The 55,343-nt window shown below is 62.1% G+C and carries 54 protein-coding genes and 1 pseudogene (1 of these 55 running past the window's edge); 26 read left to right on the forward strand and 29 right to left on the reverse strand.

Features of this window, described 5'->3' with window-relative positions; genetic code table 11:
- Positions 1 to 494 precede the first annotated feature (494 nt).
- Positions 495 to 1,598, forward strand: coding sequence for an NADH:flavin oxidoreductase (locus BBG20_RS25765; RefSeq protein ID WP_065908476.1), 1,104 nt, complete (start codon positions 495 to 497; stop codon positions 1,596 to 1,598).
- Between the two features lie 47 nt (positions 1,599 to 1,645).
- Here the strand turns inward: BBG20_RS25765 and BBG20_RS25770 are convergent, their stop codons facing one another.
- The 3 genes from BBG20_RS25770 to cysZ form a co-directional block, all read right to left on the reverse strand.
- Positions 1,646 to 1,879 (reverse strand): hypothetical protein, encoded by a 234-nt coding sequence (locus BBG20_RS25770; RefSeq protein WP_065908477.1) that lies wholly within the window; start codon positions 1,877 to 1,879, stop codon positions 1,646 to 1,648.
- A gap of 181 nt (positions 1,880 to 2,060) precedes the next feature.
- Positions 2,061 to 3,239, reverse strand: a complete 1,179-nt coding sequence (locus BBG20_RS25775) for a glycosyltransferase family 4 protein (protein ID WP_065908478.1) — start codon at positions 3,237 to 3,239, stop codon at positions 2,061 to 2,063.
- Between the two features lie 54 nt (positions 3,240 to 3,293).
- On the reverse strand, positions 3,294 to 4,058 hold the full coding sequence (gene cysZ / locus BBG20_RS25780) for a sulfate transporter CysZ (RefSeq protein ID WP_065908480.1): 765 nt from the start codon (positions 4,056 to 4,058) through the stop codon (positions 3,294 to 3,296).
- A gap of 294 nt (positions 4,059 to 4,352) precedes the next feature.
- On the opposite strand from cysZ, the gene trxB reads away from it, so the two are divergent.
- The gene (gene trxB / locus BBG20_RS25785) at positions 4,353 to 5,315 is read left to right on the forward strand and encodes a thioredoxin-disulfide reductase (protein ID WP_016976180.1); all 963 of its coding nucleotides are present in this window, start codon (positions 4,353 to 4,355) and stop codon (positions 5,313 to 5,315) included.
- Positions 5,316 to 5,503: 188 nt separating this feature from the next.
- Here trxB and BBG20_RS25790 read toward each other — a convergent pair whose 3' ends face one another.
- The 6 genes from BBG20_RS25790 to BBG20_RS25815 form a co-directional block, all read right to left on the reverse strand.
- Positions 5,504 to 5,842 carry a HopJ type III effector protein gene (locus BBG20_RS25790; protein ID WP_065908482.1) on the reverse strand — a complete coding sequence of 113 codons (339 nt, stop codon included), beginning with the start codon at positions 5,840 to 5,842 and terminating at the stop codon, positions 5,504 to 5,506.
- Positions 5,835 to 6,131, reverse strand: coding sequence for a DUF1244 domain-containing protein (locus BBG20_RS25795; protein WP_065908484.1), 297 nt, complete (start codon positions 6,129 to 6,131; stop codon positions 5,835 to 5,837). The genes BBG20_RS25790 and BBG20_RS25795 overlap by 8 nt, the downstream gene beginning before the upstream one ends.
- A gap of 65 nt (positions 6,132 to 6,196) precedes the next feature.
- The gene (gene folX, locus BBG20_RS25800; protein ID WP_065908486.1) at positions 6,197 to 6,601 is read right to left on the reverse strand and encodes a dihydroneopterin triphosphate 2'-epimerase; all 405 of its coding nucleotides are present in this window, start codon (positions 6,599 to 6,601) and stop codon (positions 6,197 to 6,199) included.
- Positions 6,602 to 6,603: 2 nt separating this feature from the next.
- The gene (gene folE, locus BBG20_RS25805; RefSeq protein WP_065908489.1) at positions 6,604 to 7,164 is read right to left on the reverse strand and encodes a GTP cyclohydrolase I FolE; all 561 of its coding nucleotides are present in this window, start codon (positions 7,162 to 7,164) and stop codon (positions 6,604 to 6,606) included.
- A gap of 20 nt (positions 7,165 to 7,184) precedes the next feature.
- Positions 7,185 to 7,895: a dihydromonapterin reductase gene (gene folM, locus BBG20_RS25810; protein ID WP_065908491.1), complete on the reverse strand. Its 711-nt coding sequence runs from the start codon at positions 7,893 to 7,895 to the stop codon at positions 7,185 to 7,187.
- A gap of 57 nt (positions 7,896 to 7,952) precedes the next feature.
- Positions 7,953 to 8,513 carry an antibiotic biosynthesis monooxygenase gene (locus BBG20_RS25815; protein WP_065908493.1) on the reverse strand — a complete coding sequence of 187 codons (561 nt, stop codon included), beginning with the start codon at positions 8,511 to 8,513 and terminating at the stop codon, positions 7,953 to 7,955.
- A gap of 212 nt (positions 8,514 to 8,725) precedes the next feature.
- On the opposite strand from BBG20_RS25815, the gene BBG20_RS25820 reads away from it, so the two are divergent.
- Complete coding sequence (locus BBG20_RS25820) at positions 8,726 to 9,682, forward strand: MerR family transcriptional regulator (RefSeq protein WP_065908494.1); 957 nt, start codon at positions 8,726 to 8,728, stop codon at positions 9,680 to 9,682.
- A gap of 2 nt (positions 9,683 to 9,684) precedes the next feature.
- Here BBG20_RS25820 and BBG20_RS25825 read toward each other — a convergent pair whose 3' ends face one another.
- Together BBG20_RS25825 and BBG20_RS25830 are read right to left on the reverse strand one after the other, a co-directional pair.
- On the reverse strand, positions 9,685 to 10,290 hold the full coding sequence (locus BBG20_RS25825) for a hypothetical protein (RefSeq protein ID WP_065908496.1): 606 nt from the start codon (positions 10,288 to 10,290) through the stop codon (positions 9,685 to 9,687).
- 57 nt (positions 10,291 to 10,347) lie between these two features.
- The gene (locus BBG20_RS25830) at positions 10,348 to 10,815 is read right to left on the reverse strand and encodes a PAS domain-containing protein (protein ID WP_065908498.1); all 468 of its coding nucleotides are present in this window, start codon (positions 10,813 to 10,815) and stop codon (positions 10,348 to 10,350) included.
- A gap of 128 nt (positions 10,816 to 10,943) precedes the next feature.
- On the opposite strand from BBG20_RS25830, the gene BBG20_RS25835 reads away from it, so the two are divergent.
- Entirely contained in the window at positions 10,944 to 11,399 is a 456-nt protein-coding gene (locus tag BBG20_RS25835) for a flavodoxin (RefSeq protein WP_065908500.1), read from the forward strand.
- On the opposite strand, the gene BBG20_RS25840 is transcribed toward BBG20_RS25835, so the two are convergent.
- On the reverse strand, positions 11,380 to 12,276 hold the full coding sequence (locus BBG20_RS25840) for a LysR substrate-binding domain-containing protein (protein WP_065908502.1): 897 nt from the start codon (positions 12,274 to 12,276) through the stop codon (positions 11,380 to 11,382). The two genes, BBG20_RS25835 and BBG20_RS25840, sit on opposite strands and share 20 nt — an antisense overlap.
- A 112-nt stretch (positions 12,277 to 12,388) precedes the next feature.
- Here BBG20_RS25840 and BBG20_RS25845 point away from each other — a divergent pair, with 112 nt between their 5' ends.
- From BBG20_RS25845 to BBG20_RS25880, 8 genes are all read left to right on the forward strand, one after another.
- Positions 12,389 to 12,775 carry a CidA/LrgA family protein gene (locus BBG20_RS25845; RefSeq protein ID WP_065908504.1) on the forward strand — a complete coding sequence of 129 codons (387 nt, stop codon included), beginning with the start codon at positions 12,389 to 12,391 and terminating at the stop codon, positions 12,773 to 12,775.
- A complete protein-coding gene (locus tag BBG20_RS25850) occupies positions 12,765 to 13,451 on the forward strand; it encodes an LrgB family protein (RefSeq protein WP_065908506.1) in 687 nt (228 codons plus the stop codon). The genes BBG20_RS25845 and BBG20_RS25850 overlap by 11 nt, the downstream gene beginning before the upstream one ends.
- Before the next feature lie 150 nt (positions 13,452 to 13,601).
- Positions 13,602 to 14,384, forward strand: coding sequence for a class II aldolase/adducin family protein (locus BBG20_RS25855; RefSeq protein ID WP_065908508.1), 783 nt, complete (start codon positions 13,602 to 13,604; stop codon positions 14,382 to 14,384).
- Positions 14,384 to 15,289 carry an alpha/beta fold hydrolase gene (locus BBG20_RS25860; RefSeq protein ID WP_065908510.1) on the forward strand — a complete coding sequence of 302 codons (906 nt, stop codon included), beginning with the start codon at positions 14,384 to 14,386 and terminating at the stop codon, positions 15,287 to 15,289. Before BBG20_RS25855 ends, BBG20_RS25860 begins: the two co-directional genes overlap by 1 nt.
- A 148-nt stretch (positions 15,290 to 15,437) precedes the next feature.
- Positions 15,438 to 16,349 carry an SDR family oxidoreductase gene (locus BBG20_RS25865; protein WP_065908512.1) on the forward strand — a complete coding sequence of 304 codons (912 nt, stop codon included), beginning with the start codon at positions 15,438 to 15,440 and terminating at the stop codon, positions 16,347 to 16,349.
- Positions 16,350 to 16,846: 497 nt separating this feature from the next.
- Positions 16,847 to 18,613 (forward strand): DUF1302 domain-containing protein, encoded by a 1,767-nt coding sequence (locus BBG20_RS25870; RefSeq protein WP_065908514.1) that lies wholly within the window; start codon positions 16,847 to 16,849, stop codon positions 18,611 to 18,613.
- 24 nt (positions 18,614 to 18,637) lie between these two features.
- Entirely contained in the window at positions 18,638 to 20,005 is a 1,368-nt protein-coding gene (locus BBG20_RS25875) for a DUF1329 domain-containing protein (RefSeq protein ID WP_065908516.1), read from the forward strand.
- 221 nt (positions 20,006 to 20,226) lie between these two features.
- Complete coding sequence (locus tag BBG20_RS25880; RefSeq protein ID WP_065908520.1) at positions 20,227 to 22,728, forward strand: LuxR C-terminal-related transcriptional regulator; 2,502 nt, start codon at positions 20,227 to 20,229, stop codon at positions 22,726 to 22,728.
- Here the strand turns inward: BBG20_RS25880 and BBG20_RS25885 are convergent.
- The gene (locus BBG20_RS25885) at positions 22,725 to 23,600 is read right to left on the reverse strand and encodes an AraC family transcriptional regulator (protein ID WP_065908523.1); all 876 of its coding nucleotides are present in this window, start codon (positions 23,598 to 23,600) and stop codon (positions 22,725 to 22,727) included. The two genes, BBG20_RS25880 and BBG20_RS25885, sit on opposite strands and share 4 nt — an antisense overlap.
- Positions 23,601 to 23,738: 138 nt before the next feature.
- Here BBG20_RS25885 and BBG20_RS25890 point away from each other — a divergent pair, with 138 nt between their 5' ends.
- Positions 23,739 to 24,641, forward strand: a complete 903-nt coding sequence (locus tag BBG20_RS25890; RefSeq protein WP_065908525.1) for a DMT family transporter — start codon at positions 23,739 to 23,741, stop codon at positions 24,639 to 24,641.
- A gap of 37 nt (positions 24,642 to 24,678) precedes the next feature.
- Here the strand turns inward: BBG20_RS25890 and norR are convergent, their stop codons facing one another.
- Positions 24,679 to 26,223: a nitric oxide reductase transcriptional regulator NorR gene (gene norR, locus BBG20_RS25895; protein ID WP_065908527.1), complete on the reverse strand. Its 1,545-nt coding sequence runs from the start codon at positions 26,221 to 26,223 to the stop codon at positions 24,679 to 24,681.
- Positions 26,224 to 26,370: 147 nt separating this feature from the next.
- Here norR and hmpA point away from each other — a divergent pair, with 147 nt between their 5' ends.
- Together hmpA and BBG20_RS25905 are read left to right on the forward strand one after the other, a co-directional pair.
- Entirely contained in the window at positions 26,371 to 27,552 is a 1,182-nt protein-coding gene (hmpA, locus tag BBG20_RS25900) for an NO-inducible flavohemoprotein (RefSeq protein WP_065908529.1), read from the forward strand.
- A gap of 211 nt (positions 27,553 to 27,763) precedes the next feature.
- Positions 27,764 to 28,270: a disulfide bond formation protein B gene (locus BBG20_RS25905; RefSeq protein WP_065908531.1), complete on the forward strand. Its 507-nt coding sequence runs from the start codon at positions 27,764 to 27,766 to the stop codon at positions 28,268 to 28,270.
- 472 nt (positions 28,271 to 28,742) lie between these two features.
- Here the strand turns inward: BBG20_RS25905 and BBG20_RS33405 are convergent.
- Positions 28,743 to 29,033, reverse strand: a pseudogene (locus tag BBG20_RS33405) (hypothetical protein).
- 27 nt (positions 29,034 to 29,060) lie between these two features.
- Between BBG20_RS33405 and cyoA the strand changes: the two are divergent.
- The 6 genes from cyoA (at position 29,061) to ptaA (ending at position 35,129) form a co-directional block, all read left to right on the forward strand.
- Positions 29,061 to 30,002, forward strand: coding sequence for a ubiquinol oxidase subunit II (cyoA, locus tag BBG20_RS25910; RefSeq protein ID WP_053132079.1), 942 nt, complete (start codon positions 29,061 to 29,063; stop codon positions 30,000 to 30,002).
- Positions 30,003 to 30,005: 3 nt separating this feature from the next.
- Positions 30,006 to 32,024: a cytochrome o ubiquinol oxidase subunit I gene (gene cyoB / locus BBG20_RS25915; protein ID WP_065908533.1), complete on the forward strand. Its 2,019-nt coding sequence runs from the start codon at positions 30,006 to 30,008 to the stop codon at positions 32,022 to 32,024.
- Positions 32,025 to 32,027: 3 nt separating this feature from the next.
- Entirely contained in the window at positions 32,028 to 32,654 is a 627-nt protein-coding gene (locus BBG20_RS25920; protein WP_010206435.1) for a cytochrome o ubiquinol oxidase subunit III, read from the forward strand.
- Positions 32,654 to 32,995: a cytochrome o ubiquinol oxidase subunit IV gene (gene cyoD / locus BBG20_RS25925; RefSeq protein WP_010206434.1), complete on the forward strand. Its 342-nt coding sequence runs from the start codon at positions 32,654 to 32,656 to the stop codon at positions 32,993 to 32,995. The genes BBG20_RS25920 and cyoD overlap by 1 nt, the downstream gene beginning before the upstream one ends.
- Positions 32,996 to 33,006: 11 nt before the next feature.
- Positions 33,007 to 33,894, forward strand: a complete 888-nt coding sequence (gene cyoE / locus BBG20_RS25930) for a heme o synthase (protein WP_003194050.1) — start codon at positions 33,007 to 33,009, stop codon at positions 33,892 to 33,894.
- Positions 33,895 to 34,040: 146 nt separating this feature from the next.
- Complete coding sequence (gene ptaA / locus BBG20_RS25935; protein ID WP_065908535.1) at positions 34,041 to 35,129, forward strand: pyoverdine biosynthesis transaminase PtaA; 1,089 nt, start codon at positions 34,041 to 34,043, stop codon at positions 35,127 to 35,129.
- A gap of 171 nt (positions 35,130 to 35,300) precedes the next feature.
- Here the strand turns inward: ptaA and BBG20_RS25940 are convergent, their stop codons facing one another.
- Positions 35,301 to 36,008 (reverse strand): hypothetical protein, encoded by a 708-nt coding sequence (locus BBG20_RS25940; RefSeq protein ID WP_065908539.1) that lies wholly within the window; start codon positions 36,006 to 36,008, stop codon positions 35,301 to 35,303.
- A gap of 252 nt (positions 36,009 to 36,260) precedes the next feature.
- On the opposite strand from BBG20_RS25940, the gene BBG20_RS25945 reads away from it, so the two are divergent.
- Positions 36,261 to 38,285: a c-type cytochrome gene (locus BBG20_RS25945; protein WP_065908541.1), complete on the forward strand. Its 2,025-nt coding sequence runs from the start codon at positions 36,261 to 36,263 to the stop codon at positions 38,283 to 38,285.
- Here the strand turns inward: BBG20_RS25945 and BBG20_RS25950 are convergent.
- Together BBG20_RS25950 and BBG20_RS25955 are read right to left on the reverse strand one after the other, a co-directional pair.
- Positions 38,282 to 39,532, reverse strand: a complete 1,251-nt coding sequence (locus BBG20_RS25950) for a 2-aminoadipate transaminase (protein WP_065908543.1) — start codon at positions 39,530 to 39,532, stop codon at positions 38,282 to 38,284. The genes BBG20_RS25945 and BBG20_RS25950 overlap by 4 nt on opposite strands.
- Positions 39,533 to 39,621: 89 nt before the next feature.
- Positions 39,622 to 40,515 carry a LysR substrate-binding domain-containing protein gene (locus BBG20_RS25955; protein ID WP_065908545.1) on the reverse strand — a complete coding sequence of 298 codons (894 nt, stop codon included), beginning with the start codon at positions 40,513 to 40,515 and terminating at the stop codon, positions 39,622 to 39,624.
- A gap of 144 nt (positions 40,516 to 40,659) precedes the next feature.
- Between BBG20_RS25955 and BBG20_RS25960 the strand changes: the two genes are divergently transcribed.
- Positions 40,660 to 41,688 (forward strand): amino acid ABC transporter substrate-binding protein, encoded by a 1,029-nt coding sequence (locus BBG20_RS25960; protein WP_065908547.1) that lies wholly within the window; start codon positions 40,660 to 40,662, stop codon positions 41,686 to 41,688.
- A 9-nt stretch (positions 41,689 to 41,697) separates the two neighbouring features.
- On the opposite strand, the gene BBG20_RS25965 is transcribed toward BBG20_RS25960, so the two are convergent.
- The 6 genes from BBG20_RS25965 to BBG20_RS25990 form a co-directional block, all read right to left on the reverse strand.
- Positions 41,698 to 42,711 carry a sensor domain-containing diguanylate cyclase gene (locus tag BBG20_RS25965; protein ID WP_065908549.1) on the reverse strand — a complete coding sequence of 338 codons (1,014 nt, stop codon included), beginning with the start codon at positions 42,709 to 42,711 and terminating at the stop codon, positions 41,698 to 41,700.
- A 265-nt stretch (positions 42,712 to 42,976) separates the two neighbouring features.
- A complete protein-coding gene (locus BBG20_RS25970) occupies positions 42,977 to 44,872 on the reverse strand; it encodes an alkaline phosphatase D family protein (protein ID WP_065908551.1) in 1,896 nt (631 codons plus the stop codon).
- Positions 44,873 to 44,981: 109 nt separating this feature from the next.
- Entirely contained in the window at positions 44,982 to 45,191 is a 210-nt protein-coding gene (locus tag BBG20_RS25975) for a hypothetical protein (protein ID WP_065908553.1), read from the reverse strand.
- A 287-nt stretch (positions 45,192 to 45,478) separates the two neighbouring features.
- Complete coding sequence (locus BBG20_RS25980; RefSeq protein WP_065908555.1) at positions 45,479 to 47,722, reverse strand: ATP-binding protein; 2,244 nt, start codon at positions 47,720 to 47,722, stop codon at positions 45,479 to 45,481.
- Entirely contained in the window at positions 47,719 to 48,333 is a 615-nt protein-coding gene (locus BBG20_RS25985; RefSeq protein ID WP_065908556.1) for a biliverdin-producing heme oxygenase, read from the reverse strand. The genes BBG20_RS25980 and BBG20_RS25985 overlap by 4 nt, the downstream gene beginning before the upstream one ends.
- 194 nt (positions 48,334 to 48,527) lie before the next feature.
- A complete protein-coding gene (locus tag BBG20_RS25990) occupies positions 48,528 to 48,908 on the reverse strand; it encodes a response regulator (protein ID WP_065908558.1) in 381 nt (126 codons plus the stop codon).
- Positions 48,909 to 49,105: 197 nt separating this feature from the next.
- Here BBG20_RS25990 and BBG20_RS25995 point away from each other — a divergent pair, with 197 nt between their 5' ends.
- Together BBG20_RS25995 and BBG20_RS26000 are read left to right on the forward strand one after the other, a co-directional pair.
- Positions 49,106 to 49,648, forward strand: coding sequence for a demethoxyubiquinone hydroxylase family protein (locus tag BBG20_RS25995; protein WP_226939935.1), 543 nt, complete (start codon positions 49,106 to 49,108; stop codon positions 49,646 to 49,648).
- A 43-nt stretch (positions 49,649 to 49,691) separates the two neighbouring features.
- A complete protein-coding gene (locus BBG20_RS26000) occupies positions 49,692 to 50,066 on the forward strand; it encodes a c-type cytochrome (RefSeq protein WP_065908559.1) in 375 nt (124 codons plus the stop codon).
- On the opposite strand, the gene BBG20_RS26005 is transcribed toward BBG20_RS26000, so the two are convergent.
- The 5 genes from BBG20_RS26005 to BBG20_RS26025 all read right to left on the reverse strand — a co-directional run bounded on the left by BBG20_RS26005 (position 50,067) and on the right by BBG20_RS26025 (position 54,870).
- Positions 50,067 to 52,088 carry an LTA synthase family protein gene (locus BBG20_RS26005; RefSeq protein ID WP_065908560.1) on the reverse strand — a complete coding sequence of 674 codons (2,022 nt, stop codon included), beginning with the start codon at positions 52,086 to 52,088 and terminating at the stop codon, positions 50,067 to 50,069.
- Between the two features lie 68 nt (positions 52,089 to 52,156).
- Positions 52,157 to 52,768: a hypothetical protein gene (locus tag BBG20_RS26010; protein ID WP_065908561.1), complete on the reverse strand. Its 612-nt coding sequence runs from the start codon at positions 52,766 to 52,768 to the stop codon at positions 52,157 to 52,159.
- Positions 52,768 to 54,036: a sialidase family protein gene (locus tag BBG20_RS26015; RefSeq protein ID WP_065909846.1), complete on the reverse strand. Its 1,269-nt coding sequence runs from the start codon at positions 54,034 to 54,036 to the stop codon at positions 52,768 to 52,770. The genes BBG20_RS26010 and BBG20_RS26015 overlap by 1 nt, the downstream gene beginning before the upstream one ends.
- Positions 54,037 to 54,058: 22 nt before the next feature.
- Complete coding sequence (locus tag BBG20_RS26020; RefSeq protein ID WP_065908562.1) at positions 54,059 to 54,604, reverse strand: cytochrome b/b6 domain-containing protein; 546 nt, start codon at positions 54,602 to 54,604, stop codon at positions 54,059 to 54,061.
- Positions 54,604 to 54,870, reverse strand: coding sequence for a PepSY domain-containing protein (locus BBG20_RS26025; protein WP_065908564.1), 267 nt, complete (start codon positions 54,868 to 54,870; stop codon positions 54,604 to 54,606). The genes BBG20_RS26020 and BBG20_RS26025 overlap by 1 nt, the downstream gene beginning before the upstream one ends.
- 147 nt (positions 54,871 to 55,017) lie before the next feature.
- Between BBG20_RS26025 and BBG20_RS26030 the strand changes: the two genes are divergently transcribed.
- Positions 55,018 to 55,343 carry the beginning of a response regulator gene (locus BBG20_RS26030; protein ID WP_065908566.1) on the forward strand. Its footprint extends 337 nt past the window's final position, so 326 of the gene's 663 nt are visible here — the first part of the coding sequence; it begins with the start codon at positions 55,018 to 55,020; its stop codon lies off the right edge, out of view.

The following is a 55,343-nucleotide window of genomic DNA, read 5'->3' on the forward strand; positions in this document are numbered from 1 at the left end:
TGATTGGGGCTGCTGCGCAGCCCAACGCGGGGCAAGCCCGCTCGCCACAAGGTGCCTGCGCAATAAGCGGGTTCATCCCAGCCCAACAGCTACTACGCTCCCCTGCTTTACCCCTTAATCACCCCCATCAATTTTGTGGTGAGCCGGCTTGTTGTGGCTAGCGGGCTTGATGGGCTGAGCAGGCTTGTTGTGGCTAGCATGCTTCATGTGGCGAGCGGGCTTGTCCCGCGTTGGGCTGCGAAGCAGCCCCAAAACCCTTCGCCTCGGAATCTCTGAAAAACTACGGTGACCTGATTGGGGCTGCTGCGCAGCCCAACGCGGGGCAAGCCCGCTCGCCACAAGGTGCCTGCGCAATAATCGGGCTCACCCCAGCCCAACAGCTACCACGCTCCCCTGCTTTTACCCCTTAATCACCCCCATCAATAGTGCTACCCAACGCGGTGCACTGCTCATATTATCCACATCATAAACCCCGTCTTTCGTGGAGTGCCCCCATGCCTGTCCAAGCCTTGTTCAAACCGTTCCAGCTCGGCGCACTGCAGTTGTCGACCCGCGTGGTCATGGCGCCGATGACCCGCTCGTTTTCCCCGGGTGGCGTGCCCAATTCCAAAGTGATCGAGTACTACCGTCGCCGTGCCGCGGCCGGCGTCGGCCTGATCATCACCGAGGGCACTGTGGTCGGCCACAAGGCTTCCAATGGCTATCCCAATGTCCCGCATTTCTATGGAGAAGCGGCACTCGCCGGCTGGAAGAAAGTGGTCGACGCCGTGCACGCCGAGGGCGGCAAGATCGTCCCGCAGCTGTGGCACGTGGGCAGCGTACGTCGCATCGGCACCGAGCCTGACGCCAGCGTGCCGGCGTACGGCCCGATGGAAAAACTCAAGGACGGCAACGCGGTCGTGCACGGCATGACCACCCAGGACATCCAGGATGTCATTGCCGCCTTCGCCCAGGCCGCCAAGGATGCCCAGGGCATCGGCATGGACGGCGTGGAAATCCACGGCGCCCACGGTTACCTGGTCGACCAGTTCTTCTGGGAAGGCAGCAACCAGCGCACCGACGAATACGGTGGCAGCCTGGCCAACCGTTCGCGCTTTGCCATCGAGCTGATCCAGGCCACTCGCGCCGCCGTGGGCCCGGACTTCCCGATCATCTTCCGTTTCTCGCAGTGGAAGCAGCAGGACTACACCGCGCGCCTGGTGCAAACCCCCGAAGCATTGGGGGCGTTCCTCAAGCCTTTGTCTGACGCCGGCGTGGATATTTTCCACTGCTCTACCCGCCGTTTCTGGGAGCCGGAGTTCGAAGGTTCCGACCTCAACCTGGCCGGCTGGACGCGCAAGCTGACCGGCAAGCCAACCATCACCGTCGGCAGCGTCGGCCTGGATGGCGAGTTCCTGCAGTTCATGGTCAATACCGACAAGGTCGCGCAACCGGCGAGCCTGGAAAAGCTGCTGGAACGCCTGAACAACGACGAGTTCGACCTGGTGGCCGTTGGCCGTGCGTTACTGGTCGATCCGGATTGGGCGCTGAAAGTGCGCGAAGGTCGTGAAGGCGACATCCTGCCGTTCAGTCGTGAGGCGCTAACGACGCTGGTGTAAGCCATCAGGGGCAAGGGTGACCGGCGGATAGACCCGCCGGTCGTGTTTCAACTCACGGCGTCTAAATCGTCCGGCCAATCTTTTGTAGCGTGCTGGAAGTTCTGATTTTGCTGCTGGCTGATGTCCTCATAATTGATGCCCTGAGAGCCTTGTCCTTGCGATCCGTACTCAATGCTGGACGATGCTGACTGTTGGGCTGGCTCGCCAGAGGGTGCAGCTTGATCGTTTTGAGGATAGTTCCAGGCTGCAGCCTGTGTATTGCCAATTGCGCCTACGCCCATTGGTATCTCCATGTGTTATTGATTTGATAGGGGGGCTCGAAACCATCTCTCGGTTCCAAGACCTCTTTATGTGGGATGCAGGTGGGATAGGGTTCCAGGCCCGCGTGGTCTTTTTGGACGGGAGGAGGCAGGCAAGGCGTTGTGGCGGGCTAGGACGATGTCACGGCGACCAGGTTCTGCGTCAGATCAGGCGTGAAGTCGCCGCTATCGACACGTCCTCGCCACAGGCGCTGCGCAGTTGTCCTTCAAACTGCTCGATAATCGCCGGCCAGCCCTGGCGGCTCGCATGTTGGCGCGCATTCAGTCGGGCCCTGCGCAAGGTCTCGCGTTCTTCCAGCAGCCAGATCGCGGCATCGCAAAATGCATCCTCATCCCCAGGCATCGCCAGCACGCCGTTGTAGCCATGGCGGATATGCTGGGTGGCGGCCGCCTGGTCGTAGGCGACCACGCCGAGCCCGGAGGCCATGGCTTCCAGCACCACGTTGCCGAAGGTTTCGGTCAGGCTGGGGAACAGGAACAGATCCCCTGAGGCGTAATGCCGGGCCAGCTCTTCGCCACGCTGCGTGCCGCAGAACACGGCGTCAGGGAGCTCCCGTTCGAGCAGCGCGCGTTGCGGACCGTCACCGACGATGACCAGCTTCAGGCGGCGCCACGGGTAGGTCGCCTGCACTGCATCAAAGCAGCGCTTGAGCAGGCCGAGGTTTTTCTCCTGGGCCAGGCGCCCGACGTGCAGCACTGCGATATCGTCGTTTTCCAGGCCCCAGCTTTCGCGCAGGGCACTGTCGCGCCTGGCCGGATGGAACAGCTGGCTGTCGACGCCGCGCGACAACATCCCCAGCCGCTCGAAATGCCGGCGCTCCAGTTCCAGGCGCTGGCTGGCGCTGGGGACCAGGGTCAGGGTCGAACGGTTGTGAAACCAGCGCAGGTAGTGAGTGACCATGCGGCTCAGCAGGCTCAAGCCGTACTGGTTCGAGTACTGCTGGAAATTGGTGTGAAAGCCGCTGACCACGCTGATCCCCAGGCGCCGCGCGGCACGCAATGCCGAGAGTCCCAGTGGGCCTTCGGTGGCGATGTACAGCACGTCCGGGCGCTGGCGCGTCCAGCGGCGCAGCAATTTGTGCATCGACGACTGGCCCCATTGCAGCCCTGGATACCCCGGCAACGGCCAGCCGCGGCACAGCAGCAGGCCATCGTCGCTGGGACGGCTCTGGTCCGCGCCCTGGCGCGGGCGCACCAGTTCGACCTGATGGCCGCGCGCGCGCAAACCGTCGCACAGGCGGCCAAGGGTATTGGCCACCCCGTTGATCTCTGGCGGGAAGGTTTCGGTGATCAGGGTGATGTGGAGCGAGGCTGTCGTCATGACCCACAGTGTCGCCGTGGGCCATGTCGTCATTGTGTCATCCAGATGATGGATTTATGACTTGGCGATCTGCTGCGCCGCCATTGCCTCGGCGCCTTGCTCACGCACCCAGAACAACGTGGCGCCGGCCACTGCTGCCGGCATCATCAGCAGGTTGACCACCGGCACCAGCAGCACCAGGTAGACGATGCCGCCGAAGCTCATGCTCTGCCAGCGTTTCTGGCGCAGCCAGGCGAGCATTTCGTTCCAGCCCAGCTTGTGGTTGTCGGCCGGGTAGTCGATGTACTGGATAGCCATCATCCACACGCCGAACAGCAGCCACAGCGGCGCCGCGATCAGGTTGACCACCGGAATGAACGACAGGATAAACAGGCCGATGGCCCGTGGCAGGAAATAGCCCAACTTGCGCATTTCCCGGGCCAGGGTACGTGGGACCATCGCCACCAGCTCGCCCCAACTGAACGGGGGGAAGTCATCGGTACCGCGCACCACCACCTCGACCTTCTCGGCCAGAAAGCCGTTGAACGGCGCGGCGATGATATTGGCGAGCATGGTGAAGGTGAAGAACACCATCAGCACCACCAGCACCACGAACAGCGGCCACAGGATGTAGCTGAGGAAGCTCAGCCAGCCGGGCAGCGTCGGCATCAGCGTGTCGACCCACAGGCTGAACTGATGGCCGGCAAAATAGATCAGGCCGACGAACAGCACCAGGTTGATCGCCAGGGGCAGCAGCACAAACAGGCGCAGGCCGGGGCTCAGGACCAGTTTGAGGCCTTCACGCAGGTATTGCGGGCCGGAAAGAGCGGGGGCGGGCATGGAGAACTCCGAGCAGGATGACGAACGCGCCGACCTTACCGGCTTTGCATCGACGGCGAAAGCGTGGCCGGTGTGACGACATCAACGGTAACAAAGGCGTCGATTAATCGATCTGACTGCATAGAGACCCGCTATGAGCTGGATTGTTATTGCGTATTTCCTTAATCTTGCCCCCCTCGATACGCTGCACCCATTATTTTTCAGGGCCTGCGAGTTCAAGCCTTCCCCAAGTGCTTCGTGGTCCCTTTTTTATTCCAGCCGCCTTGTTGTCCGGGCGGTCGACAGGAGTGAGTCATGTCTGATACCCGTCATTCGCGAGTGATTATTCTCGGTTCCGGCCCTGCCGGTTACAGCGCTGCCGTCTACGCTGCCCGCGCCAACCTCAAGCCGCTGCTGATCACCGGCATGCAGGCGGGCGGTCAGTTGACCACCACCACCGAAGTCGACAACTGGCCGGGCGATGTCCACGGCCTGACCGGCCCGGTGCTGATGGAGCGGATGAAAGAGCACGCCGAGCGTTTTGAGACCGAGATCGTCTTCGATCACATCAACCAGGTCGATTTCTCGAAAAAGCCTTACAGCCTGACCGGCGACAGCGGCGTGTACACCTGTGACGCGCTGATCATCGCCACTGGCGCGAGCGCCCGCTACCTGGGCCTGCCGTCGGAAGAAGCGTTCATGGGCAAGGGCGTTTCCGCCTGCGCGACCTGCGACGGTTTCTTCTACCGCAACAAGCCGGTCGCCGTGGTCGGTGGTGGCAACACCGCCGTCGAAGAGGCGCTGTACCTGGCCAACATCGCCAGCACCGTGACCCTGGTTCACCGTCGCGAGACCTTCCGCGCCGAGAAGATCCTGATCGACAAGCTGCACGCCCGTGTCGCTGAAGGCAAGATCATCCTCAAGCTCAACGCCACCCTGGACGAAGTCCTCGGCGACAACATGGGCGTGACCGGTGCCCGCCTGAAAAACAACGACGGCAGCTTCGACGAGCTGAAAGTCGACGGCGTGTTCATCGCCATCGGCCACACCCCGAACACCTCGCTGTTCGAAGGCGTGCTGGAGGCCAAGGACGGTTACCTGGTCGTGCAGGGCGGCCGTGAAGGCAACGCCACGGCGACCAACATCGAAGGCATCTTCGCCGCCGGTGACGTGGCTGACCACGTGTACCGCCAGGCCATCACCTCGGCTGGCGCCGGTTGCATGGCCGCCCTGGACGCCGAGCGTTACCTCGACGGCCTGCAGAACGCTTCGTTCTGAACCCGTTGAAATGAAAAAACCGGCTGCGAGGCCGGTTTTTTTATGCGCGGGATTTGACGATCCAGCGCTATCTCAACGTGGTAATCCAATCACTGTGGGAGCTGGCTTGCCTGCGATAGCGGTGTGTCAGTCACCGACGTCATCGCAGGCAAGCCCGCTCCCAGATTAAATCGGGTTGGCAAATTGAATCAGCGGCGCGTCAATGGCTGCTGAGTGAACTTCACACCGGCCAATCCATGCTCAATCAGTGCACGAATGTTGCCGTGGTCACTGCCCTCTGGCGTGGCCAGTACCGAGCGGTAATGCTCGCCAAACGCCAACAGCGCTTCCTGATCGCTCAAGCCTTCCAGCAGTGCCAGGCCCAGGGTCTTGCACGAGCCTTCGTTCTGGCCGGCGGCGTTTTCCACCGGGCCGTTGGTGAAGGTCTGCGGTTGGTAGTCGTAGCCAGCGGCCACAAATGCCAGGGTATCGGCGAAGACGTGTTCGCCACTGTTGAGGCTGGCGCGCAGGGTGTTCAGGTCAGTCATGGGTTTTTCCTTTGGCGAACGCCGCCTGTTGGTCGGCGCTGGCTTCTTTCTGGTATTGGGCTTTCCACTCGGCGTACGGCATGCCGTACACCACTTCACGCGCGTCATCGAGGCTCAGCTCGATGTGGCGCTCATCGGCCTCGGCCTTGTACCACTTGGACAAGCAGTTGCGGCAGAAACCGGAGAGGTTCATCAGGTCGATGTTCTGCACATCCTTGCGGCTGTCCAGGTGCGCCACCAGCCGGCGGAAGGCGGCGGCTTCGAGTTCGAGGCGTTGTTGGTCGTTCATGACGGTCTCTTCGAGACAGCTTCAAGCGGGTAAGCTTCAAGCTGCAAGTGGGAATGAGGTTGGCTTTAACGTGTGGCTTGAAGCTTATCGCTCGAGGCTGGGCGGCTCGCCGCGAGCGTTATCGAAACCGACTCGGCAAAACGCAGCGCATGCGGCTTGTCGACTTCGACTTCGGCGTACAACACCGATTCGTTGCTCATCACCAGGTCCAGCAGCTCCTGGGTCAGGCGCTCCAGCAGGGCAAAACGATTGCCTTCGACGTGGGCGATGATCGCCTTGGTGATGGTGCGGTAATTCAGGGCATGGTCGATGTCGTTGTCGCGCACGGCTTCCTGGGCGGCATACAGGATGGTGAGGTTGATCAGCACGTCCTGCTTGTTGAGGATTTCGTCCTCGTTGATACCGATGAAAGTGCGCAGGCACAGGTCCTTGACCCGGATGCGCGCCATGCCTGGTTGAAGTTGTGGCATTGCTACTTGCTCCGTCCAATCAGTTGCAGGAACTCCATGCGCGTGGTGTTCGACTCGCGGAACGCGCCGAGCATCACCGAGGTGTTCATGGTTGAATTCTGTTTTTCCACACCGCGCATCATCATGCACATGTGCTTGGCCTCGATGACCACGGCCACGCCGGCGGCCTGGGTCACGTCCTGGATGGCGTCGGCGATCTGCCGCGTGAGGTTTTCCTGGATCTGCAGGCGCCGGGCGAACATGTCGACGATGCGCGCCAGCTTCGACAGGCCGAGCACCTTGCCGGTCGGAATGTAGGCCACGTGGGCCTTGCCGATAAAGGGCAGCAAGTGATGCTCGCACAGCGAGTACAACTCGATGTCCTTGAGGATCACCATCTCGTCGTTGTCGGAGGCGAACAGGGCGCCGTTGACGATTTCTTGCAGGTTCTGCTCGTAGCCATGACACAGGTACTGCATGGCTTTGGCGGCACGCTTGGGAGTGTCGAGCAAGCCTTCGCGTTCCGGGTCTTCGCCCAGGCCCTTGAGGATCTCGCGGTAGTGGTGGGGCAGGGATAAGGTCATACAACATCCTCACAAACGGCTTACTTGATATGCCGCCCGCCGTTGACGGTCAGGGTGGTACCGGTGACATAAGGGTTGTCCAGCAGGTAACGCAGGCTCTGGTAAATCACTTCGGGCCCGGGCTCGATGCCCAGTGCCGACTTGGCCAGGACCTTGGCGCGGTAGGCCGCGTCGTCGTGCTCGTTGAACATCACCATCGCCGGGGCGATGCCGTTGACCTTGATCAGCGGCGCGAACTGCGCGGCAAACGACAGCGTAAGGCTGTCGAGCCCGGCCTTGGTGGCGCAATAGGCGATGTGCTGGCGGCTGCCCTTGCGCACCACATCGTCGCTGATGTGCACGATGTCGGCGGGCGAAGAGCGTTGCAGCAAAGGTGAACAATGCAGGTTGATCAGGTACGGCGCAAGCATGTGCACGCTGAACATGTCGGTAAAGGCGCGGCTTTCGTCGCCGGGTGTTTCCGCGACCCAGGCCGAGGCGTTATGCACGATCGCACGCAGGCGCTGGGTATGCGTGTTCAATTCATCGATGAACGCCAGGATCCCCGCTTCGCTGGAGAAGTCGGCAAACACGCCGATCGCACCGCGTTCGCGCAGGGCCTGCACGCCGGGACGTTCGCTGCGGTAGCTGAAAATCACCGCATGGCCTTCGTCCAGCAGGCGCTGGGCACAATGCAGGCCGACACGCTGGCCGGCGCCGGTGATCAGGATCGGGGCGGGGGTGGATGTCATGGGAGGCTCGAGTCGCTGGCAGAGTGAAACTATACCAGCGACCGGCCGCCCCTGTACTCACGCGGCGGCTTCAGTCGCCTTGCGCGGAGTGGGCGCAGGATGCAGCCAGTTGGCCAGCAGATGCGTGGACAACGGGATGAACCAGTAAACCATCAGTGGCGTCAGCGCCATAGTGCTCACCAGTACGCGCGGCGCCAGCTCCAGTTCGCTGAGCAACGGCCCGAGCACGAAGTTGAACAGCAGCGACACCGGGAAAAACGCCAGCCAGATCGCCACCGCCTGTTTCCAGCGCGGCGGTCGTGCGCCGACCGCACCGAACCAGCCATCGATACCGCTGACGCGATGTTCGGACGGGTCGGCAAACAGTTCGCTGCCACGGCTCAGCCAGGCACTGCGCGAGGCCGAAAACTCCCAGGCATGCAGGGTTTTCTCGTCGGCGAAGCGGAAAATAATCTGGAATTCGTCGTCATTGGGCGGCGGTGCGAGCACGCCGGAACCCAGGTAACCGGGGAAGTCGGTCGCCAATTGCTCGCCTTCGCGCAGCCAGGCCATCAATTCTTCATAGCGACCTTTGGCCACGCGGCGCGCAACCATCAGGGTGACGGGTGAGGTAGACATTGTGTATCTCCAAGTAATCAGGTGCGCTGGGCCGGGTAGGCGGCGCACAAACGTAGCGCCCGGGTAGGGCGGCTACGTAAAAACAGGCAAGGATTATTCCTGTTTCCGCGAAATACGCCAGATACTTTGGTCGGCTCGCGGCACAGCTTGAATCAGAGGCTTGAATCAGCGTTAAATGAGGTCCACATCGACACGGATGTTTTTCAACGCTGATGCCCGAAATTACTGCTCCTCACGCCGAAATGGCGCACGCCAGCGTCATCGATCCCGCTGATCTTTTTCCGATTCGCGAAGTCGCCCGGCTGACCGGCGTCAACCCGGTCACCCTGCGTGCCTGGGAACGTCGCTACGGTCTTATCCAGCCAACCCGCACTGAAAGCGGGCATCGGCTGTACTCAAGCACCGATATCGACACCGTGCACCGCATTCTCGACTGGATCGAGCGCGGCGTCGCCGTGAGCAAAGTAGGCAAGATCCTCGCCCGTGACACCCTGTGCAGCGAACACGCCACGCCTTCGCGCGTCGATACCGAACGCGAATGGAGCCAATGGCAGGTGCAGCTGCGCCTGGCCATCAGCGCCTTTGACGACCGCCAGCTCGACCGCCTGTACGGCCAGATTTTCGCAGCCTACCCGGTCGCGGTGGTGTTCCAGAGCATCATCATGCCGCTGTGGCAGCAATTGCTGCGGCATCAGGGGCACTTCGGCCAAGCCAGTGAGTGGCTGTTCTTCGACGCCTTCCTGCGCGCCCGTGTCGCGCAACGCCTGCATCTGGCCAGCGCCTCGGCAACGCCGCGGATCCTGCTGTCGGCGATTGTCGGTGAATGTCGGGAGCTGGAGCTGTTGGTGGCCGGGGCATTGATCGGCTCCGATGACCTGGCGGTAAAGGTGTTTGCCGTTGGCCAGCCGTTCGACGAGTTGACCCTGGTTTGCGAGAAGACCCGGCCGCAGGCGTTGGTGCTGTTTTCCAATCGCGCGCCCGGCGCCGATTTGCCGCTGCGGCTGCAGCGCCTGGCGCTGACCCTCGATTGCCCGCTGCTGCTTGCCGGTGACGCCTCGGACCTGGCCGAAGCCAGCCTGGCGGGCTCTTCCATCGGCTGCCTGGGCAATGAAGGGCGCTCGATGCAGCACCGCCTGCAGCAATTTCTGCGTGGCAGCCTGGACACCTGATCTCAGGCGTGGACTTCGGGGTGGATCAAGCGATGCTGGTGCAGGATGAACTGGCGCAGGCGCTCGGTTTCACTCACGTCGCTCTGATCCAGGCGGTAGGCAAACAGGCCACGCGCGGTTTCGCGCTCCAGCGTGCCGCGCAGTGCGATTCGCTCATAACCCGAAGGGCTGAACCACAGGGAAAAGGTTTTCGGCGGCTTGATCCGCCCGCGGATCTCCACCAGCACGCCTTTGAATGACACTTCATGCACCCACAAGGCGCTCAGGTTGCCCCTGATGTTCTCCAGCGCCACCGGAGTTTCCAGGGCCAGGCGCCAAGGCCGGATCATCGGCCCGTCCTCGAAAATCGTCGGCACGCCCAGGCGCAGATGCAGCGCATGAAACTCGTCTTCCACCAGGTGCAGGGGGAAGGTGAGTTGCTGGTTGTCGAACTGCGCTTGAATGGTCAGTTGATCATGGGCGGCCAGGCGCGTGAGCAAGTCGCGAATCTGCGCGCCGCCGTTGACGGTCAGGCTCGACGACGCGTCCCGCAGGTTGAGCTGCGGGTTGTGTTGCATCATCTGAATAAAGTCCAGCTCGTCCTGCGTCAGAAGTGTGTCGCGGTGCATGAGGCGTGCTCACGGGGAGGTATTAAAACGCCATTATCCTCTTAATGGCCGGTTTTTCTAAGTTTTGTTCGATCCGCTCGTCGCTTTGAGCGCCGCCAGCTCGGCCTTGACCTGGGCCAGCTCGGCTTCCAACTGGGAAACCCGCTGCTGCGCCTTGACCTGCACGGTGACGTCCTTTTGAACGCCGACAAAATAGGTCTGCTTGTCCGCCTGGTTGCGCACTGTGGACAACGACAGCTCGTTCCAGAAGTGGCTGCCATCCTTGCGGTAATTGCGCAGGGTTTCACGGCACGAACCGCCGCTCTCCAAGGCCTCGCGGATGGCCATCAGTGCCGGCTGGTCACGGTCGCCCGATTGCAGGAAGCGGCAATCCTGGTAGAGGATTTCATCGAGGGTGTAGCCGGTCATCCGTTCAAATGCCGGATTGACGTAGATCAGCGGCTTGTCCTTGCCTTCGCGTTCGGCGACGACGATGCCGTCGTTGGAAGCGTTGATCACCATTTGCATCAGGTGGGCGTTGATCATTGAGCGGTCCATGGCGTGTGGGGGTGCTGGCAGTTTATGACAGGCGCCGAATGTTGCACGGTGTGCACCGAAATATTTGCCACAGCTGCTAATATCCCACGCTTTCGCTCAACTACAGGATCAGATTGATGAAAGTCGCCATCCTTTCCGGCTCGGTGTACGGCACGGCTGAAGAAGTCGCCCGCCACGCCGCAGGCATCCTCAACGCGGCCGGTTTTGACGCCTGGCACAATCCACGCGCGAGCCTGGCGGACGTGCAGGCGTTTGCCCCCGAGGCGTTCCTGGCGGTGACCTCGACCACCGGCATGGGTGAGTTGCCGGACAACCTGCAACCGTTGTATTCGACCATTCGCGACCAATTGCCTGCTGCTTGGCGCGGGCTGCCCGGTGCGGTGATCGGCCTGGGCGACGCCAGCTACGGCGACACCTTCTGTGGCGGCGGTGAGCAAATGCGCGAGCTGTTCGCTGAGCTGGGCGTGCGCGAAGTGCTGCCGATGCTGCGCCTGGATGCCAGTGAAAGCGTGACCCCCGAAGCCGACGCCGAGCCGTGGCTGGCCGAGCTGGTCACAGCACTGCGCGCTTGACCGGAAACTCACGCAGCAGCGCCAGCCAGGCTTGTGCGGCTCTCGACAGATAGGCGCCGTCACGCCAGATAAAGGCAATATCCCAGCGCAGGAAGTCGGGCGCCTTCAGTGTCAGGCGCACGACGCCCGGTCGCACCAGCCCACGGGCGACCACGCTGGGCAACAGCACCACACCCTGGCCTGCCGCGACCAGCGCCGCAAGAAAGTCGGCCTGGCCGCTGCGCCCGATTTCCTTCGGGGTAAAGCCCAACTGGTGACATGCCTGCATCAGCCGGTCGTTGAGGACGAAGCTGCGTTGGTACATCAGGAACGGCGTGTCGGCCAATTCCTCCAGGCGTACCTGGGCGTTGTCCGCCAGCGGGTGATCAATCGGCAGCAGTGCATCCAGCGGCTCATCGCAGAAGGCTTGCCAGGCGAAAGCCGGGTCGCTGGGCTTCAAGCTGCCGCCGACTTCCAGTTCACCGCTGAGAATCGCCTGCTCGATATTGCGGCTGCCGCCTTCCAGCAACTGGATGGTGACGTTCGGGTAGCGCCGCCGATACTCGGCAAACAGCCCGGCAAACAACGTATCTCCCGCCAGCAGCGGCAGGCCCAGGCGCAACTCGCCGCGGGTGAGCTGGTGCATATCGTCCAGCTCGCTCAGCAGTTCGGTGTGCAGGCGCAGCATGGCCTCGGCGCGTTGCAGCACCACCTGGCCGGCGGCGGTCAGGCGCACCTGCGAGCCGATGCGGTCGAGCAGCGGCGTACCGAGGCTTTGCTCCAGCTGCGCCACTTGCTTGCTGACGGCGGACTGACTGATGTGCAGGGTTTTCCCGGCCTGGGTAAACCCGCCACGGTGGATCACTTCGACAAAGCTGCGCAGCTGTTTGAATTCCATGGGTGTGCATCCCGCTCGCTATTCCAGGGTGGAATAGCTGGCAGTCTAACAATTCGCTGTGGGGATGGAAGGCGGCTCTCTAAAATGGGCGTACTGCGAGGATCCAAAGCCCATGAAACGTTTCACCTTCAAACACCTTGGCCGTTTGTTGACCGAACTGGTTGTGTTGTTGGCTATCTACCTGCTCGGCACTCAACTGGCGGTGTGGCTGGCCTGGCCGATCCCCGGTGGCGTGGTGGGGCTCGGGCTGTTGCTGGCGACCTTCGCCAGTGGCCTGGTCAAGCCGGCAGCCCTGCAACTGGGCGCCGGGGTGTTGATGGCGGAAATGCTGCTGTTCTTCATTCCGGCGCTGATGAGCCTGCTCGATTACGGCGGCCTGCTGCGCAACGACGGCTGGCGCATCCTGCTGGTGATCGGCTTCAGCACGCTGGCGGTGATGCTGGTGACGGCCTTTACGGTGGAAGCCGTGTGCCGTTGGAGGCTGCGCCATGAAGCTTGAGCTGATGCCGGTGTTCTGGCTCGCGCTGACCCTGGGCGCGTATGTGTTCAGCCGCTGGATCTATCGGCGTACCGGTCGCTACCTGTTGTCGCCGCTGATCCTGGTCCCGGTGCTGTTGCTGGCGGTGGCCGTGCCCATGAAGACCGCCTACGCCGAATACGCCACCGACACCCACTGGCTGATGCTGGTGCTGGGCCCGGTGACCGTGGCGTTCGCCGTGCCGATCTGGCAACAGCGGCGCTTGCTGGCGCGGCACTGGTCGGCGTTGCTGCTGGGCATGGTGGCAGGCAGCGCGGCCTCCATCGGCACCTCGTTCGGGTTGGCCAAGGCGCTGGCGCTGGACAGCTCGGTGACGATGTCGCTGGTGCCGCGCTCGATCACGACGCCGTTCGCCATGCCGGTGTCGTCCGACCTGGGCGGCGTACCGGAGCTTACCGCCGTGTTTGTGATGTTCACCGGTGTCTTCGGCGCAATGCTCGGCGGCGTGCTGCTCAAGTGGCTGCCGCTGCGCACGCCGCTGGCGCGTGGTGCGTTGTTTGGCGTGGGCGCCCACGGCGCCGGCGTGAGCCGCGCCCATGAAGTGGGCGGTGAAGAAGGCTCGGTGGCGGGCCTGGTGATGGTGTTGACGGGCTTGCTCAACCTGTTCGCCGTGCCTTTGTTGGCGGCACTTCTCTGACGCGACACGGGCTACTTTCAACTATTCTGCGTAGTGACTCGCTCGGTCATCAAGCTGGCTGCGAAGGCAACTACGCCTGCCATGAGGTCTGACTAGACTGGCCCTTCACCCAAAAAAACAATAAGAAAGCGCGCCAAGGAGGTCATTGCCGTGAGCCTAGCCCCCGTTCTATCGCCACAGAATGTCAAAGACCAGGTCAGTGCTGCCGAATGGCAAGCGCGTGTCGACCTGGCCGCCTGCTATCGCCTGGTGGCGCTGCATGGCTGGGATGACCTGATCTTCACCCATATCTCGGCCAAGGTGCCGGGCACCGATGATTTCCTGATCAACCCGTACGGGCTGATGTTCCACGAGATCACGGCGTCGAGCCTGGTCAAGGTCGACCAGGCCGGCAACAAGCTGATGGAGAGCCCCTACGAGATCAACCCAGCGGGCTACACGATCCACAGTGCCATCCATGAAGTTCGCCACGATGTCACCTGCGTGCTGCATACCCATACCGCCGCCGGTGTAGCGGTGGCCGCGCAGAAACAGGGCGTGCTGCCAATCAGCCAGCAATCGATCTTCGTGCTGTCGAGCCTGGCCTATCACGCTTACGAAGGCGTGGCGCTGAACCACGAAGAGAAGGCCCGCCTGCAGGCCGACCTTGGCGACAACAATTTCCTGATGCTGCACAACCACGGCCTGCTGACCTGCGGCAGTACCATCGCCGACACTTTCCTGATGATGTTCACCTTCCAGCGCGCCTGCGATATCCAGGTGCTGGCGCAAAACGGTGGCGCCGAGTTGATCCCTATCGGGCCGCAGATTCTCGCCGGTGCCAAGGCGATGGTGGCTGCTGTCACCAAGAGTGCACAAGGTATGGGGGGCGCGCTGGCGTGGCCGGCGCTGCTGCGTAAGTTGGATGCTCAAGACCCTGGATATAAAAGCTGATGCCACTCGCCGAGATCCCGCTGAGAGCCTGGCGCAAGCGCGGGCAGGAATTCGTCTTTCGTGGCCGCACCATCCGTTACTGGGTGGCGGGGCAGGGCGAGCCGCTGCTGCTGATCCATGGCTTCCCCACCGCCAGTTGGGACTGGCATTACCTGTGGCAACCGCTGGCCCAGCGCAACCTGGTGATCGCCTGCGACATGCTCGGCTTCGGCGACTCAGCCAAGCCTTTGAACCATACCTATTGCCTGCTCGAACAGGCTGACGTGCAACAGGCTTTGCTCGAACACCTGCGGGTGGAGCAGCCGGTTCACGTGCTGGCCCACGACTACGGGGACAGCGTGGCCCAGGAACTCCTGGCACGGCACTATGAAGGTCGGTTTCACATGGCCAGCTGCGTGTTCCTCAACGGTGGGCTGTTCCCCGAAACCCATCGTCCGGCGCTGGTGCAAAAACTCTTGCTCAGCCCCCTGGGCTGGATGATCGGCCGCGCCTTCGGGCGCAACGCCTTGTCCGACAGCTTCAGCCAGATCTTCGGCCCGGACACGCGCCCCAGTGAAAGCGCCCTGGATGATTTCTGGAGCCTGATCAACTGCAACGACGGCACGCGCATCCTGCACAAACTGATTGCCTACATCCCCCAGCGCCGACGCCTGCGTGAGCGTTGGGTGGATGCCATGCAGCGCGGCGAAGTGCCGCTGCGTGTGATCGATGGCGAGGTAGACCCGATCTCCGGCGCGCACATGGTCGAGCGCTACCATCAATTGGTGCCCCACGCCGACACCGTGCTGCTGGCCAATATCGGCCACTACCCGCAGATCGAGGCGCCCGTGCAGGTGCTCAAGCATTACCAGGCGTTTCGGGACCAGGTCGGGCATCCGGTGTTGGAACTGGCTTGCCTGCGCTAGCGGCATTGTCCCAGGCCAGTCATCGCCCAGAACCCGCAATCATCCCGCTGCCTTATCGAGCACCATTCAGCCCTGGCCGTATTTGTTGTGACCAGGCGCGCCTTGCCGGACACTCGACCCATTCCCATTGTCGCCTTTGGAGTTCGGTATGAGTGAGTCAGTGCAGTTCCAGGATAAGGTCGTGATCGTCACCGGCGCCGGCGGCGGATTGGGCCGCGCCCATGCGCTGCTGTTCGCCCGGCACGGGGCCAAGGTGCTGGTCAATGACCTGGGCGGTTCGACCCAGGGCGAGGGCGCCAATGCCTCCGCTGCCGATCGCGTGGTCGCTGAAATCCGCGCCGCCGGTGGTATCGCCGAGGCCAACCATGACTCTGTCACCGAAGGTGACAAGATCGTACAGAACGCCCTCGACGCCTTTGGCCGCATTGATGTGGTGGTCAACAACGCCGGCATCCTGCGTGACAAAACCTTCCATAAAATGGACGACAGCGACTGGGACCTGGTTTACCGGGTGCATGTCGAAGGCGCCTACAAAGTCACCCGCGCCGCCTGGCCGCACCTGCGTGAGCAAGGCTATGGCCGGGTGATCTTCACTGCGTCCACCTCGGGCATCTACGGCAACTTCGGCCAGTCCAACTACGGCATGGCCAAGCTCGGGCTGTATGGCCTCACCCGTACCCTGGCCCTGGAAGGGCGCAAGAACAATATCCTGGTCAATGCCATCGCTCCCACCGGTGGCACTCGCATGACTGAAGGCTTGATCCCGCCGCAGGTGTTCGAGCGCCTCAAGCCTGAATTGGTGAGCCCGCTGGTGGTGTACCTGGGCAGCGAGGCGTGCCAGGAAACCTCGGGGCTGTTTGAAGTGGGCGGCGGCTGGATCGGCAAAACCCGCTGGGAGCGCAGCCTGGGTGTGGGCTTTGATCCAGAGGCCGGGTTTTCGCCGGACGATGTGGCGGCGCATTGGGCGCAGATCTGCGACTTCGAAGGTGCGGCCCATCCCAAGGACAATATCGAGGCCTTGAAGGAGATGATGGCCAATTTGCAGAAGTACAGCCTCTGATCGTTGCCTGAAAAAGATTGAATCCCACGGGGCGCTGATGGCGCCCCGTTTTATTTCGGGCAAAAAAAAGCCGCTGCAAACGCAGCGGCTGAAGTCAGACGTTGGATCAAGGAGCGACAAATCAACGTCAGTGAACACGGGTAACGGATTGAAAACAGGCATCAATCCATTTAAAGCTGGCTGTTCTTCCTGTCGAGGAAGCGGGCCGTTTGCCCTGAAAGCCCGGTAAGAATAGTCGCTTGTTACAAAATGAGTAATGCCGGTTCATGACAAGGACTGTTACCGAAGCGGCAATAATCAGTGCCCATGCCATCCATGCGCCTGATAAGCCGCCATCCACCGCGATCATGGCCCGGCCAGGACCCCGGCCAGAGCGCCTCGTCATCCTTTCGAGCGACAACACGAATCCCTCCTTGGTGCGCTTATCGCTCCTGACAGGCGGCAGTAGGGTGGGGCCTTCTGTCACTCACCGGGGAAGACGCATGACAAGAACAACAATGCGCGCCATCTTCAGGCCACAGGCGCTGGCCGCTGCGGTTGCGTTGGGGTGCTGTGCCCAGGCACAGGCTGTTTCGTTCAACATTGGCGAGATCGAAGGGCAATTCGATTCCTCGCTGTCGGTCGGCGCGAGCTGGGGCATGCGCGATGCCGACAAGAAGCTGGTAGGCGTGGCCAACGGCGGTACGGGCCAGGCGTCGACCGGGGATGACGGGCGGCTGAACTTCAAGAAGGGCGAGACCTTCTCGAAAATCTTCAAGGGCATCCACGACCTCGAACTCAAATACGGTGACAGCGGCGTGTTCGTGCGTGGCAAGTACTGGTACGACTTCGAACTGCAGGACGAAGACCGCGAGTTCAAGCAGATCAGCAATCACCATCGCGACGAGGGCGCGCGCTCTTCCGGCTACGAATTGCTCGATGCCTTCGTCTATCACAACTATTCCATCGCCGATCTGCCGGGCAACGTGCGGGTGGGCAAGCAGGTGGTCAGCTGGGGCGAGAGCACCTTTATCGGTAACTCCATCAACAGCATCAACCCGATCGACGTTTCCGCCTTCCGCCGCCCCGGCGCGGAGATCAAGGAAGGCCTGATCCCGGTGAACATGCTCTTCGCCTCGCAGAGCCTGACCAACCAGCTGACGGTGGAAGGGTTCTACCAGTTGAACTGGGAAAACACCGTGGTGGATAACTGCGGCACGTTCTTTGGCAACGATGTGGTCGCGCACGGGTGCAACAATAACTACACCGTGGGCAGCGCGGCGGCGGCGGGCTTTCAGCCGGCGGCCAATCTGGTCGGGCAGGGTTTTGAAGTCACCCGGGAAGGGATCGTGGTGCAGCGCGGCAAGGACCGTGAAGCCCGCGACGGCGGCCAGTTTGGTGCAGCGTTGCGCTGGCTGGGGGACGACACCGAGTACGCGTTGTACTTCATGAACTACCACAGCCGTACGCCCACCGTGGGCACCACCAGCGCCGGGCAGGCCACGCTCAATGGCTTGGGCGCCTTGCTGCCCGGCACGCCGGCAGCCCTGCGTCCGTCACTGGTTTCCGCGCTGATGCTCGGCCGCGGCCAGTACTACCTCGATTACCCGGAAGACATTCGCCTGTACGGCGCCAGCTTCTCCACCACCCTGCCCACCGGCACGGCCTGGAGCGGCGAGATCAGCTACCGGCCCAATGCCCCGGTGCAGTTGAACACCACCGACCTGACCCTGGCGCTGGTCAACCCGGCCGTGCCGGGTACCTCGGTGATCAGCTCTTCGGCCGGCGCCGACAACAAAGGTTATCGCCGCAAGCAAGTCACCCAGGCGCAGACCACCTTCACGCAGTTTTTCGACCAGGTCATGGGCGCCGACCGCCTGACCCTGGTGGGCGAGGCGGGCGTCACCTACGTGGCGGGCCTGGAGTCCAAGAGCAAACTGCGTTACGGGCGTGATTCGGTCTATGGCGTCTACGGCTACCAGGGCGATACCGATGGGTTTGTGACAGCGACCTCGTGGGGCTACCGCGCCCGGGCGATCCTCGACTACAGCAACGTGTTCGCCGGGGTCAACCTCAAGCCCAACCTGTCCTGGTCCCATGACGTGAAGGGCTACGGCCCCAATGGCCTGTTCAACGAAGGCGCCAAGGCGGTGAGCATCGGCGTCGATGCCGACTACCGCAACACCTACACCGCCAGCCTCAGCTACACCGACTTTTTCGGCGGCCATTACAACACCCTGACCGACCGCGACTTCCTCGCCTTCAGCGTCGGCGCGAACTTCTGATCACGGCTTGAAAAGGATGCTTTTATGCGCAAGATGATTCTGCAATGCGGCGTGTTGGCCCTCAGCCTGCTGGCCGCCAACGTGATGGCGGCGGTGTCGCCGGAAGAGGCGGCGAAGCTTGGTACCACCCTGACCCCGGTCGGTGCCGAAAAGGCCGGGAATGCCGATGGCTCGATCCCGGCCTGGACCGGCGGCATCCCGAAAAACGCCGGCGCGGTGGACAGCAAGGGCTTTCTCGCCGACCCGTTTGCCAGTGAAAAACCGCTGTTCGTGATCACCGCCGCCACCGTCGACAAGTACAAGGACAAGCTCTCCGACGGCCAGGTCGCGATGTTCAAGCGCTACCCCGACACCTACAAGATCCCGGTGTACCCGAGCCACCGCACGGTCAACCTGCCGCCGGAGATCTACGAGTCGATCAAGCGCAGCGCGTTGAACGTGCATGCGATCAACGACGGCAACGGCCTGGAAGGTTTTACCGGCAACCGCTACTACGCGTTCCCGATTCCCAAGAATGGCGTGGAAGTGCTGTGGAACCACATCACCCGCTACCACGGCGGCAACCTGCGCCGCATCATCACCCAGGCCACCCCGCAGACCAACGGCAGCTACACGCCGATCCGCTTCGAGGAAGAAGTGGCGGTGCCGCAACTGATCCCGGACATGGACCCGGCCAAGGGCGCCAACGTGCTGACCTTCTTCAAGCAGTCGGTCACGGCGCCGGCGCGCCTGGCGGGTAACGTGCTGCTGGTGCATGAAACCCTCGACCAGGTGAAGGAGCCGCGCCTGGCCTGGATCTACAACGCCGGCCAGCGCCGAGTGCGTCGCGCGCCGCAAGTGGCCTACGACGGGCCGGGCACTGCCGCCGACGGTTTGCGCACCTCCGACAACTTCGACATGTTCTCCGGCGCGCCCGACCGCTACGACTGGAAACTGGTGGGCAAGAAGGAGATGTACATCCCCTACAACAGCTACAAGCTCGATTCGCCGTCACTCAAGTACGACGACATCATCAAGGCCGGGCACATCAACCAGGACCTGACCCGCTATGAGCTGCACCGCGTGTGGGAAGTGGTCGGCACCGTCAAGCCGAGCGAGCGGCACATCTATGCCAAGCGCCACATGTACATCGATGAAGACAGCTGGCAGGTGGCGCTGGTGGATCACTACGACGGGCGCGGCCAGCTGTGGCGTGTCGCCGAAGGCCATGCGCAGTTCTACTACAACCACCAGACCCCGGCCTACACCGTGGAAACCCTCTACGACATCATTGCCGGGCGCTACATCGCCCTGGGCATGAAGAACGAGGAGAAGAGCAGCTTCGTGTTCGGCTTCGATGCCAAGGCGGCGGATTACACGCCAGCGGCGTTGCGCGCCTCAGGCGTGCGCTGACCGACACCTCCCCCTGCAGGAGCCGGCTTGCCGGCGATAGCGGTCTGTCAGCTGCCGATGGAGTGGCTGGTCTACCGCAATCGCCGGCATGCCGGCTCCTGCGGTTTTCGGCGCTTTTTTATGCTTGCCAATCACCCTGCTGAATACTTCTTCAACAACCGCCGGCCACAGGACTAGGGTAGGCGCCAGGTTGCACAACAATAAAAACGCAGGATGCAGCTATGACCGCCATGACACGCTGCCTGGACCGTCCTGGATTCATGCCTCGGCTGTCCGCCCACCATCTACTGCGCCCCCGCCTGGCCGAGCCTTTGCTGGCGGCGCAGGCCCGGGTCAGATTGCTTTGCGCGCCGGGCGGCAGCGGCAAGAGCGCGCTGCTCGGCGAGTGCGCATTGCAGGCACCACCGGGGTGCCAGGTGTATTGGCTGCCGCTCAATGGCGCGGCCCTCAGCCCATTCGAGTTGTGCCAGCGCCTGGCACAAAACCTCGGCCTGGCGTTCAGCGATGAAGCCACGTTGCTGCTGGACCTCAGCCGCTGGCAATCCCCTGCGTGGTTGTTCCTCGATGATTTTTGCCGCCTGCCCACACCCGACACCGACGCCTTGCTCGACCGCCTGCTCACGGCCAGCAGCCCGGCGCTGACCTGGTGGCTGGGCGCGCGACGTCGCCCAGTGTGCAACTGGCCGCGCCTGCTGCTCGACGATGAATTGCTGGAGTGTGGCGGTGAGCTGGCGTTCAGTGCGGCGGAAATCCAGCAACTGCTCTGCCAGGCGCCCGGGCAGTCGGTCGACAGCGTGCTGCAGTTCAGTGCCGGTTGGTGCGCCGGGGTGCGTATCGCCTTGCTCGGCGATGGCCACCCCGACAAGACCTTGCTCGACTACCTGCAACACGAACTCTTCAGCACCCTGCCGCCGGAACTCGCCGAAGCCTGGCGGGTGCTGGCCCATTTGCCGCGCTTCAATGCGGGGCTGTGCGAACACCTGTTCGGCTTTGGCGATGGGGTTCAGTACCTGCGGGATCTGCAGGCCCTCGGTGCCTTCATCCAGCCGTGGGAGGACACCGATTGGTTGCAGGTTTTCCCGCCGCTGGCGCAACTGCTGCGCGCCGAACCCTGGGCGGCGAAGCGCTCCTGGCATCGGCGCGCCTGCCAGTGGTTCACCGCCGAGCAGGACTGGCAGGCCGCCTTCGAACAGGCGCTGCTGGCCGAAGAATATGAAGTCGCCGTCAGCCTGTTGCAGCACTTCAGCTTCGAGGACCTGTTCCGCCAGCAGAACGCCGCGTTGTTGCTGCGCCTGCATGAACAGCATGGCGAAGAATTGATGCTGGGCTCGGCGCAGCTGGTGGGCCTGGTCACGGCGGCGTTGCTGTTCGCCGGGCGCTTCGACCAGGCCGCGCAGTGCATCGACCAATTGGCCCGCTTCGCCCCGCAACCGACGGCGGCGCAGCAGCGCTATCTGCTCGCGCGTTGGCAGGCGCAGTGGGGCTGGCTGCTGCATTTGGGCGGCGATGCCGAACGCTCGCGCGTCCATTTTCTCGAAGCCCTGCAAGCCTTGCCCGACAGCGCGTGGACCTCGCGGCTGATGTGCCTGTCGGGCCTGACCCAGCAAGCGCTGCTGCGCGGTGAGTTGGACGTGGCCCAGGCGCTGAGCCGCGAAGCCTTGTGCCTGGCACGCGTCCACGGTTCGTTATTGCTGGAGGCGCTGCTCGAACTGGATCACGCGCAATTGCTCGAACAGCGCGGCGCGCCCTATCGCGCGCAAAGCCTGCTGGAGAATGTGCAGGCGATGTTACTCCAGCAGCGGCTCACGGCTGGGCCTCTGGTGGGGCGTATCGCGCTGCGACGCGGGCACCTGGCGCTGCGCCAAGGGCACGACACGCTGGCCGCCGAGTGCTTTGAAACCGGCCTGACGATGTGCCTGCACAGCCACGACAAACGCGTGCTCTACGGTTTTCTCGGCCTGGCGCTGTTGGCCGCCAACCGCGGCGATTACGCCCAGGCATTTTTCCAGCTGCGCGAGGCCGAGCGGCTGATGCAGCGGCGCCAGGTGCCGGACACGGTGTACCGCGCGGTGCTGTTGTTGGTCAGCGGGCATTTCTGGTTGCAGCAGGGCCGTGCCGAATTGACCGTGGAAGCGGTGCGCCGCGTACTCCGTCATTTCCGAGGGCCGCAGGCCAAACAGGCGCCGCCGGCCACCCTCGAACTGATCCCGCGCCTTGAATACCTGCTGGTGCTGGCGGAGGTGAAGCTGGGGTGCTGCGACCAGCCGGTGGCGCGGCTGACGGCCCTGCTGGACACTACGCACCAGCGCGGCATGCTTTGCCTGGAAACCGAACTGCACCTGGTGCTGGGCGAGGTCGCGTGGCAGGTCGGTGATCCGGTCCTGGCGCGCCGCTCACTGCAGACCGGGTTGGAACTGGCCGCGCGTTGCCAGGTGCAGCAGGCGATTCGCGAGCTGCGTCTGCGCTCGCCGGGGCTGCTCAGCGAACTGGGTATGGAGCCGCAGGCGTCCACGCCGGGCGCGCTGGAAAATCCGCTGAGCCTCCGGGAGCTGGAAGTGCTGCAGTTAATTGCCCTGGGCAACTCCAACCTGGAAATTGCCGACCGGCTGTTTATCTCGCTGCACACGGTCAAGACCCACGCGCGGCGTATCCACAGCAAGCTCGGCGTGGAGCGGCGCACTCAGGCAGTGGCGAAGGCGAAAACGTTGGGCTTGATGGTTTAGGCGCAGAACGCCAGGCGGTATTCACCCGGCGTGGCGCCCAAGGCCTGGCGAAAGCGATGGGTGAAGTGGCTGGCGCTGGAAAAACCGCACATCAAGGCAATCTCGCCCAAGGGCAGGGTGCCGCTGCGCAGCAAGGCCTGTGCGCGGGTCAGGCGCCGCGCCAGCAGGTATTGATGCGGCGGCAGGCCGAAGCTCTGGCGGAACATTCGCGCGAAGTGGTATTCGGACAGCGCGCACATTCCAGCCAGTTGTCCCAGGCTGATCGGGTCTTCGAGGTGCTGGTCGATGTACTCCACCAACAGCCGCCGCTGGTACGCCGCCAAGCCGCCTTTCAAACGCAATCCGTCGCGCGCGCCGACCTGGCTGAGCAGCGTGTGGCTGAGCATTTCATGCGCCAGGCTGCTGGTCAGCAGGCGCTCGGCGGGCTCGTGCCAGTTGAGCGCGATCAACTGGTGAAAGCGCCGGGCCTGGCTGGCGTCTTCCAGGAAGGTGCTTTCGCGCAGTTGCAAGGTGCGCGGCTCGCGGTCGAGCAGGGTGACGCAGCCCAAGGCAAACTGCTCCGGGCTGAAATACACATGGGCCAGGCGGATTTCGCCGTTGATCACCCATGCGGACTGGTGTTCGGCGGGCAGGATGCAGAGCTTGTCGGGCCCGCCCTTGGTGCCCGGTTGGTCGCGCCGGAATGTACCGGTGCCGCCGCCGATGTAGCACGACAAGGTGTGATGGCTGGGCGCCTGGTAATCCTGGGCGTCGTGGTGGTTGCTCCACAAGGCCGCGGACAAGCCGTCACCGAGCTCGGCGCAGGCTTCCAGGCGTGCGTTGGGCGAGCGGTTAAGGGCTTGAAAGACTTGCAGGGATTCCAGGTCAGGCATGGTGAGTACTCTTGGATGCCTTGCATCCTACTCCGGGAGGCTGGCGCTGTGATCCCACCGCCCGACAAAAGCGCAAGAATCTGCAAGAGTGCGACACCGGTTGAAGGCGACACTGTGGCTCAACCGATGGAGCCCGCTATGAACCTTTTCCTGTATTTACTCACCGTGCTGATCTGGGGCACCACCTGGATCGCCCTCAAGTGGCAGCTGGGCGTGGTGGCGATTCCCGTGTCGATCGTCTACCGCTTCGGTTTGGCCGCGCTGTTGTTGTTTGCGTTGTTGCTGCTCAGCCGCAAGTTGCAGGTGATGAACCGGCGCGGGCATCTGATCTGCCTGGCCCAGGGACTGTGCCTGTTTTGCGTCAACTTCATGTGCTTTCTCACGGCCAGCCAGTGGATCCCCAGCGGGCTGGTGGCGGTGGTGTTTTCCACGGCGACATTGTGGAACGCGCTGAACGCCCGAGTGTTTTTCGGTCAACGGGTGGCGCGCAATGTATTGATGGGCGGCGGCCTCGGCTTGCTGGGCTTGGGTCTGTTGTTCTGGCCGGAGCTGGTGGGCCACACCGCCAGCCCGCAGACCTTGCTGGGGTTGGGCCTGGCGTTGCTGGGGACCCTGTGTTTCTCGGCCGGCAATATGTTGTCGAGCCTGCAGCAGAAAGCCGGGCTCAAGCCGCTGACCACCAATGCCTGGGGCATGGCGTACGGGGCGGCGATGCTGGCGACCTACTGTGCGGTGCGCGGGATTCCCTTCGACATGGACTGGAGCGCGCGGTACATCGGCGCGCTGTGGTACCTGGTGATTCCGGGGTCGGTGATTGGCTTTACCGCCTACCTGACACTCGTGGGACGCATGGGACCGGAGCGTGCGGCGTATTGCACGGTGCTGTTTCCCGTGGTGGCGTTGAATGTGTCGGCGTTTGCCGAGGGCTACCAATGGACGGCGCCGGCACTGGCGGGGTTGGTGCTGGTGATGTTGGGGAATGTGTTGGTGTTTCGTAAGCCCAAGCCTGTGAGTTCGGTTCTGAAGCCAGCGCAGGTGTAGGCGCCGGCAAGCCAGCGCCTACCGTGGGAGTGCGGTGTTATTTGAGGTTGAGGCGCTTGGCCAGGCGGCCGAGGTTGGCGCGGTCGAGGCCGAGTTCGCGGGCGGCGCTGGCCCAATTGTGCTGGTGGCGTTCCAGGCAGGCAGTGATCAGTTCACGCTGATAGTGCTCGGTCGCCTGGCGCAGGTCGCTCGTGAGGGCGGCAGGCACCGGTGCCGATGCTTCGATCACCGGCGCACTGACGTCAGGCAAATCGAGGTCGTGGGCGCTGAGGCTGAGAATCTTCGGGCGCTCGCGACAGTTACCCAGGGCTTTGAGTGCGCTGCGTCCGATCAAATGTTCCAGCTCGCGCACATTGCCCGGCCAGTTATAGGCCAGCAGCGCCGCGTGGGCATCGCTGGTCAGGCGCAGGCTGCCCAGGCCCATGCGTGAACGGTTCTGTTCGAGAAAAAAACCGGCCAACAACAGTACATCGCGTCCGCGTTCGCGCAGTGCCGACACTTGCAGCGGGTACACACTCAGGCGGTGATAGAAATCGGCGCGGTAGCGGCCGTTGCGCACTTCGTCAGCCAGGTCGCGGTTGGTGGCGGCGATCAGGCGCACATCCACCTGATGCTCCTTGTCCGAGCCCAGGCGCTGCAACTGCCCGCTTTGCAGCACGCGCAGCAGCTTGGCTTGTACCGTCAGCGACAGCTCGCCGACTTCATCGAGGAACAACGTGCCGCCGTTCGCCAGTTCAAACTTGCCGCGCCGCTCGTTCAGCGCGCCGGTAAAGGCCCCGCGCACGTGCCCGAACAGTTCGCTTTCGACCAGGGTTTCCGGCAGGGCCGCGCAGTTGAGGCTGATCAGCGGTTTGTCTGCACGCGATGAAGCGGCGTGGATCGCCTGGGCCACCAATTCCTTGCCCACCCCGGTTTCGCCGGTGATCAGCACGGTCAGGTCGCTGCCGCCGACCAGCTTGATTTCTTCGACCAGGCGCTTGTGGGTCTTGCTCTGGCCGATCATCTCCTTGTGCTGCTGGCCGCTGGCCTGGCGATAGATCTCGGCGCGCTGGTGTGCGTCTTCGGCGCGCAAGGCCAGGCGTTCGATGCGTTCGGCCACGTTGACGGTGGCGGCGGCGAGGCTGGCAAAGGCCTGCAGGGCGTCCAGCTCCACGCGTTCGAAGCGTTCGGTGTCGAGCGCATCCAGGGTCAGCAGGCCCCACGGCTGGTCGTCGACAAACAGCGGGCAGCCCATGCAGTCATGCACTTGCAGGTGCCCGTGCAGGCCATCGACCAGGCCGTCATAGGGGTCGGGCAGCTCGCTGTCACTGTCAAACCGCGTCGGACCGGGGCTGCCCAGCAGCACGGCGAAGCGCGGATGCTCGCTGACCTTGAAGCGCCGACCGAGGGTGTCGGCGCTCAAGCCGTCGACCGCCAGCGGCACCAGCCAATCGCCATCCAGGCGCAGCAACGCAGCGGCATCGCAGGGCAGCAGTGCGCGCATGGCTTGCAACAGGCGGCGGTAACGCTCGCCTTCGGGCAGCTCGCGAGACAGGTCGGCGACCAGGGGGAGCAGGGTAGTGAGCAGTGATTGCGCAGTCATAATGACTCCTTGTAGTCCTTATGACTATAAGGCGTAGGAGGTCAAACTGACTACATATTCTTTAAAGTATTGAAAAATAACGATTAATAAGTTGGCATGAATACTGAGTAGCAAAGGGTAATCAGTAAAGAAGCCCAGGAGGCTCCCATGCTTAGTGCCCAAGACCGTGCCATCGTCAAATCCACCGTGCCTCTGCTGGAAAGCGGCGGTGAAGCGCTGATCACCCATTTCTACCGCATGATGCTGTCCGAGTACCCCGAGGTCCGTCCGCTGTTCAACCAGGCCCACCAGGCCAGCGGCGACCAGCCTCGGGCGCTGGCCAACGGCGTGTTGATGTACGCGCGGCATATCGACCAGCTGGACCAGCTGGGCGACCTGGTGGCGAAGATCATCAACAAGCACGTGGCGTTGCAGATCCTGCCGGAACACTACCCGATTGTCGGCGCTTGCTTGCTGCGGGCGATCAGCGAGGTGCTCGGCAGCGAGATCGCCACCCCCGAGGTGATGAGTGCCTGGGGCGCGGCCTACGGCCAGTTGGCGGACATCCTGATCGGCGCCGAGGCGACGATCTACGAGGAAAAAGCCCAGGCCCCGGGTGGCTGGCGCGGCGCGCGGCCGTTTACGCTGGTCAAGCGCGTGGAGGAGAGCGCCGAGATCATCTCGTTCTATTTTGCCCCCGTGGATAACGGCCCGATCCTCAAGGCTGCGCCAGGCCAGTACATCGGCATGAAGCTGGTGCTGGACGGTGAAGAGGTGCGCCGCAACTACTCCTTGTCGGCCCTGAGCGATGCCGGCCAGTACCGCATCAGCGTCAAGCGCGAGGCCGGTGGCCGGGTCTCCAACTACCTGCACGATCAACTGCAGGTCGGTGCGACTCTCGACCTGTTCCCGCCGTCGGGCGAGTTCACCCTGGCGGCCGGCGACAAACCGCTGGTGCTGATCAGCGGCGGTGTCGGTATCACGCCGACCTTGCCGATGCTCGAAGCCGCCCTGGCCACCCGGCGCCCGGTGCATTTCATCCACTGCGCGCGCAACGGCTCGGTGCATGCGTTCCGCGACTGGGTCGACGGCCTGGCTGCCCAGCACCCGCAGCTCCAGCGCTTTTACTGCTACGCCGAGGACGACGGCGTCAGCCCGGCGGCGGATAAAGTCGGCCTGCTGAGCCAGGAACAATTGGCTGCGTGGTTGCCCGAGCAGCGCGATCTCGACGCCTACTTCCTCGGCCCCAAGGGCTTCATGGCGGCCATCAAGCGCCACTTGAAGGCCCTGGGTGTGCCTGAGAAGCAGGCACGCTATGAGTTCTTCGGGCCGGCGGCGGCGCTGGAATAACGCGGTAAGAAATGTGGGAGCGGGCTTGCTCGCGAAGGCGGTGTATCAGAAGCTTATCCGGCGGCTGACACACTGCCTTCGCGAGCAAGCCCGCTCCCACATTCAGTTCTCTATTGCTCCTGATTAATCCCCCGTTAACCCCCCTCTGTTTAAACCACTCTCTGTGTGTAAACTTGCGGCCATTGGCACAACCAAACAAAGGGAAACGGGGATGAGTGACGAATTGCGTTTAGGCAGGGAGCGGCGCTTTCTGGTGTTGCTGGGCATCATCTGCCTGGCGCTGATCGGCGGTGCGCTGTACATGCAGGTGGTGCTGGGCGAGGCGCCGTGCCCGCTGTGCATCCTGCAACGCTATGCGCTGCTGTTGATCGCGATCTTCGCGTTCATCGGCGCGGCCATGCGCACCAAGGGGGCGATCACGTTGTTTGAAGGCCTGGTGATCCTCAGCGCCCTCGGCGGCGTGGCGGCTGCGGGCCATCACGTGTACACCCAGTTCTTTCCACAGGTCAGCTGCGGCATCGACGTGCTGCAACCGATCGTCGACGATCTGCCGCTGGCCAAGGTGTTCCCCCTGGGCTTCCAGGTGGACGGTTTCTGCAGCACCCCGTACCCGCCGATCCTCGGCCTGTCCCTGGCGCAATGGGCGCTGGTGGCGTTCGTGCTGACCGTGATCCTGGTGCCCCTGGGCATCTATCGGAATCGTCAGCGCCAGGGCTGAACCGTTACACAAACGCCCCGGTCCTTCTTGAAGGAAGGCCGGGGCGTTTTCGTATGTAGGGATTTGTGAAAGGGCTGTGACGAGGGGCAAGTTTAGGTGCGCGCAGTGTGCGACATGTTGTCACACGGACGCTGTCGCAGGACGTTTCTGACCCGCCGATCGGCCGCTTAAATTTGCACCGAGCGGTCAATTTGTGCTGTCAGTTCGTCGTTTGCAGCGGCCTCGCAAGCTTCGGTTGTTCGAGGCTCGCGGTGATGTCTGAATGCCTTGTTTTATGGGGGCTTGCATCGGTTTGCCTTGCCCTTACGACCTGTAGGGGATGCGACTCACTGACGAATAACACGGCAATTTTTGTGGTTTTTGTTGAGAATCGAACGCGATAAGATCGCGAACCGTTGCAATAATGGTGAAGGATTATTGCTGTAATCGATAAAAATTATTTCTTTATAAGACATGGTTTATACATCGCTAGCTAACTACAATCGCCCGCACTGAATGTCCGGTGCTGTTCAATATTTGAGCATTGGAGCGGTCGAGGGGCAGATGGATGGCTCTGTGCGACCCCAGGTTCCGGCAGCCTTTCAACTATCCGCACCAAATGGAATTGGTCTGTAACAAGGCCTTTAACCACGAAATCGAATAAGAACTCACCGCAGGTCCGTGAAACGTAGAGTTATGACGTGATGGGCAGGCTCTTATTCAATCGAAGAGAAATGCCAACCCTTGGCAGGGTGAAGTGTTGGCGATCAAAACCCAACTGCATTGCGCAAGCTGCTTTAGAGGTCGTGAGATGAGTAAAAACAGGTACCCCCGATTACTAGGCTTTTTGCCGCTGCTTGGCATGATGTTAATGCTGGGAGGCTGCAAGTGGACCTTGATGGACCCAAAAGGACAGATCGGTCTGGATCAACGCAACCTGATCATCACCGCGACCCTGCTGATGCTGTTGGTCGTGGTGCCTGTGATCATCATGACGTTCGCCTTCGCCTGGAAATACCGCGCGTCGAACACCAGCGCGACCTACGCGCCGAAGTGGTCGCACTCCACCAAGATTGAAATCGCGGTGTGGCTGGTTCCGATCCTCATCATCATCGCCCTGGGTTACATCACCTATAAGTCGACCCACGAGCTGGACCCGTACCGTCCGCTGGAGTCCGACGTCAAGCCGATCAACATCGAAGTGGTCGCGCTGGACTGGAAGTGGCTGTTCATCTACCCGGACCTGGGTATCGCCACGGTTAACCAGATCCGTTTCCCGGAGAACACCCCGCTTAACTTCCGGATCACCTCCGACGCCGTGATGAACTCGTTCTTCATCCCTGCCCTGGGCGGTCAGATCTACGCGATGGCAGGCATGCAGACCCGACTGCACCTGATCGCCAACGAAAAAGCTGAAATGGAAGGCATCTCCGCGAACTACAGCGGCGCTGGCTTCACCGGCATGAAATTCAAAGCGATCTCGACGAGCCAGGAAGATTTCAACGCCTGGGTAGCCGAAGTCAAGGCCGCACCTAAACAGCTTGATCAAGCTGAATACGATGCCCTGACCAAACCGAGCCAGAACAACCCAGTCGCCCTGTACTCCACGTATGAGCCGAACCTGTTTCAGAAAATCGTCGACAAGTACGAAGGTATGAAGCCAGGCAAGCCGGTCAAGCACGAGAAGAAAGAAGTGGCCGCGGTTGAAGGTTCTGACACGGGCTCGCATTCAACTGCTGGGGCAGAGGAGTAAACGATGTTTGGTAAATTAAGTTGGGATGCGGTCCCGTTCCACGAGCCGATCGTAATGGTGACTATCGCCATGATCGCGCTGGGTGGTCTGGCACTGTTTGCAGCAATCACTTATTTCAAGAAGTGGACCTACCTGTGGACCGAGTGGCTGACTTCGGTCGACCACAAGAAAATCGGCGTCATGTACGTCATCGTTGCCATGGTCATGCTGCTGCGTGGTTTTGCCGACGCCATCATGATGCGTACCCAGTTGGCCATGGCCACCGAGGGTTCGCCTGGCTACCTGCCACCTGAACACTATGACCAGATCTTCACCGCCCACGGTGTGATCATGATCATCTTCATGGCGATGCCATTCTTCACCGGCCTGATGAACCTTGCCTTGCCGCTGCAGATTGGTGCCCGTGACGTTGCCTACCCGTTCCTGAACTCCCTGAGCTTCTGGCTGCTGGTTTCCGGCGTGGTGCTGATCAACGTGTCCCTGGGCGTCGGCGAATTCGCCAAGACCGGTTGGGTTGCGTATCCGCCATTGTCGGGCATCCAGTACAGCCCTGGCGTGGGTGTGGACTACTACATCTGGGCGCTACAGTTATCAGGGCTCGGGACGACATTGACGGGGGTCAACTTCCTGGCCACCGTCCTGAAGATGCGCGCTCCTGGCATGAAACTGATGGACATGCCGATCTTCACCTGGACCTGCACCTGGGCCAACGTCCTGATCGTGGCTTCGTTCCCGATCCTGGCCGCTACCATGGCGCTGCTGTCGCTTGACCGTTACCTGGATTTCCACATTTTCACCAACGAACTTGGTGGCAATCCAATGATGTACGTGAACCTGTTCTGGGCATGGGGTCACCCTGAGGTGTACATCCTGATCCTGCCAGCGTTCGGTATCTTCTCTGAAGTGATCTCGACCTTTACCGGCAAGCGCCTGTTCGGTCACCACTCGATGGTCTACGCCTCCGGCGCGATCTCGGTACTGGGCTTCATGGTGTGGCTGCACCACTTCTTCACCATGGGTTCGGGGGCCAGCGTCAACGCCTTCTTCGGCCTGGCGACGATGCTGATTTCGATCCCGACGGGGGTGAAGCTATTCAACTGGCTGTTCACCATCTACCACGGCCGTCTGCGTATCACCAGCCAGGTCCTGTGGACCCTGGGCTTCATGGTGACCTTCGCCATCGGCGGCATGACCGGCGTACTGCTGGCCATCCCGGGTGCTGACTTCGTGCTGCACAACAGCCTGTTCGTGATCGCTCACTTCCACAACGTGATCATCGGTGGTGCGGTATTCGGCTACATCGCTGGTTTCAGCTTCTACTTCCCGAAAGCGTTCGGCTTCAAGCTGCACGAAGGTTGGGGCAAGGCTGCATTCTGGTTCTGGATCTCGGGCTTCTTCGTCGCGTTCATGCCGCTCTATGCACTGGGCTTCATGGGCATGACCCGTCGTCTGAACGCCACTACCAACCCTGAGTGGGTGCCGTACCTGTACGTCGCCATGTTCGGTGCGGTGATGATTGCTGTCGGTATCGCCTGCCAGCTGATCCAGCTGTACGTGAGTATCCGTGACCGTAAGCAGAACGCTTGCGAATCCGGCGACCCATGGAATGGCCACACCCTGGAATGGTCGACTTCGTCGCCACCACCGTTCTACAACTTCGCCGTGATCCCTACTGCGAACACCATTGATGCGTTCACCGAAGCCAAGGAAGACGGTACTGCGTACCAGCAACCGAAGCACTACGAGCCGATCCACATGCCAAACAACACCGCCACTGGCGTGGTGATGGGCGGCCTGCTGACCGTGTTCGGTTTCGCGATGATCTGGCACATCTGGTGGCTGGCAATCGTGAGCCTGGTAGGCACTATCGGTTACTTCATCATCCACGCTGCCCGTGATGATCAAGGCTACATGGTGCCGGTCGAAACGATCGAACGCATCGAAGCCGAGCAGCACGCTCGCCTGGTAGCCGAGAAGAAAATCCCGGCCAACCGTGTAGAAACTTCGTTGGAACAGGCTTAAATCATGTCGAACTTAGTGACCAATGCTGGACACGCCCATGTCGATGACCATGGGCACGATGACCATCACCACGACTCGGGGCCGATGACCGTTTTCGGTTTCTGGCTCTACCTGATGACCGACTGCATCTTGTTTGCGTCGATCTTCGCGGTGTACGCGGTACTGGTAAACAACGTAGCGGGTGGCCCGTCGGGCCACGACATCTTCGAACTGCCTTACGTGCTCGGCGAAACCGCCTTGCTGTTGTTCAGTTCGATCACCTACGGCTTCGCCATGTTGGCCTTCTACAAGGGCAACAAGAAGGGCGTACTGAGCTGGTTGGCACTGACCTTCCTGTTCGGCCTGGGCTTCATCGGCATGGAGATCAACGAGTTCCACCTGCTGATCTCCGAAGGCTACGGTCCGCACCGTTCCGGTTTCCTGTCGGCGTTCTTCACGCTGGTCGGCACCCACGGTCTGCACGTAACTGCCGGCCTGCTGTGGATGGCGGTGATGATGTATCAGGTCAATAAGCACGGCCTGACCAACACCAACAAGACTCGCCTGAGCTGCCTGAGCCTGTTCTGGCACTTCCTGGACGTGGTCTGGATCTGCGTCTTCACCGTTGTTTACCTGATGGGGACTCTGTAATGGCTAATGCACACTCCCATGACCATGACAGCCATGATGCGAGCCACGGCAGCGTAAAGTCTTACGCTATCGGCTTCATCCTGTCGGTAATCCTGACGCTCATCCCGTTTGGTCTGGTGATGTACCCGACTCTGCCGAAGTCGATCACCTTGATGATCGTATTGGCGTTCGCGGTGATTCAGGTTCTGGTTCACCTGGTGTACTTCCTGCACCTGGATCGTTCCAAAGAGCAGCGCGATAACGTGATCGCGTTCGTGTTCGCAGGCCTGGTAATCCTGCTGCTGGTTGGTCTGTCGATATGGATCATGTTCAGCATCCATACGTTCATGATGGCGAAGTGAGGTAAGACCCGATGTCGCTTAAGCACTTTATCCAAATCACCAAACCGGGGATCATTTTCGGTAACGTGCTTTCTGTGGCGGGCGGCTTCTTCCTGGCCTCCAAGGGACATGTCGATCTGGCCATCTTCCTGGCTGCAATGATCGGTACGTCCCTGGTGGTAGCTTCCGGTTGTGTCTTCAACAACTGCATCGACCGTGACATCGATATCAAGATGGAGCGCACCAAGAATCGCGTGCTGGTCCAGGGCCTTATCTCCCTGAAGCTGGCACTGATCTACGCGACCGTCCTGGGTGTTGCCGGTGTGGCACTGTTGTACAAGGTGGCCAACCCGTTGGCGGCGCTGTTTGCCGTGATCGGCTTTGTCATCTACGTCGGCCTCTACAGCCTGTACCTCAAGCGCAAGTCGGTTCACGGCACGCTGGTGGGCAGTCTGTCGGGGGCGATGCCGCCGGTGATTGGTTATGTAGCTGTGACCAATAGCTTCGACATGGCCGCGCTGACGCTACTGGTGATGTTCAGCCTGTGGCAGATGCCGCATTCCTACGCCATCGCGATCTTTCGCTTCAACGACTACCTGGCTGCGTCGATTCCGGTCCTGCCGGTCAAGCGTGGCATCCAGGTGGCCAAGAAACACATCCTGCTGTACATCCTGGCCTTCCTCGTGGCGACCTTGATGTTGACCTTCAGTGGCTACGCCGGCATGAGCTACCTCGCCGTCGCTGCCGCCATGGGCATGTACTGGTTGTACATGGCCTGGACCGGCTACAAGGCGGTGGATGACACCGTCTGGGCGCGCAAGCTGTTCGTGTTCTCGATCTTCACCATCACCGCGCTCAGCGTGATGATGTCCCTGGATTTCCAAGTGCCGAAAGAGCTGTTGCTGACCTACGCTCACTGAGTGTCGCAGCGTTGAAAAAGCCCCGCCTTCGAGAGAAGCGCGGGGCTTTTTCTTGGGCGCCGGTTTAAATTCGTCCAGAATTATCTCGTCATACCTCTCTGTACGAGCTGTGCGAATCCATCCCCGGTCTACAAGGAGTAGTTACCATGGTCAGCGTTAGTCGTCGGTCCCTTCTTGCCTTTGGCGCTGCGTTACCCTGGCTGGGGCGCCTGGAGTGGGCGGTGGCGGCCCCGCCGAAACCGACTGACGCGGTGTTGCTCAACTACAACGAAAGCCCCTACGGCCCCTCACAGGCGGCGCGCGAAGCCATGGCGCGCGGCATCGCCACCTCCGGGCGCTATCCCTATCCGCACATGTACGCGCTCGCCGCATTGTTTGCCCAGCAGCAGGGCCTCGCCGCAGAGCAGGTAGCGGTGTTTTCGGGCTCCATGGCCGCCCTGCGCTACGCCGTGTTGGCGTTCACCAGTGCCTCTCGTGGCCTGGTGATGGCTACGCCGTCCTACGAAGTGCCGCGCCAGGCCGCCGAGTCGAACAAGGCGCCGGTGCATGAAGTGAACCTTGGCGCCGACCACGCCCACGATATCCCCGCCATGCTCGCCGCCGATCCCCAGGCCGGCATGCTCTACCTGTGCAACCCCAACAACCCTACCGGCACCATCACCCCGCTTGATGCCATCCGCCTGGCGTTGGCGAACAAACCCACCGGCAGCGTGCTGGTGGTGGACGAGGCCTATATCGACTTCGCCGACGTGCCCAGCGTTGTCAGTTGGGTCAAGGACCACGACGACCTGCTGGTGCTGCGCACCTTCTCGAAAATCTACGGCCTGGCCGGCGCCCGCCTGGGCCTGGCGATCGGCCATCCGGCGCTGCTGGAACGGTTGGCGGTGTTTGGCGGCGACAACGTACCGGCGGGCACCACCTTGCTCGGCGGGCTGGCGAGCCTCGAAGACATCAAGCTGCTGCCACAGCGCAAGGCGCTCAACGCGCAACTGCGCGACGAGACCGTCAACTGGCTCAAGGCCCGTGGCTTTACCTGCACCGCGTCGCAGAGCAACTGCTTCATGATCGACGTGAAGCAACCGGCGGAGCAGGTCATCGAGACGCTGGCGGCGCACGGCGTGATGATCGGAAGGGTGTGGAAGAATTGGCCGCAGTGGGTGCGGGTGACGGTGGGGAACAAGCGGGAGATGGCGCGGTTTCGCGAGGTGTTTGCGCAGGTTGAACGGGGCAGTTGAGTCCGCATTGTTCAACATGTGCGCGCTGCTATTTGAGCGACACAAATCAAATGTGGGAGCGGGCTTGCTCGCGAATACGGTGTGTCAGCCAGAACCTTTCTCGCTGATCCACCGCCTTCGCGAGCAAGCCCGCTCCCACATTTTTAGTCCCGCAGTGTTGCGGATAATGCGTTACTGCTGCGCGATGCTGTACCCATCGAACGCGGTCTGCTGTTGCAGCGCAGTGATCACGCTCTTGCGGCTCAACGGCTGTTCAGCCCCGGCGTTATCCACAAAGCTCTCGACCTCAAGCTCCGCCTCATCGCCTTCACCGACAAAGCTGAAGCCCAGGAACTCGAACGCCTCGCGGTCGACATTGAGCTTCGAGCGCGGGGTGCGCAGGGGCAGGGTGACGCTGATGCCGTCCTTGCTGATCACAAACACTTCGGCTTCTTTCTTGGGCCGCGATGCCTTGCTCTTGCCGGCGCTTGGGTTGCTGATCGCCTGGTGGCTCTGGTTCAGCACTTTCAGCGCCAGACCGTAGACCAGCTCCTGGAACTCGGGGTCGTCCTTGAAGCTGGACAGGATGCGGCTGATCGAGAATTTGCTGCTCAGGTCTTCCAGGGCGGCGCTGTCAGCGGCCTCGGCGTCCTTGAGTTGCTTGAGCTGGCCCATCAGGTCATAGGCCTTGTCGTCGTCGAAGGCATCGTGGGCCTGGCGGATGGCGACGCGCAGTTCGCGGATCTGGTCGCTTTCCTTGGAGGTGTGAAACGCGTCCAGCACCATCTCGCTGATGATCTTGGCCGCCGGCACATGCTGTGAAAGATTGATGGCGTTTTCGTATTCCGCTTTGGATTGCAAGGCGACTACGGATTCTTCGGTGGTGTAGGAATCGGACATTGAAATTTCACTACTTCAGTAAACGGGGGACAAAAAAGCGTCGGGCATTTTCAGCGGGGAGGGGGATCAGGTCAAGGCGGCACTCTGCCCCACGGTTGTGCTGATCCATATCAACAGGCGCCCCGGGGAAATTCGCTACAACAACACGGGGGCCGAATCCGCCCCGGGTTATCTGCCTGATGACGTATAAAAATAATTGCAGACCTGCGCCGAGGAGACCGCTCCAGGCCGGGTTTTTAAAGGAATATTGCGATGACGCTTCCCCTGTCACGTCTTGGCCTTGTGGGGGTGATGTGCTGTCTGTCCCTTCCCCTGCACGCCAACACCCCCGACCCCGCACTGATCGAACACGGCCAATACGTTGCACAACTGGGCGACTGCATCGCCTGCCATACCGCCAAAGACGGCAAGGTCATGGCCGGCGGCCTCGAGCTGAGCACGCCGATGGGCACGATCTTTTCGAGCAATATCACCCCGGACCGCGAGACCGGTATCGGTCACTACACCTTCGAACAATTCGACCGGGTCATGCGCGAAGGCGTCACGCCTGCGGGTATGAATCTGTACCCGGCGATGCCGTATCCGTCCTACGCGAAGATGAGCGAGGCGGATATGCGCGCCTTGTACGCCTACCTGATGCACGGGGTGGAGCCCGTGCCCCAGGTCAACCGCGACGCCGACATGGGCTTCCCCTTCAACCAGCGCTGGGGCCTGGCGCTGTGGAACTTCGCCTTTCTCGACAAGCAGCCGTTCCAGCCAGACCCGGGCCGCGACGAGGTGCTCAACCGTGGCGCCTATCTGGTCCAGGGCCTCGGCCACTGCGGTTCGTGCCACACGCCGCGCGGCATTGCCTTCCAGGAAAAAGCCCTGAGCGATGCCGGCCGCAGCGGCCAGCATTACCTCGCCGGCGAAACTGTCGAGCATTGGCGCGCCCTGAGCCTGCGCAACCTGTGGACCGTGGACGACACCGTGCAATTGCTCAAGACCGGGCAGAACCGCTTTGCCACCGTCTCCGGCAATATGGCCGATGTGATTCACCACAGCACCCAGCATTTCAGTGACGATGACCTGACTGCCATCGCCAGTTACCTCAAATCCCTGCCGCCGGGCAAAGACGACCTGCCGATGCCGTCCGTGGCCCAGGCGCCCGCCGCGCCGCCTGCCGACCTGTTCACCAGCCGCGGCGGCCTGGGCTATATGCAGTTCTGCAGCGATTGCCACCGCAGTGACGGCGCGGGCGTGAAAGGCCTGTTCCCGCCCCTGGCCGGCAACCCGAGCATCGCCGCGAGCAACCCGACGTCGCTGCTGCACATCACCCTGACCGGCTGGGAAACCGCGCAAACGGCGACTCACCCACGGGTCTACACCATGCCCGGTTTCGCCCGGCTGGCGGACCCGGAAATCGCCGAGATCCTCAGTTTCGTGCGCACGCGCTGGGGCAACCAGGGCACCCCGATCGACGCCGCCCAAGTGAAAAAGCTGCGCGCCCAGCTCAACCCGGCCACCACCGATTCGTCCGCCTTCGAAACCCCGCGCCTGGCCGATCTGCTGGCCGCCCCCAACGCTGATCAAGTCATGCGCGGCATGCGCCTGCACCTGCAAACCAAGGCGCTGCTGCCTGACAACGTCGGCAACTCGCTCAATTGCACCAGTTGCCATCTCAACGCCGGCACCGTAGCCGACGGCTCGCCCTTTGTCGGTGTGTCGGCGTTTTTCCCCAGCTACGCACCGCGTGCGGGCAAGGTGGTGACCCTGGAAGAACGCATCAATGGCTGCTTCCGGCGCTCCATGAACGGCAAGCCGTTGCCGCCGCAGTCAGCCGATATGCAGGCGATGGTCGCCTACTTTGACTGGATGAAAAACAACACGCGGCCTGAAGACAAAGTCGCCGGGCGTGGCGTGGGCAAGGTCGACCCGGCGATCAAGCCCGACCTGGCCAATGGCAAGGCGGTCTATGCCAAGCAATGCGCGGTCTGCCATGGCGACAACGGCCAGGGGCTGGCGCGGGCCGATGGCGAGCTGATCTACCCGCCGCTGTGGGGCGAGCAGTCGTTCAACATCGGCGCGGGGATGGCGCGCACCTACACCGCGGCGGCGTTCGTCAAACGCAACATGCCGATTGGCTTCCACGAGAAATTCCCGTTGGGGCAGGGCGGTTTGTCCGACCAGGACGCGGTGGACGTGGCGGCGTATTTTGCCGGGCAACCGCGTCCGGACTTCCCGGACAAGGTCAAGGATTGGCCGAACGGCGGCAAGCCGGTGGATGCGCGGTACTAGTCCAGTTGCTTGAGGCAGGCCTCGAGGATGTCCAGGCCTTCCTCCAGCACCGCTGGCTCAATGGTCAGCGGTGCGAGCAAACGGATGATGTGCCGTGACTTGCCGCTGGGCATCAGCAGCAGGCCGGCCTCGCGCGCCAGGCTCAGCAACTGGGCGAGTTGTTTCGGCGCGGGCGTGCCGTCGGCGTGGGCCAGTTCCATGCCGCGCATGGCGCCGACGCCGGTCAGGCGGCCGAGGTAGGGCGACAGGCGCTGTGCGCGCCAAGTTTCATAGCGGCTGACAATCGCTGTTTGCTGCTGCGAACCCCAGGCCTGCAAGTGCTCATCGGTCATCGCGTCCAGGGTGGCCAATGCCGCCGCGCAGGCAATCGGGTTGCCGGAATAGGTGCCGCCGAGACCGCCTTTGGGCAGGTTGTCCATCAGCGCCTTGCGCCCGACCACTGCCCCCAGCGGTACACCGCCAGCGATGCTTTTGCCGAGCAGGATCAAATCCGGTTCGATGCCCAGGCGCGAGAAGGCGAAGCGCTGGCCGGTACGCCCGAAGCCCGACTGGATTTCATCGGCAATCAGCAGGATGTTTTTTTCATCACAGAAACGCCGCAGCGCCTGGGCGAATTCAATGTCGAGGGCCAGGAAACCGCCTTCGCCCTGCACCGGTTCGAGGATGAAACAGGCGACGTCGTCGACGTCGATTTCCACGCTGAACAGGCGGTCCATGGCCTTCAGCGCTTCGGCACAGGTCACGCCGTTGTCGGCGCTGGGGTAGGGCAGGTGATAGACCGGGCCGGGCAGGACGCCGACCTTTTGCTTGTAGGGCGCAACCTTGCCATTGAGGTTCAAGGTGGCGAGGGTGCGGCCATGAAAGGCCCCGTCGAACGCGATCACCGCCGTGCGGCCGGTGGCCCCGCGCACGATCTTCAGGGCATTTTCCGCCGCTTCGGCGCCGCTGTTGGTGAGCATGCCGCTGACCGGATAGTCCACCGGGATAAACGCGGTCAGGCGATCCATCAGCTCGATGTAGGGCGCGTGAGGCGCAGCGTTGAAGGCGTAGTGGGTCAGTTTCGTCGCCTGTTCGCGAATCGCGTCCACGACCCCCGGGTGGCAATGGCCGAGGTTGAGCACGCCGATGCCGCCGACAAAATCGATATAGCGTTTGCCCGCAGTGTCCCAGACTTCGGCGTTTTTACCGTGGCTGAGGCTGATCGGGTGGACGATGGAAATCGACTGGCTGATGGTTTCGCGGCTCATGAATCTCGGACTCGGCAATGGCGGACGTGTTTTTATCTAAGCCGTGCGCCCACCCTGGCCGCAAACGAAATAAAGTCGCCGGGTCATTATTAAAAGTCGCGATGTGCACTCACGTAGTCGACCATCCAGTTCAGGAAGGCTTTGACTTTGGGGATCTCGCCGGCGTGTTCGGCATGCGCGATAAAGTGCGCGCCGCTGCTGGGCATGGCGTAGTCCCACGGGATCGTCAGGCTGCCTTGGGCAAGTTCTTCGGCCACCAGGTAATGCGGCACCAGCGCCACGCCATAGCCTGACTGCGCCGCACGAATGCACATGTAGAACGTGTCGAAACGCGGCCCGTGATAACTGTTCTGCGAGTGCAGGCCTTGTTCCAGGAACCATTCGTGCCAGGCTTCTGGGCGCGAGGTGCATTGCAGCAAGGTGTGGCGCGACGACGCGTCGCTGCCCTCGGCGACAAACCCCGGCGCACAGACCGGCACCACGGCTTCACGAAACAGCTCGATGCAGGTCGCGCCCGGCCATGAGCCCTGGCCGAAGAAAAACGCGATATCGGCCTTGGCCTGCAGCACGTCGAAGGGCTCCAGCTCGTTGCGCACGTCCAGGTGGATATTCGGGTGTTTCGCCGCGAAGTCCTTGAGCTTGGGCACCAGCCAGCGATCGCCGAAGGTCGGCTGGGTGGCGATGCGCAGCACCTCGGTTTCACCGCCGTAGGTGAGGATGTAGCGGCTGGAGATGTCCACCTGGGTGAGGATCTTGTGCACCTCGGCCAGGTACAACGACCCGGCCGGCGACAAGTACAGGCGCTGGCGGACCCGCTCGAACAGATTGTGGCAGAGCATCTCTTCCAACTGTGCCACCTGCTTGCTGACCGCACTCTGGGTCAGGTGCAGCTCTTCGGCGGCGCGGGTGAAACTCAGGTGGCGGGCGGCGGCTTCGAAGCATTGCAAGGCCGTCATCGAAGGGGTCAAGCGTTTTGAAATCATGCAGTTCATTCCAAATCGGAAGGAGCCTTTGCCTAAAGGTCGTTTGTGGCAGCGCCGTAAAGCCGTGGATACTGCCCGGCAGCACTATAAACCGGCGCGGGCTGTGCAGCGCCGAATAATAAGGAATGACAGGGAGCGCCTTGCATGAACCGATTCAAAACCACGTTGGCCGCACTGGGCGCCACCGCCGTATTCGGCCTGGCCAGCACTGCGCATGCCGGGGCGACCCTGGATGCGATCCAGAAAAAAGGCTTTATCCAATGTGGCGTCAGCGACGGCTTGCCCGGTTTTGGCGTGCCCGACAGCAAGGGCAAGATGACCGGCCTCGATGTCGACGTGTGCCACGCCGTGGCGGCGGCCGTGTTCGGCGATGCGTCGAAAGTGAAGTTCACCCAATTGACCGCCAAGGAGCGCTTCACCGCGTTGCAGTCCGGCGAAATCGACCTGATCTCGCGCAACACCACCTGGACCAGCTCGCGTGATTCGGCGATGGGCCTGGTGTTCACGGGCATCACCTACTACGACGGCATCGGCTTTCTGGTGAACAACAAGCTGGGAGTAACCGGTGCCAGTCAACTGGACGGCGCGACCGTGTGTATCCAGGCCGGCACCACCACGGAACTGAACGTCTCCGACTACTTCCGCACCCACGGCATGAAGTACACGCCCATCACCTTCGACACCGCCGACGAGAGCGCCAAGGGCCTGGAGGCCGGGCGTTGTGATGTGCTGACCACCGACCAGTCGGGACTGTATGCACAGCGGATCAAAATGGCTCACCCGGATGAGTTCGTGGTGCTGCCGGAGGTGATCTCCAAGGAACCGCTGGGGCCGCTGGTGCGCAAGGGCGATGACGAGTGGTTCAGCATCGTCAAGTGGACGCTGTTCGCGATGCTCAATGCCGAAGAAATGGGCATCACCTCGCAGAACGTCGAGGAACAGGCCAAGACCAGCAAGAACCCGGATGTCGCGCGGCTGCTGGGCGCCGACGGTGAGTACGGCAAGGACCTCAAGCTGCGCAAGGACTGGGTCGTGCAGATCGTCAAGCAGGTGGGCAACTACGGCGAAGTGTTCGAGCGCAATATCGGCCAGGGCAGCGTGTTGAAGATCAAGCGCGGGCTCAATGCGCTGTGGAACAACGGCGGTATCCAGTACGCGCCGCCGGTGCGATAACGCCGGGGCTCAGTCGGCGACCCCACCTTTCCCCGCCGCCTTGGCGCGATACAACGCCTGGTCGGCACGTGCCATCAAGGCGGCGGGGGTATCACCCGATTGGCTCGCCGCCACGCCTACGCTGAGGGTGACGTGGAAGTCGTTGCTCACCGGGTTATCCCTCAACGCCTCGCAGATGCTTTCGGCGATTGCCTTGGCCGTCTCCAGCGACGTGTTGGGCAGCAGTACCATAAACTCATCGCCGCCCCATCGAGCCAGCAGGTCATCGGCGCGTATACAGCCTTTCAAACGCTCGACCACCCGCACCAGCGTCTCGTCACCTGCGCTGTGGCCGTACTGATCATTGATCGGCTTGAAGTCATCGATATCCATCGCGATCAATGCCAGCGGCAGGCGAAAGCGTTGGGCGCGTTCGCATTCTTCCAGCAAGGTTTTTTCCATGCGATAGCGGTTGGCGACCAGCGTCAGGGTGTCGCGTTCGGCGAGGGAGCGATTTTCATCCAGCTGCAATTGCAGTTGCTGGTTGACCCGTGACAGCTCGCGCGTGCGCTCGGCCACCAGCACTTCAAGGGATTGATTGCGCTGTTCCAGTTGCTCGACGGAGCTTTTGCGTGAATGGATATCACGGTGGGCGCCCACCATCCGCGCCACCGAACCGTCAGCGTTGCGGGCAATCACGTAGCCACGGTCTTCGATCCACAGGTAGCTGCCATCTTTTTTGCGGCAACGGTATTCGGCCTGGTAGTAGGGGGCACGACGCTGGATATAGTCATCAAACAGCATCATCACCTGGGGGTAGTCCTCCGGGTGGATCACGTTTTCCCAGGTGAACACGCTGTTTTCCAGGGCGTGCCGAGGGTAGCCCAGCATTTCATACCAACCCGGGTTGCGGTACACGAATCCGGTATTGGCGTTCCAATCCCAGATGCCGTCGCTGACCAACTCCAGAACGGTATGCAGCATGTCGGCGTTGAAGTGAGAGAAATCAGTGCCCGGTGGGCTGTTGCCGGGAGTATCGTCCATTGCGCGATCCTTGCTTGGGCTGGCATCCAAGGCCTGCCGATATTGATGCCGGTACTCCGTGGCTGGCGCTACTGTACAACGGGATTTGAGTGCTTTGAATAGGGCGAATGTACGCCTTTGGCAGGATGGCAATAGGCTATCTATCTGGGGCGCCCGACGATTTCCTCGCGTCTGGGCGATGCGCAGCGCTTCGCGCCAGCGTTCGAACCGCAGGCATCCCTCGTGGCCATCCGAGCTGGACGGCCTTGTTGTCGATGAAGAAAAGTTACTTGGGGGCCAGCATTCTGGTCCTGGCCTGCCCATCCGCGTTGTGTTGGTAAATCTCTTCAGGTTGGCCCTGTTCGTTGAAAAACACCTGGCCGATCCCCGCCGAGTTCCATAGCCGCTCGCCCGCTTCGGCATGTTCCGGAATATGCGGGACCACCTGCATGGTGCGGCGGCGGGTGAACCAGTTGAGGGGCGAGCGGGGCGAGTAGAGCCAGCGGTTGAGCCGGTCGAACCATTCCAGCAGGCGCGGCGGGAATTCGTTCTTGATGCCGCTGCTGGTGATCTGCCAGATTTTCGGGCCGGCATTGCGATGGCGGATCAGTACCTCGTAGACGAACGAGTAGTGCACATCACCCGACAGGATCACGTAGTTCCCAGGTGTCCGTGAGTGACGGAAGATATTCAGGATCACCTGGGCGGCGCCACGATGGGCCATCCAGTTTTCCGCGTCTACCAGCAAGGGGTGGCCGCACCAGCTGAACACTTTTTGCACGGTCTCGATCAGCTTGACGCCAAAGATCGGCGCGGGCGAGACGATGATGGCCGAGGGGTGATCAAGCAGTTCCTGCTGCAGTTCGCTCAAGGCTTCCCAATCCAGCAGGCCGGAAGGTTGCTTGAGGGTGAACTCACTGCGCCAGCGGCGGGTGCGGGTGTCCAGCACCACCAGCGCAGGCGTGGTGGGCAGTACGTAGTGCCATTGCTGGAATTTCAGCAGGGCCTCGAGCAATGCATCCTGCGCGCTGGCGTCCAGGTGGTTGGCCTGGGGCTGGGTGGTCAGCGCCTGGACCTGGCTGACCAGCGGACCAAAGACATCCGGCTGGTTGCCCCAGCCCTGGCACAGCAAATAGGCCAGCAGGGCATTGCCGATGATGCGTTTGGAGAAGGGGTGGCCGTAGGCGGTTTCTTCCCATTGGGCGCTGAGGTTCCAGTCGTCGGTGATGTCGTGATCGTCAAAGATCATCAGCGTGGACAGGTGGGCGAATACCCGCGCGACGCCCGGCAGGCCCTGGCGAAAGCGCTCGATCTGTACCCGCTCGCGGGCGTAGCGCTGCTGTTCTTCGGCGCTCAAGCGGGGAGGCGCCAGCGTGAGCAGGTTCCAGGGCGTGGGCGACCAGACCAGCAGGTACATCGCCATGACTTCGGCGAAGGTGACCAAGTGGTTATCGGCGGTGCTGCTGGTGAATATCGGCTTTTTCACCCCGCCGAAAAATCGCTCGCGCAGGGTTTCATTGCTGTCCAGCGCCGGGAGCAGGTCGGCACGGTGGTAGTAGCTGGCGCGATGCCCGTAGAGGCTGGCGCTGTCGTCTATCACCGCTCCTTCCAGGTATTCATCGAACAGGCCCAGGCGCGCGATCAACCCATGGATAGCCCGCAGCATGGGCCCGGCGACATCGTCCGCGTACACCTGGTCGCCGCTCATCATCAGCAGGGCCGGGCGCTGCTCGGGCAGGTGGGCTTCGGCCAGCAGGCGGTCGACGCAGAGCAGGCCTTCGTCCGCATGATGGTGTGGTTTGCGGCACGAGCCATGGACCAACTGATGAATACGGCTGTGCAGCACAAAACTGGGGTATTGGGCTTCGGCATACAGCAGGTGTGGCGCCCACTCGGCGATGCCGAGGCTGTCGATCAACAGGTCATAGCCAATGACCTCATCCTGGGGCAGGGCGTCATCCAGCGGCACGTCGATCAAGTGGATGACGGCGTCATGCCCCACCGCAACGGTTTGGCATTGGCCCTGATCCAGCACGATGCTACGGGTCTGCCCGGCGATGTGCAGCGTCAGGGTCAGTACCAGCTCCCGGGTGCCCATCAGCCACAGCACCAACCGCTGGGGTTCCAGGCGGCGTAGCAGGGGGCCGGCGATAACGGCGGGCAATGTGTCGGGTGGCAGCATGCAGGGAAGGGCTCCAGGCGGGGTCGGCCGAAAACTCTAGCGCATTGAATGTCAGTGTTTTGTTAAGGCGAAGGTATGAAGGGCCGTGCACAGCCCTTCACATGCCCGGTTAGAGCAGTCGACCGCCGCCCAGGCTGTCCAGCGTGCTGGTGCCGGTGCTCCTGCGCCTGTCGTTCGCGGCCGGGCCATCGGATGCAATGGAGGAGGCGTGTTGGTGGGTCTGCTCGATGCTGCGCTTGTTGCGAGAGCGCGTGACTTCATCCTGCTGAGCCACAGATGCAATAGGCATGTTCAACGAGTGATTGAGGGTACTTATCATGGAGGTGGTCCTCTGTCAGTGGTAAGCCTCACCGCTTAGTGAAGCTGAGCCAAACCTACAGAGGGGGACGGCAACCGCGCTATAAACGCCTCGCCGCAACATGTGACGGATCGCGGCTGGAAATCATCGACACGGCCTTCGGCGCAGCCGCCCGCTTCGGGCGAAGTCGCGGCCTCCCTGGCGTGCAGCCCAAACGCCGCGCAGGTGTGTGCGACGCCTTTACGTAACGCGCTGTAGTAATCCGCGCGGCACCCTGACCCTGGCAGAGCGCCAAGGTGGGAGGCGTGTCAGGTATGCGACTCTTCCATCACCTTTGGCACGGTGAAGCGGAACTCACTGCCACGCCCCAATTCACTCTCGGCGACGATCTTGCCGCCATGGGCCTGCACGATACCTTGGGTGATGTACAGCCCCAGGCCGCTGCCGGTGGGGTTGTTTTCCGCCTGGGTCCAGTAGCGATCGAACACGTGGGGCAGTTGTTCCGGCGCAATGCCTTCGCCCGAGTCACGCACCGAAAACACGATTTCCTCGCCATTGCTCATGGCGCTGATACCGATATTGCCCTGGCGCGGGGTGAACTTGATGGCATTGCCAATCAGGTTCGACAGAACCTGGAACAGCCGCTCCGGGTCGGCATTGATCTGCAGGCCGGGCTCGGTGTTGAACGACAGGTCGATGCCTTTCTCCATTGCCAGCGGGGCAAGCAGGGAGTAGGCCTCTTCGAACATCTGGCTGACATCCAGCGCCACCGGCTTGACCACGTAGCGCCCGGCCTCGATTTTCGAGGTGTCGAGCAAGTCTTCCAGCAGCACATTCATGCGCCCGGCGGCCTGTTGCATGGTGTCGATGGCCGAGGAAATGCGCCGTGAGGTGTGTGGGCCATCGGAGCTGAAGGCCTTTTGCATCATGCCGCACAGCATCGAGATTACGGTCATCGGGTTACGCAGGTCGTGGGACACCACCGCCACCAGTTCATCGCGGGCGCGCACGGCTTGTTGCTCGCGCAGTACCTGGCGGGCCAGGTCGTTTTCCAGGGCCGAGCGGCGCAGGTCGTTGGCGGCGAAGCGGTCGCCATGGCTCCACTTGGTGGAGATCCCGGCCATTTCGACTTTCCAGATTTCAAATGAAGTACGTGGGCGAAGGCGCAGGCCGGCGTCGGAATTTTCCAGGTCGAGGGGCTTTTTCGGGTCACCGCTCCAGTTGATGTTTTCCTTCACTTCCGGGCGGAACCACATCACGCCATTGTCCACCGGCTTGGGCAGGCTCATGGCCAACACGCCGCTGGCGACCTGCTGGAACTCGGCAGCCGGCGGGTACACCGACACCAGGTTATGGCTGGAAAATACCGCCTCGCCGCTGTCCTGCAGCCACTTGTGCAAGGCACGGATCTGCGCCGGTTCCGGGCAGTTGCCGTAGCGGTGCAATTGTTTGTCTTCGATGATCGCCACGCCGCCGGCGAGGGTCAGGTCCATCAGCAACTGGCCGCGTTGGGCGAGGCCGTCGAACACGTTGTCTTGCGAAGCTTTCATCGCCTGGTCCAGCAGCGCCAGGGCCTCGACTTTCTCTTCTCGCTGACGGCTCAGGTCCAGGGCTTCCATGGCGCTGATCTGCAACGACAAGACTTGGCCGATGGTCTGGCAGGCGGTGCGCAGGTCGTTGGGCACCAGCAGTGGCTCGCGGTTGCCGCAACTGATCAGGCCCCACAGCTTGTCACCCTTCATCAGCGAGATGCTCATGGACGACAGCACGCCCATGTTCTGCATGTACTGGCAGTGAATCGGCGACACGCTGCGCAGGGTGGCGAAGCTCAAGTCCAGCGGTTGGCCGGTGTCCGGGCGCAGCTTGGGCAACAACGGCACCGGCTCGTAGGCCGCGTTCGGGATGATGCGCAGCCAGTTGGTGCGGTACAGCTCGCGGGCCTGCTCGGGGATGTCGGACGCGGGGAAGAACAGCCCGTTGAACAGCTCCATGGACGGTGCCGACGCTTCGGCAATCACCTGGCCGTGGCCTTCGTCTTCGAAGCGATAGATCAGCACGCGGTCGTAACCGGTCATGGCCTGGATTTCGGTCACGCTGATTTCGTACAGCGCCTGCAGGGTTTTCGCCGACTGCAAACGTTGCAGCATTTTGCCCAGGTCACTGGTGCGACCATTCAGCGCGCGTGGGCGGAAGTCTTTGAGCCGCGGTTCGAACTCCAGCACCAGCACGTCCTGATGGCGGTGCAGCAGGCCTTCGAACTCGGCGTCGTTGAGGCTGACGTGCAGCGGCGGGGCATCGAAAAAGCTGTTTTGCGCAGCCACGGTTTGCACGGCCTGGGCGTGTTCGGCCCCGATCAGCGTGTGCAGCGGCTGGCCCAGCAGTGCCTCGGGTGCGTGGCCGAACAGGGCGGCGACGTTGGCGCTGACCTGGATGATGCGCAGGTCCGGCTCCGACAAGGTCAGCAGCACGCCATGGGGCTGGATCGCACCAGGGAAGCGGATCGGCTCGTCGGCACAGTTGGCAAGCAGCTCTTCAAAATCTTCGGGTTTCATAGCAGTACCTCCTGGCTGTCGAGCCATTGCTCAAAGCAGCTGAACGTCGAACGGGCCGCATCCACCGCGTGCTGTCTGGCCTTGGCATCCAGCGGCATGTGGCCCAGGTAATCGAGGAAATCCCTCCAGCGTCGACCGGTGTCGGCACCGTAAACATTGAGAAACGCACCGCCGTTGTCCGCATTCACGTCCAGGCGCTGGGCCATTTCGCGGCGCAATACCTGGCCGCCCAAGGTCGCGCCTTCCAGCACATAGAGGGCACCGAGGCAGGCGGCGGGCGTGTCGAGGCGGGGCAGATGGGCGCAGCGGGGCAGGGCATGAATAGCGGCGTCACTCACGCCGAGGGCGTTAAGATCGTTCACCAGGGTCGGCGTTTTCACACGCAATGCCTGGTCGTAGCCCACGGGAATCAAGTCTCGGTCGTACAGCGACGCTTCGATCGGCGCATAAAAACCGTAATACGCCCGGACCAGGCGCTGATACCAGCTGGCATCCAGGCGCTCGGAGAAAAACGGCAGGCGTTTTTCCAGCGCCACGTGCAACAGGCCGGTGCCTTCACGCAACGCTTCCAGCAATGAGGGCGCACTAACGTCATGGGCCGGTGAATGCATTCAATGAGCTCGAAGTGTGGGCCTCTCGGCCATGAATGACGCTTGGAAATGGGCGACGATTCTACACAATTCATGGCGATCAACTGAACGCACAAGGCGAAAAGGCTGACCAGCGGATCAGAAAAGTCGCTCCCTGCTCTTCAATGACCACACGGACCCATGTGAAGTTCGGTCCGGGTGATATCGCCATGCTATCAATGCAAGGACGAGCCCTGCTGGGTCAAGGCGGTTTGCACACACTCCAGCAAATGCTCAGTGCTCCACGGCTTGGGCAGGAACCGTACGGAACCGCCCAACTGCTCGGCCAGTTTGGTATTGCCAGACGTCAGCAGCACCGGCACGCTCGGCCACCGATGCGCGACAACCCGGCTCAGGTCGTAGCCATTGAGTAGCCCCGGCATTTGCACATCGCTGACGATCAGGTCCACCGGATCATCGCCCCGTTCCAGGTAAATCATCCCCTCATCCGCCGAAGGAAACGACGTTACCACCGCCCCGAAATCCTCCAGCACATCCACCATTAACGAACGAATGATCTCGTCGTCTTCCAGCACTAAAATCGATGGCTGAGCCATGATCCTTACTCCACCATCAGGGTCCAGTAAGGTGGAGTGGGGCAGGCGCGGATAGGTTCGATTGGATGTTTATAAGGCGATGGGTGGTCACTTGGAGGGTCTGGCTTGCGCATTTGAGTGGGTGTGCTGCACGATACCGGCGCTCTGCCATCCCGACCGGTCCGGTTCTCACCGGCGCACACACAAGGCCGTCAACCGTGAACGCTCCCGCTGCCTCCTTGATCGACCCGGACCTGGGCAACCGCATGATCAAAGTCGACCACGCCGGCGAGCATGGCGCGATCTGCATCTACAGCGGCCAATTGTTCATGGCCCGCGTGTTCGCGCCCGGCATGGTGGCCGAGTTGCAAGCGTTTCTTTCTCACGAACGTCGCCACCGCGCGGTGTTCCAGGCCGAGTTGCAGCGGCGCGGCTATCGTCGCTGCCGCAGTTACTGGCTGTGTGGGCTGGGCGGGCTGGCGTTGGGGTTGATCACCGGCGTCTGCGGGCGCAAGGCTATCGTCGCCACGACCGTCGCCGTCGAAAGTGTCGTGCTCAAGCACCTGGCGCACCAACTGCACACGCTGCGTGACATTGATCCGCTGGCCGTGGCCGCCATTGCCTCGATTGTCGACGAGGAACAGCACCACCACGATCACTCGGCCGCGCAGATTGATGCGCAGGACCCATGGTTCCGTGCGCTGGCGCCGGTGGTCACGGCATGGACCGAAGCGGTGATCTGGATGGGCATGCGCTCCTGACAAACAGGCATAATTGCCGTTATCACCCGCTGTGGAGTCCACCATGAAGTACGCCTTGTTCATCCTCGCCCTGATCCTCAACAGCGGCTCGGCCCTTGCCGCAGGCGATGCCGAGGCGGGTGGCAAGCTCTTCAGCAAGACCTGCGGCGGCTGCCACAGCATAGGCGAAGGTGCGCGCGGTGGCTTCGGGCCGGAACTCAACGGCATCATCGGCCGACCCGCCGGCACCACCACCGATTACCAGTACTCCGACGCGATGAAGAACTCCGGCGTGGTCTGGACCCGCGACAAGCTCGCCGCCTACATCGAGGCACCGAAGAAGGTGGTGAGTGGCACGCGGATGATCTTCTGGGGCATCAGCGACCCGGAAAAAATCGAAAACATCCTCGCCTACCTGGAAACCTTCCAGGATAAATAGTCACTCCCGCACATTCCGGAACAGCATCAACCGCGCGCTCTCATGCAGGCCCTGCGTGAGCGTCCGCAGGCGTTGAAACTCCTGGGGATGCTGCGCGGCGACGTCCTCGCGCGGTGTGGGTGAGGCCAGGTCATGCAGGGTCGGTGAGCTGCCGTCATGCTGCATCTGCAGTAAAAAGTCCTTGGTCACGCCGCCGATGATCGGGAACGTGCCCTCCTGCAAGACCAGCGGCACCACGCGCTCGCCCTCCGGCGCCGGTTGCTGGATGTCCCGGCCCATGGCGCCGTTGCGAAAGGGTATGCCCGCCATGCCGGCCACCGTCGGCAGCAGGTCCGCCAAACCCACCGCCTTTTCTATGACGCGCGGTTGCAGGCCGGGGGCGTGGATCAGCAGCGGCACGTTGTTGCTTTCCAGGCCCAGTTGTTCGAAGGCCGGGGCCATGTGTGGGATCTGGCTGATGCGCGTGTTGTGGTCGCCGAAGAACACGAAAATGCTGTTGTCGTACCAGCCAGCGGCCTTGGCGATTTCCATCAAGCGGCCGATGTTGTAGTCCAGCAGGCGCACCGCATTGTATTGCTCGACGCTGCGCGAACCGGCGGCCTGCACCTGTTCCAGAGTCACGTCCTTGACCTGGAAACCATCATTGAGGCGGGGAATGGTGAACGGCCGATGGTTGCCGGAGGTTTGCACGTAGGCAAAGAACGGCTGGTCCTTGGGCACGCTGCGCAACAGCTGGTCGCCTTCCTTGAACAGGTCCAGGTCGGAGATGCCCCACACGTCCACCCGCGGCGAACGCCAGTGGCTTTCGTCATAGAGTTGCACGCCGTCGATGCTCTGGCGGATCAGCGCGTTGATATTCGCCCAACCGGCATTGCCGCCGATCAGGTAGAACTTCTGGTAGCCCTGGAACGCGTTGATCACAGTGTGTTGGCGCGTGATCAGCGGGTTGCGGGTGGCCGTTTCCTGGCGGGTCACATCCGGCACGCCGGTGATGCTCGCCCACACGGTCTTGGCGGTGCCGGTGACGGGCACATAGAAGTGCTTGAAGAACCAGCTTTGCGTGGCCAACTGGTCCAGGTTCGGCGTCGGGTTGAGCGGGTTGCCGTAGGCTCCCACGGCGCTGGTGCCGAGGGATTCGAGCATCACGAAGATCACGTTCGGCGCCCGCTCGCCGGCCAGTCGATACGGCTGCACGGGTTGCTCGCGGATGAAGTTCAGTTGCTGCGCATCCGGCTGGTCAACACCAAGGTACGCGGCGACTTGCGGGTAATGTTCGCGCACCTGGGCTTCATCGAACTGTGACTGGCCGACCTTGAGCGTGTCATACAAAAACAGCACCGGGTTCAGGCCCACGGCGGCCACCTGGCTGTTGCCGGAAAAGAATGCATCGCTCCAGCGCAGCGGCACCGGGTTCTCCAGGTTGAGGTTGGCGACGCGGCCGAGCAGGGCCAGCAGCACGGCGACCAGGCCGATCATCGAGACCGAGGCCAGCGCCCATTTGCGCGTGGGCGTGGGCTGGCGATCCAGGGTCAGCCGCTCCAGGCAGATCAACGCCCACACCCACAGTGCTACCGCCGCCAGCCAGCAGGCGGTTATCCACAGCACCGGGTAGGTTTCCCACACCATCTGTTGTGAAATCTGCGCGTCTTGCAGGTAACGCAACACCGTCGCGTTGATGCGCACGCCCAGGTAGGCGTAGTGGCCGAAGTCGATGATGTACACCAGGCCGACCCCGGCCAGTGCGATCACCAGGTAACCCCGCGCCAGCCAGCGCAGGGCCGGCAGGGTGGTGAGGTTCCAGCGCGGCAGCCAGGCCAGCACCGCCAGCGGCAGCAGCAACAGCACCGCCAGGCGCAGGTCGAACCGCAGGCCGATGCCAACGGTTTCCAGCAACGCCGGGGTGTCCAGGGCGAGCCCGGAAAACGCCAGCACGAATATCAGCCGCAAGGCGGCCAGCAACGCAAATACCAATCCAATCGCGCCCACGCCGTAGCGCAGGCGGCGTGATTGCAACGCACCCATTAGTTTCCCTCTTCTCAACAACACCACAGATCAAATGTGGGAGTGGGCGTGCTCGCGAACGCGGTGGTTCAGTGCCAGAGATGCTGCCTGACACTGCGCATTCGCGAGCACGCCCGCTCCCACAGGTTGAGTTGCATTAATCCAGCCACGACGCAGTAGCCCGCCAAGAGCGGATCCACCAGATAGTCCCAGTAGTTTTCCGAAGCCTTGAGCCGCAGCGCGAACGCCAGGGTGCCCACCGCCAGCATCCACACCGCCAGCGCATTGCGCAGCCACAGCATCAACAGCACGGCCGCGCCCACCAGCACAATCATCGGCCGCGGATTGAAGCCCCAGCGGTAGGGATCGAAATACGTCAGGCCCAGCGTGGCCGGGTATAGCACTAGGCTCAGCAGGCCAAACAGCAGCAACATTTGCACGTGGTGCTGCCGGTTGAGCGGCTGTACCACGCCCACGCGACTCAAGCCCACCCACGCCAACAACACCAGGGTGCTGATCGCCAGGTCATCGGTAAAACTGCGCACGTACGCCGCCAGCGGCAGCTCGTTGATAGGGATAAAACTCACCGCCACCAGCACCGGCAGCAGCCACGGACGCCAGGGGGCGGTGAAGCGCAGCGCGCACAGCAACACAAAGCCCAGCAGTACAAAACTCAAATGCGCCTGCCACATCGAAACCATCAGAGACGCTCCGCCAGCCAGGCTTCGTTGAAGCTGACATGTTTGATAAAGGTGTTATTCCACGAGTACACCAGGTGGTACATGCCGTCCGGGCTGCGGCTGAAGTACGGGTATTCGTATTCGAAATCGCAGCCTTGGGGTTTGCACACGCGGTAGTCGAGGTTGCTGAGAAAGCGCTGCTCCAGCGGCAGGCGCCGGGCGCCGCTGGAGGCGCGGAAGCCTTCGCCGATGATCGCCTTATAGGCTTCGGGGGAGAACGGTTGGCCGAGCGGGTCCGGCGACTCATCCAGTTGCACCACGGTGCGCCATTGGCTGAGCTGGGCGTCGGTGCCGTAGAGGCTGAGTTTGAAACGGCCATCCTCCAGGTCGTTCAGGGCCACCAGCAACCCATCGTCCACCGTGCCCACCGCAGCCAGCGACGAGTTGGGATTAGCCGGCTCCAGCGGGTACGGCTCGCTCCAGGTCTGGCCGGCGTCTTCGGTGCGGCTGGCCAGAACCCGGTGATGGGTGTCGCCGGCGTAGCGCAACATCGCTACGGCGCGCTTGCCGTCCAGCGGCACGATGGTCGGTTGCAGCGAGTGTTTGCCGCGACTGATGCGAAATTTGTCGATCACTGCGCCATCGGCACTCAAGTACAGGTACTCGGCAAACTTGCCCATGAACTCGTGGTACACCGGCAGACCGATCGAGCCGTCGGCATGGAACACCGGGGCGGCGCGCACCAGGGTGCTGATATTGAAGAACGGTGAGGTCACCAACTGCCTTGGCGCCGACCAACTGGCGCCGAGGTCCTCCGAGACCATCAGATTGATCGCACTGGCGGCCCAGCCACCGACTGACACCGATACGTAAAACATCCACAGGCGTTTATCCGGCCCGAGGGCGATGACTGGGTTGCCCAGCTTGCGGATATAGCGCTGGGTGCCGTCGCGAGTGCTTTCCCGCGTGGCCAGCACCTGCTCGGCCCCCCACTCGCCACTTTGCGCATCAAAGCGCGCGGTGCGTACCTGCACATCGGCCGCGCCTTCGCGGGAGCCGGCAAACCACACTGCCATCAAATCGCCGCCGGGCAGGGCGGTGACGGACGAGGAATGCACAAAGTCAGTGAGTTGGGTGGACACGAAGCGGCTGGTGTATTGCGCCGGCGCCGCCACTTTTGCGGGGTTCGGGCTGGTCTCGGCAAACGGGGCCAGCACATGGGGCGGATGGCTTTGCCAGGCCGCGAAGAATACGGCCAGCAGGCTGCAAATCAATAAGGCGGAGCGCATAGGGAACCTGTCGGCAAAAGGATTACTGCGCACGCTCATCCGGCAGGCGCTTCCTGCGACCGGTGAGCATCGATAACGGCAGGTTGTCCCGCACCTGGATACTTTCAAACAGCGCGGCCAGCACATGCACGCAGACCAGGCCAAGAAGCACATTGGCGGCAGTCTCGTGGATTTGCTGGGGCCAATCGGCGCCCCATAGCGCATCGACTTCCTGCATCAGGAAGCCGCTGACGCCGAGGGTCAGCAAGGCCAGCAACATCAACAGCATCACCAGCGCACCAATGGGCGAATGACCCAACCGGTGCAGCGGGCGGCGGTTGAGCAGCGAGCGCGCGTGGGCACCCAATCGTTTCGGCGTAGGCCAAAAGTCCGCCCAACGTGCACTGCGCGGTCCGACAAATCCCCACACCAGCCGTACCAGCAGCCAGGCCATGGCGTAGTAGCCCAGCCAGACATGCCAGTCATCGCCCGCTTCATTGAAGAAGTAATTGGCGACAAAGACCCCGGCGATCGACACATGAAACAGCCTCACCAACGGGTCCCACAGGCGCAGGGATTCGCCTGGCATCAGCCTTTGATCTCAGTCTTCACGGCTTTGCCGGTGACCGGGTCGTGGTAGATCTCGACTTTGCGCTTGTCTTTGTCGAAACCGTAGATCTCGTAGCAGTTGCCGTCGGTAACCTTGAACTTGCTGATTGTGTAGCCTTCGGCCTTGAGCTTGTCCTGGAAGGCTTTCTCGTCTTGCCATTGCGAGCGCTCGGCGGTGGTGCACTGCGGGCCGGCGATGGCCAGGGGGCTGGCGATAATCAGGGACAGCAGGAGAATTTTGCGCATGGAAAAGCTCTCAGCAGAAGTGGGAGGTTTCACAGTGCAAAACCAACCTTAGCGCAACCTTAGTTGGCAACGAGCCGTAACATCTTTGCCGAAATGCCCCGTGTCATAACCCGGCATGATGCCGCCGATTCCTACAGAGATTCTGCTATGCGCCTGCTCCTTGTCGAAGATGATCGTGCCCTCGGCCAGGGGATTCGGGTGGCGTTGGGCGCCGAGGGCTATACCCTCGATTGGCTGCAGGATGGCGTCGCGGCCCTGCATGCGCTGCGCACGGAGAACTTCGATTTGCTGCTGCTCGACCTCGGCCTGCCGCGCCTCGACGGCCTCGACCTGTTGCAGCAACTGCGCGCCGAGCAGCACGACGTGCCGGTGCTGATCCTCACCGCCCGCGACGGCACCGCCGAGCGCATCGCCGGGCTGGACGCCGGCGCCGACGACTACCTGGTCAAACCCTTCGACGTAGAAGAACTCAA

This window comes from Pseudomonas aylmerensis (assembly GCF_001702265.1).
In the GTDB taxonomy this organism is placed as follows: domain Bacteria; phylum Pseudomonadota; class Gammaproteobacteria; order Pseudomonadales; family Pseudomonadaceae; genus Aquipseudomonas; species Aquipseudomonas aylmerensis.

Bases quoted from the DNA above. Each gene is read 5' to 3' on its own strand.
- norR (WP_065908527.1), bottom strand. From the start codon at position 26,223: ATGACTGCGCAATCACTGCTCACTACCCTGCTCCCCCTGGTCGCCGAC.
- BBG20_RS25840 (WP_065908502.1), bottom strand. From the start codon at position 12,276: ATGGAATTCAAACAGCTGCGCAGCTTTGTCGAAGTGATCCACCGTGGC.
- BBG20_RS25850 (WP_065908506.1), top strand. From the start codon at position 12,765: ATGAAGCTTGAGCTGATGCCGGTGTTCTGGCTCGCGCTGACCCTGGGC.
- BBG20_RS25975 (WP_065908553.1), bottom strand. From the start codon at position 45,191: ATGATAAGTACCCTCAATCACTCGTTGAACATGCCTATTGCATCTGTG.
- cyoB (WP_065908533.1), top strand. From the start codon at position 30,006: ATGTTTGGTAAATTAAGTTGGGATGCGGTCCCGTTCCACGAGCCGATC.
- ptaA (WP_065908535.1), top strand. From the start codon at position 34,041: ATGGTCAGCGTTAGTCGTCGGTCCCTTCTTGCCTTTGGCGCTGCGTTA.
- BBG20_RS26005 (WP_065908560.1), bottom strand. From the start codon at position 52,088: ATGGGTGCGTTGCAATCACGCCGCCTGCGCTACGGCGTGGGCGCGATT.
- BBG20_RS26010 (WP_065908561.1), bottom strand. From the start codon at position 52,768: ATGGTTTCGATGTGGCAGGCGCATTTGAGTTTTGTACTGCTGGGCTTT.
- BBG20_RS25955 (WP_065908545.1), bottom strand. From the start codon at position 40,515: ATGATTTCAAAACGCTTGACCCCTTCGATGACGGCCTTGCAATGCTTC.
- BBG20_RS25825 (WP_065908496.1), bottom strand. From the start codon at position 10,290: ATGCACCGCGACACACTTCTGACGCAGGACGAGCTGGACTTTATTCAG.
- BBG20_RS25890 (WP_065908525.1), top strand. From the start codon at position 23,739: ATGAACCTTTTCCTGTATTTACTCACCGTGCTGATCTGGGGCACCACC.
- BBG20_RS25965 (WP_065908549.1), bottom strand. From the start codon at position 42,711: ATGGACGATACTCCCGGCAACAGCCCACCGGGCACTGATTTCTCTCAC.
- BBG20_RS26000 (WP_065908559.1), top strand. From the start codon at position 49,692: ATGAAGTACGCCTTGTTCATCCTCGCCCTGATCCTCAACAGCGGCTCG.
- BBG20_RS25880 (WP_065908520.1), top strand. From the start codon at position 20,227: ATGACCGCCATGACACGCTGCCTGGACCGTCCTGGATTCATGCCTCGG.
- BBG20_RS25940 (WP_065908539.1), bottom strand. From the start codon at position 36,008: ATGTCCGATTCCTACACCACCGAAGAATCCGTAGTCGCCTTGCAATCC.
- BBG20_RS25830 (WP_065908498.1), bottom strand. From the start codon at position 10,815: ATGATCAACGCCCACCTGATGCAAATGGTGATCAACGCTTCCAACGAC.
- BBG20_RS25970 (WP_065908551.1), bottom strand. From the start codon at position 44,872: ATGCTGCCACCCGACACATTGCCCGCCGTTATCGCCGGCCCCCTGCTA.
- cyoA (WP_053132079.1), top strand. From the start codon at position 29,061: ATGAGTAAAAACAGGTACCCCCGATTACTAGGCTTTTTGCCGCTGCTT.
- BBG20_RS25945 (WP_065908541.1), top strand. From the start codon at position 36,261: ATGACGCTTCCCCTGTCACGTCTTGGCCTTGTGGGGGTGATGTGCTGT.
- folE (WP_065908489.1), bottom strand. From the start codon at position 7,164: ATGACCTTATCCCTGCCCCACCACTACCGCGAGATCCTCAAGGGCCTG.
- BBG20_RS25795 (WP_065908484.1), bottom strand. From the start codon at position 6,131: ATGAACGACCAACAACGCCTCGAACTCGAAGCCGCCGCCTTCCGCCGG.
- BBG20_RS25770 (WP_065908477.1), bottom strand. From the start codon at position 1,879: ATGGGCGTAGGCGCAATTGGCAATACACAGGCTGCAGCCTGGAACTAT.
- BBG20_RS25985 (WP_065908556.1), bottom strand. From the start codon at position 48,333: ATGCATTCACCGGCCCATGACGTTAGTGCGCCCTCATTGCTGGAAGCG.
- BBG20_RS25905 (WP_065908531.1), top strand. From the start codon at position 27,764: ATGAGTGACGAATTGCGTTTAGGCAGGGAGCGGCGCTTTCTGGTGTTG.
- BBG20_RS25790 (WP_065908482.1), bottom strand. From the start codon at position 5,842: ATGACTGACCTGAACACCCTGCGCGCCAGCCTCAACAGTGGCGAACAC.
- BBG20_RS25870 (WP_065908514.1), top strand. From the start codon at position 16,847: ATGCGCGCCATCTTCAGGCCACAGGCGCTGGCCGCTGCGGTTGCGTTG.
- BBG20_RS25835 (WP_065908500.1), top strand. From the start codon at position 10,944: ATGAAAGTCGCCATCCTTTCCGGCTCGGTGTACGGCACGGCTGAAGAA.
- BBG20_RS25980 (WP_065908555.1), bottom strand. From the start codon at position 47,722: ATGAAACCCGAAGATTTTGAAGAGCTGCTTGCCAACTGTGCCGACGAG.
- hmpA (WP_065908529.1), top strand. From the start codon at position 26,371: ATGCTTAGTGCCCAAGACCGTGCCATCGTCAAATCCACCGTGCCTCTG.
- cysZ (WP_065908480.1), bottom strand. From the start codon at position 4,058: ATGCCCGCCCCCGCTCTTTCCGGCCCGCAATACCTGCGTGAAGGCCTC.
- BBG20_RS25775 (WP_065908478.1), bottom strand. From the start codon at position 3,239: ATGACGACAGCCTCGCTCCACATCACCCTGATCACCGAAACCTTCCCG.
- trxB (WP_016976180.1), top strand. From the start codon at position 4,353: ATGTCTGATACCCGTCATTCGCGAGTGATTATTCTCGGTTCCGGCCCT.
- BBG20_RS25920 (WP_010206435.1), top strand. From the start codon at position 32,028: ATGTCGAACTTAGTGACCAATGCTGGACACGCCCATGTCGATGACCAT.
- cyoE (WP_003194050.1), top strand. From the start codon at position 33,007: ATGTCGCTTAAGCACTTTATCCAAATCACCAAACCGGGGATCATTTTC.
- BBG20_RS26015 (WP_065909846.1), bottom strand. From the start codon at position 54,036: ATGCGCTCCGCCTTATTGATTTGCAGCCTGCTGGCCGTATTCTTCGCG.
- BBG20_RS25990 (WP_065908558.1), bottom strand. From the start codon at position 48,908: ATGGCTCAGCCATCGATTTTAGTGCTGGAAGACGACGAGATCATTCGT.
- BBG20_RS25960 (WP_065908547.1), top strand. From the start codon at position 40,660: ATGAACCGATTCAAAACCACGTTGGCCGCACTGGGCGCCACCGCCGTA.
- folX (WP_065908486.1), bottom strand. From the start codon at position 6,601: ATGCCACAACTTCAACCAGGCATGGCGCGCATCCGGGTCAAGGACCTG.
- BBG20_RS25865 (WP_065908512.1), top strand. From the start codon at position 15,438: ATGAGTGAGTCAGTGCAGTTCCAGGATAAGGTCGTGATCGTCACCGGC.
- folM (WP_065908491.1), bottom strand. From the start codon at position 7,895: ATGACATCCACCCCCGCCCCGATCCTGATCACCGGCGCCGGCCAGCGT.
- BBG20_RS25845 (WP_065908504.1), top strand. From the start codon at position 12,389: ATGAAACGTTTCACCTTCAAACACCTTGGCCGTTTGTTGACCGAACTG.
- BBG20_RS26020 (WP_065908562.1), bottom strand. From the start codon at position 54,604: ATGCCAGGCGAATCCCTGCGCCTGTGGGACCCGTTGGTGAGGCTGTTT.
- BBG20_RS25950 (WP_065908543.1), bottom strand. From the start codon at position 39,532: ATGAGCCGCGAAACCATCAGCCAGTCGATTTCCATCGTCCACCCGATC.
- cyoD (WP_010206434.1), top strand. From the start codon at position 32,654: ATGGCTAATGCACACTCCCATGACCATGACAGCCATGATGCGAGCCAC.
- BBG20_RS26025 (WP_065908564.1), bottom strand. From the start codon at position 54,870: ATGCGCAAAATTCTCCTGCTGTCCCTGATTATCGCCAGCCCCCTGGCC.
- BBG20_RS25820 (WP_065908494.1), top strand. From the start codon at position 8,726: ATGCCCGAAATTACTGCTCCTCACGCCGAAATGGCGCACGCCAGCGTC.
- BBG20_RS25860 (WP_065908510.1), top strand. From the start codon at position 14,384: ATGCCACTCGCCGAGATCCCGCTGAGAGCCTGGCGCAAGCGCGGGCAG.
- BBG20_RS25885 (WP_065908523.1), bottom strand. From the start codon at position 23,600: ATGCCTGACCTGGAATCCCTGCAAGTCTTTCAAGCCCTTAACCGCTCG.
- BBG20_RS25875 (WP_065908516.1), top strand. From the start codon at position 18,638: ATGCGCAAGATGATTCTGCAATGCGGCGTGTTGGCCCTCAGCCTGCTG.
- BBG20_RS25765 (WP_065908476.1), top strand. From the start codon at position 495: ATGCCTGTCCAAGCCTTGTTCAAACCGTTCCAGCTCGGCGCACTGCAG.
- BBG20_RS25815 (WP_065908493.1), bottom strand. From the start codon at position 8,513: ATGTCTACCTCACCCGTCACCCTGATGGTTGCGCGCCGCGTGGCCAAA.